The sequence below is a fragment of the Williamsia sp. z71 genome (assembly GCF_059553375.1).
Window position 1 is genome coordinate 1 of record NZ_JCANWX010000006.1, and the last position, 57,671, is coordinate 57,671.

At 65.6% G+C, this 57,671-nt stretch carries 51 protein-coding genes, 1 tRNA gene and 2 pseudogenes (1 of these 54 running past the window's edge); 30 read left to right on the top strand and 24 right to left on the bottom strand.

Features of this window, described 5'->3' with window-relative positions; genetic code table 11:
• Window positions 1–20: 20 nt before the first annotated feature.
• The 6 genes and pseudogenes from AC51GR_RS15190 to AC51GR_RS15215 form a co-directional block, all read right to left on the bottom strand.
• On the bottom strand, window positions 21–1,076 hold the full coding sequence (locus AC51GR_RS15190) for an IS110 family RNA-guided transposase (RefSeq protein WP_496323328.1): 1,056 nt from the start codon (window positions 1,074–1,076) through the stop codon (window positions 21–23).
• A 256-nt stretch (window positions 1,077–1,332) separates the two neighbouring features.
• Window positions 1,333–2,973 carry a GMC oxidoreductase gene (locus AC51GR_RS15195; RefSeq protein ID WP_496325478.1) on the bottom strand — a complete coding sequence of 547 codons (1,641 nt, stop codon included), beginning with the start codon at window positions 2,971–2,973 and terminating at the stop codon, window positions 1,333–1,335.
• 107 nt (window positions 2,974–3,080) lie between these two features.
• Window positions 3,081–4,363, bottom strand: a pseudogene (locus AC51GR_RS15200) (GMC oxidoreductase); the annotation flags it as partial.
• On the bottom strand, window positions 4,364–5,890 hold the full coding sequence (locus AC51GR_RS15205; RefSeq protein WP_496325479.1) for an AMP-binding protein: 1,527 nt from the start codon (window positions 5,888–5,890) through the stop codon (window positions 4,364–4,366).
• A 121-nt stretch (window positions 5,891–6,011) separates the two neighbouring features.
• Complete coding sequence (locus AC51GR_RS15210; RefSeq protein ID WP_496325480.1) at window positions 6,012–6,578, bottom strand: TetR/AcrR family transcriptional regulator; 567 nt, start codon at window positions 6,576–6,578, stop codon at window positions 6,012–6,014.
• A 15-nt stretch (window positions 6,579–6,593) separates the two neighbouring features.
• The gene (locus AC51GR_RS15215; protein ID WP_496325481.1) at window positions 6,594–9,392 is read right to left on the bottom strand and encodes an aconitate hydratase; all 2,799 of its coding nucleotides are present in this window, start codon (window positions 9,390–9,392) and stop codon (window positions 6,594–6,596) included.
• 307 nt (window positions 9,393–9,699) lie between these two features.
• On the opposite strand from AC51GR_RS15215, the gene AC51GR_RS15220 reads away from it, so the two are divergent.
• The 8 genes from AC51GR_RS15220 (at window position 9,700) to AC51GR_RS15255 (ending at window position 17,935) form a co-directional block, all read left to right on the top strand.
• On the top strand, window positions 9,700–10,257 hold the full coding sequence (locus AC51GR_RS15220; RefSeq protein WP_496325482.1) for an Rv1476 family membrane protein: 558 nt from the start codon (window positions 9,700–9,702) through the stop codon (window positions 10,255–10,257).
• Window positions 10,258–10,616: 359 nt separating this feature from the next.
• Window positions 10,617–11,993: an NlpC/P60 family protein gene (locus AC51GR_RS15225; RefSeq protein ID WP_496325483.1), complete on the top strand. Its 1,377-nt coding sequence runs from the start codon at window positions 10,617–10,619 to the stop codon at window positions 11,991–11,993.
• 164 nt (window positions 11,994–12,157) lie between these two features.
• Window positions 12,158–13,300 (top strand): AAA family ATPase, encoded by a 1,143-nt coding sequence (locus AC51GR_RS15230; RefSeq protein WP_496325868.1) that lies wholly within the window; start codon window positions 12,158–12,160, stop codon window positions 13,298–13,300.
• Entirely contained in the window at window positions 13,290–14,231 is a 942-nt protein-coding gene (locus AC51GR_RS15235) for a DUF58 domain-containing protein (protein ID WP_496325484.1), read from the top strand. The genes AC51GR_RS15230 and AC51GR_RS15235 overlap by 11 nt, the downstream gene beginning before the upstream one ends.
• Window positions 14,228–15,208 carry a VWA domain-containing protein gene (locus AC51GR_RS15240; protein WP_496325485.1) on the top strand — a complete coding sequence of 327 codons (981 nt, stop codon included), beginning with the start codon at window positions 14,228–14,230 and terminating at the stop codon, window positions 15,206–15,208. Before AC51GR_RS15235 ends, AC51GR_RS15240 begins: the two co-directional genes overlap by 4 nt.
• A 48-nt stretch (window positions 15,209–15,256) precedes the next feature.
• Window positions 15,257–15,982 (top strand): 3-oxoacyl-ACP reductase FabG1, encoded by a 726-nt coding sequence (gene fabG1, locus AC51GR_RS15245; protein ID WP_496325486.1) that lies wholly within the window; start codon window positions 15,257–15,259, stop codon window positions 15,980–15,982.
• A 76-nt stretch (window positions 15,983–16,058) separates the two neighbouring features.
• Entirely contained in the window at window positions 16,059–16,889 is an 831-nt protein-coding gene (gene inhA, locus AC51GR_RS15250; RefSeq protein ID WP_496325487.1) for an NADH-dependent enoyl-ACP reductase InhA, read from the top strand.
• Complete coding sequence (locus tag AC51GR_RS15255; RefSeq protein WP_496325488.1) at window positions 16,889–17,935, top strand: ferrochelatase; 1,047 nt, start codon at window positions 16,889–16,891, stop codon at window positions 17,933–17,935. The genes inhA and AC51GR_RS15255 overlap by 1 nt, the downstream gene beginning before the upstream one ends.
• A 33-nt stretch (window positions 17,936–17,968) precedes the next feature.
• Here the strand turns inward: AC51GR_RS15255 and AC51GR_RS15260 are convergent, their stop codons facing one another.
• Window positions 17,969–18,796 (bottom strand): Rv1486c family protein, encoded by an 828-nt coding sequence (locus tag AC51GR_RS15260; RefSeq protein ID WP_496325489.1) that lies wholly within the window; start codon window positions 18,794–18,796, stop codon window positions 17,969–17,971.
• A 99-nt stretch (window positions 18,797–18,895) separates the two neighbouring features.
• On the opposite strand from AC51GR_RS15260, the gene AC51GR_RS15265 reads away from it, so the two are divergent.
• The 3 genes from AC51GR_RS15265 to AC51GR_RS15275 are packed head-to-tail and all read left to right on the top strand — an operon-like array spanning window position 18,896 to window position 21,409.
• Window positions 18,896–19,735 (top strand): DUF3097 domain-containing protein, encoded by an 840-nt coding sequence (locus AC51GR_RS15265; protein WP_496325490.1) that lies wholly within the window; start codon window positions 18,896–18,898, stop codon window positions 19,733–19,735.
• A gap of 40 nt (window positions 19,736–19,775) precedes the next feature.
• Entirely contained in the window at window positions 19,776–20,204 is a 429-nt protein-coding gene (locus AC51GR_RS15270; RefSeq protein WP_496325491.1) for an NfeD family protein, read from the top strand.
• A complete protein-coding gene (locus tag AC51GR_RS15275; protein WP_496325492.1) occupies window positions 20,201–21,409 on the top strand; it encodes an SPFH domain-containing protein in 1,209 nt (402 codons plus the stop codon). The genes AC51GR_RS15270 and AC51GR_RS15275 overlap by 4 nt, the downstream gene beginning before the upstream one ends.
• Window positions 21,410–21,442: 33 nt before the next feature.
• On the opposite strand, the gene AC51GR_RS15280 is transcribed toward AC51GR_RS15275, so the two are convergent.
• From AC51GR_RS15280 to AC51GR_RS15290, 3 genes are all read right to left on the bottom strand, one after another.
• Complete coding sequence (locus tag AC51GR_RS15280; protein ID WP_496325493.1) at window positions 21,443–22,003, bottom strand: hypothetical protein; 561 nt, start codon at window positions 22,001–22,003, stop codon at window positions 21,443–21,445.
• On the bottom strand, window positions 22,000–22,581 hold the full coding sequence (locus AC51GR_RS15285; RefSeq protein ID WP_496325494.1) for a hypothetical protein: 582 nt from the start codon (window positions 22,579–22,581) through the stop codon (window positions 22,000–22,002). Before AC51GR_RS15285 ends, AC51GR_RS15280 begins: the two co-directional genes overlap by 4 nt.
• A gap of 97 nt (window positions 22,582–22,678) precedes the next feature.
• Window positions 22,679–23,428 (bottom strand): TVP38/TMEM64 family protein, encoded by a 750-nt coding sequence (locus AC51GR_RS15290; RefSeq protein WP_496325495.1) that lies wholly within the window; start codon window positions 23,426–23,428, stop codon window positions 22,679–22,681.
• 166 nt (window positions 23,429–23,594) lie between these two features.
• On the opposite strand from AC51GR_RS15290, the gene AC51GR_RS15295 reads away from it, so the two are divergent.
• Genes AC51GR_RS15295 through meaB form a run of 3 tightly spaced genes read left to right on the top strand, consistent with a single transcriptional unit; the run spans window position 23,595 to window position 28,726 of the window.
• Window positions 23,595–25,481, top strand: coding sequence for a methylmalonyl-CoA mutase family protein (locus tag AC51GR_RS15295; RefSeq protein ID WP_496325496.1), 1,887 nt, complete (start codon window positions 23,595–23,597; stop codon window positions 25,479–25,481).
• Window positions 25,478–27,724, top strand: a complete 2,247-nt coding sequence (gene scpA / locus AC51GR_RS15300; RefSeq protein ID WP_496325497.1) for a methylmalonyl-CoA mutase — start codon at window positions 25,478–25,480, stop codon at window positions 27,722–27,724. The genes AC51GR_RS15295 and scpA overlap by 4 nt, the downstream gene beginning before the upstream one ends.
• Before the next feature lie 15 nt (window positions 27,725–27,739).
• A complete protein-coding gene (gene meaB, locus AC51GR_RS15305; protein ID WP_496325498.1) occupies window positions 27,740–28,726 on the top strand; it encodes a methylmalonyl Co-A mutase-associated GTPase MeaB in 987 nt (328 codons plus the stop codon).
• Here meaB and AC51GR_RS15310 read toward each other — a convergent pair.
• Window positions 28,723–29,151: a hypothetical protein gene (locus AC51GR_RS15310; protein ID WP_496325499.1), complete on the bottom strand. Its 429-nt coding sequence runs from the start codon at window positions 29,149–29,151 to the stop codon at window positions 28,723–28,725. The genes meaB and AC51GR_RS15310 overlap by 4 nt on opposite strands.
• Before the next feature lie 9 nt (window positions 29,152–29,160).
• Window positions 29,161–30,201, bottom strand: a complete 1,041-nt coding sequence (locus tag AC51GR_RS15315) for a nucleoside hydrolase (RefSeq protein WP_496325869.1) — start codon at window positions 30,199–30,201, stop codon at window positions 29,161–29,163.
• A gap of 155 nt (window positions 30,202–30,356) precedes the next feature.
• Here AC51GR_RS15315 and AC51GR_RS15320 point away from each other — a divergent pair, with 155 nt between their 5' ends.
• Window positions 30,357–31,343, top strand: coding sequence for an oxygenase MpaB family protein (locus tag AC51GR_RS15320; protein ID WP_496325500.1), 987 nt, complete (start codon window positions 30,357–30,359; stop codon window positions 31,341–31,343).
• On the opposite strand, the gene AC51GR_RS15325 is transcribed toward AC51GR_RS15320, so the two are convergent.
• The 3 genes from AC51GR_RS15325 to AC51GR_RS15335 all read right to left on the bottom strand — a co-directional run bounded on the left by AC51GR_RS15325 (window position 31,334) and on the right by AC51GR_RS15335 (window position 33,453).
• Window positions 31,334–31,810 (bottom strand): DinB family protein, encoded by a 477-nt coding sequence (locus tag AC51GR_RS15325; RefSeq protein WP_496325870.1) that lies wholly within the window; start codon window positions 31,808–31,810, stop codon window positions 31,334–31,336. The two genes, AC51GR_RS15320 and AC51GR_RS15325, sit on opposite strands and share 10 nt — an antisense overlap.
• 10 nt (window positions 31,811–31,820) lie before the next feature.
• The gene (locus AC51GR_RS15330; protein ID WP_496325501.1) at window positions 31,821–33,284 is read right to left on the bottom strand and encodes an SDR family NAD(P)-dependent oxidoreductase; all 1,464 of its coding nucleotides are present in this window, start codon (window positions 33,282–33,284) and stop codon (window positions 31,821–31,823) included.
• Between the two features lie 83 nt (window positions 33,285–33,367).
• Window positions 33,368–33,453 (bottom strand) — tRNA-Leu (locus tag AC51GR_RS15335).
• Between the two features lie 120 nt (window positions 33,454–33,573).
• Between AC51GR_RS15335 and AC51GR_RS15340 the strand changes: the two genes are divergently transcribed.
• The 3 genes from AC51GR_RS15340 (at window position 33,574) to AC51GR_RS15350 (ending at window position 36,464) form a co-directional block, all read left to right on the top strand.
• Window positions 33,574–34,398, top strand: a complete 825-nt coding sequence (locus AC51GR_RS15340; protein WP_496325502.1) for an MBL fold metallo-hydrolase — start codon at window positions 33,574–33,576, stop codon at window positions 34,396–34,398.
• A 90-nt stretch (window positions 34,399–34,488) separates the two neighbouring features.
• Complete coding sequence (locus AC51GR_RS15345; RefSeq protein WP_496325503.1) at window positions 34,489–35,826, top strand: M20/M25/M40 family metallo-hydrolase; 1,338 nt, start codon at window positions 34,489–34,491, stop codon at window positions 35,824–35,826.
• A 107-nt stretch (window positions 35,827–35,933) separates the two neighbouring features.
• Entirely contained in the window at window positions 35,934–36,464 is a 531-nt protein-coding gene (locus tag AC51GR_RS15350; protein WP_496325504.1) for a YbhB/YbcL family Raf kinase inhibitor-like protein, read from the top strand.
• Window positions 36,465–36,491: 27 nt separating this feature from the next.
• Here AC51GR_RS15350 and AC51GR_RS15355 read toward each other — a convergent pair whose 3' ends face one another.
• The 3 genes from AC51GR_RS15355 to AC51GR_RS15365 are packed head-to-tail and all read right to left on the bottom strand — an operon-like array spanning window position 36,492 to window position 38,889.
• Window positions 36,492–37,574 carry a quinone-dependent dihydroorotate dehydrogenase gene (locus AC51GR_RS15355; protein ID WP_496325871.1) on the bottom strand — a complete coding sequence of 361 codons (1,083 nt, stop codon included), beginning with the start codon at window positions 37,572–37,574 and terminating at the stop codon, window positions 36,492–36,494.
• A 20-nt stretch (window positions 37,575–37,594) separates the two neighbouring features.
• Window positions 37,595–37,810 carry a DUF5703 family protein gene (locus AC51GR_RS15360; protein ID WP_496325872.1) on the bottom strand — a complete coding sequence of 72 codons (216 nt, stop codon included), beginning with the start codon at window positions 37,808–37,810 and terminating at the stop codon, window positions 37,595–37,597.
• Between the two features lie 56 nt (window positions 37,811–37,866).
• A complete protein-coding gene (locus AC51GR_RS15365) occupies window positions 37,867–38,889 on the bottom strand; it encodes a YncE family protein (RefSeq protein WP_496325505.1) in 1,023 nt (340 codons plus the stop codon).
• Between the two features lie 98 nt (window positions 38,890–38,987).
• Here AC51GR_RS15365 and AC51GR_RS15370 point away from each other — a divergent pair, with 98 nt between their 5' ends.
• From AC51GR_RS15370 to AC51GR_RS15395, 6 genes are all read left to right on the top strand, one after another.
• Entirely contained in the window at window positions 38,988–39,830 is an 843-nt protein-coding gene (locus AC51GR_RS15370) for an undecaprenyl-diphosphate phosphatase (RefSeq protein ID WP_496325506.1), read from the top strand.
• 80 nt (window positions 39,831–39,910) lie between these two features.
• Window positions 39,911–40,618, top strand: a complete 708-nt coding sequence (locus AC51GR_RS15375) for a histidine phosphatase family protein (protein WP_496325507.1) — start codon at window positions 39,911–39,913, stop codon at window positions 40,616–40,618.
• Between the two features lie 96 nt (window positions 40,619–40,714).
• Complete coding sequence (locus AC51GR_RS15380) at window positions 40,715–41,389, top strand: DUF3090 domain-containing protein (RefSeq protein WP_496325508.1); 675 nt, start codon at window positions 40,715–40,717, stop codon at window positions 41,387–41,389.
• Entirely contained in the window at window positions 41,386–42,225 is an 840-nt protein-coding gene (locus AC51GR_RS15385; RefSeq protein WP_496325509.1) for an SCO1664 family protein, read from the top strand. The genes AC51GR_RS15380 and AC51GR_RS15385 overlap by 4 nt, the downstream gene beginning before the upstream one ends.
• Before the next feature lie 57 nt (window positions 42,226–42,282).
• Complete coding sequence (gene mshC, locus AC51GR_RS15390) at window positions 42,283–43,533, top strand: cysteine--1-D-myo-inosityl 2-amino-2-deoxy-alpha-D-glucopyranoside ligase (RefSeq protein WP_496325510.1); 1,251 nt, start codon at window positions 42,283–42,285, stop codon at window positions 43,531–43,533.
• An 11-nt stretch (window positions 43,534–43,544) separates the two neighbouring features.
• Window positions 43,545–43,853, top strand: a complete 309-nt coding sequence (locus tag AC51GR_RS15395) for a hypothetical protein (RefSeq protein WP_496325511.1) — start codon at window positions 43,545–43,547, stop codon at window positions 43,851–43,853.
• Window positions 43,854–43,887: 34 nt separating this feature from the next.
• Here AC51GR_RS15395 and AC51GR_RS15400 read toward each other — a convergent pair whose 3' ends face one another.
• From AC51GR_RS15400 to AC51GR_RS15415, 4 genes are all read right to left on the bottom strand, one after another.
• Window positions 43,888–44,211 carry a Rieske (2Fe-2S) protein gene (locus AC51GR_RS15400; protein WP_496325512.1) on the bottom strand — a complete coding sequence of 108 codons (324 nt, stop codon included), beginning with the start codon at window positions 44,209–44,211 and terminating at the stop codon, window positions 43,888–43,890.
• Window positions 44,208–46,700: a nitrite reductase large subunit NirB gene (nirB, locus tag AC51GR_RS15405; protein WP_496325513.1), complete on the bottom strand. Its 2,493-nt coding sequence runs from the start codon at window positions 46,698–46,700 to the stop codon at window positions 44,208–44,210. The genes AC51GR_RS15400 and nirB overlap by 4 nt, the downstream gene beginning before the upstream one ends.
• Window positions 46,700–47,047: a molybdopterin oxidoreductase gene (locus AC51GR_RS15410; RefSeq protein ID WP_496325514.1), complete on the bottom strand. Its 348-nt coding sequence runs from the start codon at window positions 47,045–47,047 to the stop codon at window positions 46,700–46,702. The genes nirB and AC51GR_RS15410 overlap by 1 nt, the downstream gene beginning before the upstream one ends.
• A 116-nt stretch (window positions 47,048–47,163) precedes the next feature.
• Window positions 47,164–48,045 (bottom strand): PAC2 family protein, encoded by an 882-nt coding sequence (locus AC51GR_RS15415; RefSeq protein WP_496325515.1) that lies wholly within the window; start codon window positions 48,043–48,045, stop codon window positions 47,164–47,166.
• Window positions 48,046–48,096: 51 nt separating this feature from the next.
• On the opposite strand from AC51GR_RS15415, the gene metH reads away from it, so the two are divergent.
• The 3 genes from metH to AC51GR_RS15430 all read left to right on the top strand — a co-directional run bounded on the left by metH (window position 48,097) and on the right by AC51GR_RS15430 (window position 54,833).
• On the top strand, window positions 48,097–51,675 hold the full coding sequence (metH, locus tag AC51GR_RS15420) for a methionine synthase (RefSeq protein WP_496325516.1): 3,579 nt from the start codon (window positions 48,097–48,099) through the stop codon (window positions 51,673–51,675).
• Between the two features lie 67 nt (window positions 51,676–51,742).
• Window positions 51,743–52,951 (top strand): acyl-CoA dehydrogenase family protein, encoded by a 1,209-nt coding sequence (locus tag AC51GR_RS15425; protein WP_496325517.1) that lies wholly within the window; start codon window positions 51,743–51,745, stop codon window positions 52,949–52,951.
• 46 nt (window positions 52,952–52,997) lie between these two features.
• The gene (locus AC51GR_RS15430; protein WP_496325518.1) at window positions 52,998–54,833 is read left to right on the top strand and encodes an HNH endonuclease signature motif containing protein; all 1,836 of its coding nucleotides are present in this window, start codon (window positions 52,998–53,000) and stop codon (window positions 54,831–54,833) included.
• Between the two features lie 42 nt (window positions 54,834–54,875).
• On the opposite strand, the pseudogene AC51GR_RS15435 reads toward AC51GR_RS15430, so the two are convergent.
• Window positions 54,876–55,394, bottom strand: a pseudogene (locus AC51GR_RS15435) (AAA family ATPase); the annotation flags it as partial.
• 119 nt (window positions 55,395–55,513) lie between these two features.
• Between AC51GR_RS15435 and AC51GR_RS15440 the strand changes: the two are divergent.
• The 3 genes from AC51GR_RS15440 (at window position 55,514) to hisG (ending at window position 57,421) form a co-directional block, all read left to right on the top strand.
• Entirely contained in the window at window positions 55,514–56,260 is a 747-nt protein-coding gene (locus tag AC51GR_RS15440; RefSeq protein WP_496325519.1) for an HAD family hydrolase, read from the top strand.
• The gene (locus AC51GR_RS15445; RefSeq protein ID WP_482139431.1) at window positions 56,226–56,507 is read left to right on the top strand and encodes a phosphoribosyl-ATP diphosphatase; all 282 of its coding nucleotides are present in this window, start codon (window positions 56,226–56,228) and stop codon (window positions 56,505–56,507) included. The genes AC51GR_RS15440 and AC51GR_RS15445 overlap by 35 nt, the downstream gene beginning before the upstream one ends.
• Before the next feature lie 68 nt (window positions 56,508–56,575).
• Window positions 56,576–57,421, top strand: coding sequence for an ATP phosphoribosyltransferase (gene hisG / locus AC51GR_RS15450; RefSeq protein ID WP_496325520.1), 846 nt, complete (start codon window positions 56,576–56,578; stop codon window positions 57,419–57,421).
• A gap of 38 nt (window positions 57,422–57,459) precedes the next feature.
• On the opposite strand, the gene AC51GR_RS15455 is transcribed toward hisG, so the two are convergent.
• Window positions 57,460–57,671, bottom strand: the 3' end of a protein-coding gene (locus tag AC51GR_RS15455) for a thioesterase family protein (protein WP_496325521.1). 562 nt of this gene lie beyond the right edge of the window; 212 of the gene's 774 nt are visible here — the last part of the coding sequence; its start codon lies off the right edge, out of view; it ends in the stop codon at window positions 57,460–57,462.

Consider the following 57,671-nt stretch of genomic DNA (forward strand, 5'->3'; position numbering starts at 1 on the left):
CGCCAAAAGTTGCTCCTATGTCAAGCGGCGGCGGTCTGAATGGCTCGTGGTTGGGGCGCAGTGTCGGTGATCAGGCGTTGATAGACGGTGCGGACCAGGCGGCGTCGGAGTGCTCGGAGGGCTGCGGTGGTGGAGTCGCCGGCGGCGCGGCGTTTGCGGTAGTAGGTGTAGCCGTCGCTGTCTTCGAGTCGGGTTTGGGTCAGGGCGATGCGGTGCAGGGCGGTGGTGAGTTGTCGGTTGCCGCAGCGCGGTAGCCGGACGCGGCCGGCGGTGTTGCCGGACCAGACCGGGATGGGGGCGGTGCCGGCGTAGTTGGCGTAGGCGTCGGCCGAGTGGAAGCGGGCGATGCCGGCGGTTTCGCCGACGATTTTGGCTGCGGTGAGTTCCCCGCAGCCGGGTAGCTGTAGTAGCGAGGGAACCAGTTCGCGGACTCGTTTGCCGATCTCGGTGGCCGTGGTGTTGATCCGGGTGGTCAGGGAGATGATCTCGTCGAGTTCTTCGCGGGCGATGTCGGCCAGCAGTCCGGTCTCGGTGGCCAGCTGTGCGGCGAGGATCTGTTGGTGTTTGTGCATGCTCAGCGAGCGTGGTTTGGGGGCGTAGGCGGGGTTGATTTCATGGACTCGCCACAGCAGTCGGTTGATTGTTGAGGTGCGTTGTGCGACAAACACTTCGCGTCGATCGACTAGTAGACGTATCTCGCGGGATCGGGGGTCGGCGCCGGCGGCGGGCAGGTTCGGTTCGCGCAGCACTGCCCGCGCGACGGCCAGAGCGTCGATGGGATCTGATTTGCCGCGGGTACGTGCCGAGGCACGGGTGTGGGCCATCATTTTGGTGGGTACCCGCACGGCGGTCTGGCCGGCGGTGAGTAGGTCGCGTTCGAGGCGGGTCGACATCTGTCGGCAGTCTTCGATGCCCCAGAGCAGGTCGGTACCGAACTGGGTGTGGGCCCATCGCATCGCGGCATGATGGCCGGCGGTGGTGGCCGGGGCGGTGAGTTGGCCTAGCTTTTTGCCGACGGGATCGACGGCAACAAATGTGTGTGAGCTCTTGTGTACATCGACTCCAACTACAACCATGGTGGTTGCCTCCTGATTTCAGAAACAGGGACCAGGGACGGTTGGGCCGGTCGGTGGGCAATCCTCAGTTGGGGGCGTTGCCACGCTCCTATCAAGCCACATCGGCCGGTCCTTCCCACCTGGTGTTGGCATAACTTTTGCAAGACCAGACATGCGCATCAATGCGATGCCGGCAGGCACATCAAGAGCCAAACACCAGGTGACCAGGACCCAACCACCGCTCAGGCGGCAACACAAGAGTCACACTGAGGGCACATCATCGGGGGTGGAGGGTGGCGACGAACCGGTCCATCGTGCGCTCGGCGATCGCGGTGATGGTCAGGGACGGGTTCACCAGCCCGGCGGCACCGGGCAGGAACGAACCGTCGACGACATAGAGGTTGTCGTAACCGCCGACGCGGCCGTTCTCGTCCGCGCCCTGACCCATCACCACACCACCGAGACCGTGATAGGTACAGGCCGCACCGAAGTCGGCAGCCTGCGGGTAGATCGGGATCCCGTTGGCAGGGAATCCGTATCGGGTCTCGGTCTGTTCGTGGAAGTGCCAGGCGAACTGCGATGCGCGTTGGTCGACGAGCGTGTTCTCGCGGGGGTACGGGAAATTGAGAACCGTCCGTCCCGTGGCGCGGTCGTAGTCGATCGTCCCGCGTTCATCGGTGTGGGTCTGGATCAGGTTCGTGGTGGAGAACCCACCGGCATACTCCGGGAACGGTGTGGCCTGATAGTTCATCGCGACCGGACCACCGGGCAATCGGTCCTCGTACATCTTGACGTTGCCCGGTCCGCCCTGGGCGGCCCCGTTGTCCTGACGGAGCGGAGTCCGCAGGATGAGGAAATCGCCGTTGGTGCCCCAGCCCCGACCGATGTTCGTCGACAGTGCCGGAAGTGCGCCCCGCGCCCTCGCCGAGACCAGAAGTGATGTGGTGTAGAAGGATCCGGCGGCCATGAAGAGGTGGTCGGCGTCGTATGTCGAGACACGGACCGTGTTGTGGTTCTCGTCGATCTCACGGGCCGTGACGACGAACCCCTTGCCCCGCTCGCGTGGCCGGATGTCGAACACCTCATGCATCGGTTTGATCGTGACGTTGCCGGTGGCCTCGGCTGCCGGCAGATAGTTGTGGTCGACGGAGTTCTTGGCACCGGAGTTGATGCCGTACGGTCCTTCGCCGACGCTGACCGACGCTTTTCGAAGGCCCCGCAGCTCCTCGCGGACGATGTCCCAGTCGACGGCGAAATCGGTGGGAACCGGCTCGGTTCCGTAGTCGCGCAACGTATTCAAAAACGCGCGCGCACCGCGGTACTGCGGATGCGCCAGGATGTCGGCGGGCAGCGGTGAGGTGCCCAAGACCTGTTTGGCCCGTGGATAGTAGGTAGCGACGAGTTCGTCGTAGTTCGCCGACGCCGGGAAGATCATGTCGAAATCGACCCGGCGCGGCACCGAGGTGAACATGCCGAATGCCAGTGATCCACCGCCGACGCCGGCCCCGTAGATCGCATCGACGCCGTTGCCGAAGATGCGGTCTATGAGGCCGGGATACGGGTTGATGGGCGGCGAGAGCAACCCGTTGATGTGGGTTCGCGTGCTGAACCAGGCGGCCCGCCCATCCGGCTGGTTCACGCTCGCAAAGGTGTTGCCGTCGGGTCGGATCGGCCATCGCCTGCCCCGCTCCAGAACAGTCGTCGACACACCGGCCTGGCCGAGCCGCAGCGCGGCCACCGCACCACCGAAACCGCTGCCGATGACGATCGCGGTCGGCGCCGATCCGTCGCCGGGAACCCCGCGGGCGCGCGCCGACACCCTGGCGGTGGCGGCCACCGCCACGCCGGCCGCCGTCGCTTTGAGAACGGCGCGTCTGGGAACGGACTGTCCGGACGAGATCGTCTGGCCGGCGCTCATGGTTCGCCTTCCCGAAGGGTTGGAAAACTTATAGCCCCGACGAAGCTTTCTGCCTAATCGCTTTCAGCATCCACACAGATCCGCTGGTCGACGATGCGTCGGTGAACTCACAGTGTCGCCACGAACCGGTCCATCGTGCGCTCGGCGATCGCGGTGATGGTCAGAGACGGGTTGACGAGTCCGACGGCGCCGGGCATGAACGAACCGTCGGTGACGTAGAGATTCTCGTAGCCGTGGATCTTGCCGTTCTCGTCGGCGGCCTTGCCCATGACCACCCCGCCGAGACCGTGGAACGTGGCGGCCGAACCGAAGTCCGCCTCCCGCGGATACACCGGGATGCCGTTGGCCGGACGCCCGAAACGGGTTTCGGTGCGCTCGTGAAAGTGCCCGGCAAACGCCATCGCCCGCCGGTCGCCGGTGGACCGGCCGCCGGGGAACGGGTAGTCGAGAACCGTCTTGCCGGCCGCGCGGTCGAACGTGATGGTGCCGCGGTCGGGGGTGTGGGTCTGCACCATGTGGGTGGTGGTGAACCCGCCGGCCACCTGCGGGAACGGCGTCGCCTGATAGATCATCGACACCGGACCGCCCGGAAGCCGGTCCTCGTACATGCGGGACAGACCCGGGCCGCCCTGGGCGTATCCGACGTCGTCCCGCAGCAGGGTCCGGATGATCAGGAAGTCGCCGTTGGAACCGAATCCGTCCCCGACGTGGGTGGACAGGTTCGGCAGGGTCCCGTTTGCCCGCGCGGTCACGAGCAGCGAGGTCGTGTGGAACGACCCCGCGGCCATGAACAGGTAATCGGCCTCGAATGTCGCGATGCTGACCGTGCGGTGTTGGTCATCGATGAGCCGGGCCTTGACCACGAACCCTTCGCGCGTTCCCGCGGGCGGATCTCGAAGACCTCGTGCATCGGTCTGATGGTGACGTTGCCGGTGGCCTCGGCGGCCGGGAGGTAGTTGTGGTCGATGGAGTTCTTGGCACCGGAGTTCACACCGTACGGTCCGCCGCCGACGGACAGGGACGCCTTTGCCCTGCCGGCCAATTCGTCGCGGATGATGTCCCAGTCGACTGCGAAGTCCTGGGGGACTGCTTCGACGCCGTAGTCCTTCAGGGTCTTCGTCCACACCCGCGCACCGCGATATTGCGGGTGAGCCAGGATGTCGTCGGGCATGGGACCAGCGCCGAGCATCATGCGCGCGGTCGGGTAGTGGTCCCGGATCAATTCGTCATAGCTCGCGACCGCGGGGAACACCATCTCGAAGTCGACTTTTCGCGGGGTGGGGGTGAACGCACCGAACGCCAGGGAGCCGCCACCGACCCCGGCGCCGTACACGGAGTCGATTCCGTTTCCGTGGATCGGTCGGTCGCGCTGTCGCGCGCCGGGACCCGGTCAGACATAACGCTTCTGCAGCTCGCGTTTGACGAGCTTGCCGGTGGGTGTGCGGGGCAGCGAGTCGACGAAGTCGACTGTTTTCGGCGCCTTGTAGTGGGCGAGCCGGGAGCGGACCAACGCGATCAGTTCATCGGCGAGTTCCTGGCTCCCGACGACGCCGGGTTCGACCTGGACACAGGCCTTTGCCACCTCACCGAGATCCGGGTCCGGGACGCCGATGATGCCGACGTCATAGACATCGGGGTGTCCGATGAGGATGTTCTCGGCTTCCTGCGGATAGATGTTGACGCCACCGGAGATGATCATGAAGGACTTGCGGTCGGTGAGGTAGAGGTAACCGTCGGCGTCGACATATCCGACGTCACCGCTGGTGGTCCAGGCGGGATGTTCGGGATGCTGTGCCTGTCGGGTCTTTTCGGGATCGTTGTGATACTGGAACGGGAGCTCGTCGCGTTCGAAGTACACGGTCCCGATCTCACCGGTGGGCAGTTCGGCACCGTCGTCACCGCAGATCCGGACGATCCCGAGCAGCGGTTTGCCCACCGATCCCGGATGCGCCAGCGAACCGGCGCTGTCGATGAATGTGGCGCCGGCACCCTCGGTGGACGCGTAGTACTCGTTGATGACCGGCCCCCACCACTCGATCATCGCCCGTTTGACCTCCGGGGGACAGGGCGCCGCGGCGTGGATGGCCGCCTTCATACTGCTGACGTCGTACTTCGATCGAACGTCTTGGGGCAGTTTCAACATCCGGATGAACATCGTCGGGACCCACTGACTGTGCGTCACCCGGTATTCGTCGATCAGTTGCAACGCGGTTTCGGCATCGAACCGATCCATCAGCACAACGGTCCCGCCCAATGAGTTCACCATGCCGCAATAACGCAGAGGGGCAGCGTGATACAGCGGTGCCGGGCACAGGTACACCGAGTCCTGATCGAAACCGTAGATGGCGGAGAAGACCGGCGTATAGGGGTCGAGGATCTCGTCGACCTGACCGTCCTGCAGCGGCACCTTGATGCCCTTCGGGCGGCCGGTGGTGCCCGAGGAATAGAGCATGTCCTGCCCGCGTGGCTGATCGGTGAGCGGCGCGTGCGACGCCTCGGCGAGGATCTTGTCGTAGGACTCGAATCCGGGGAGCTCACCGCCCCAGGCGATTCGGTGGCCGAGACCGGGAACCTCATCGGAACGGGCCACGGCGTCGGCGACGTCGGGGGAGGCCAGCAGCACCGCGGCGCCGCAGTCACCGAGGATGTAGTTGGTCTCCTCGGCGGTCAGATGATTGTTGATCGCGGTGACGTACATCCCCGAACGCAGTGCCGCCCAGTAGGTTACGAGCATGCGGATGTCGTTGTCAGAGACCATGGCGACGTTGTCACCGCGGCCGAGCCCGAGACCCCGCAGATAGTGCGCGAGCTTCGTGGAGAGCTGATCGAGCTCGGCGTAGGTGATCGTCTCACCCGTGGCGGGACGAACCACCGCGACCTTGTCGGGGGTGGTGTCGACAAAACTTCCCGGGAACATCCGCGACCTCCGGCTCTGGCGATCACGGCCGGACCGGCCGCGATATGTTAACCAGGACTATCACACGCAGAGGCGCCCGCGCCGGGGTTTCGGCTTCCGGCGAGGCCGGCGCGTGCCGGAGTTATTGGGACCGCCGTACCGATTCTTCGACGAGGTCGAGGACGGCGTGCAGGTCATCTGTGGCCGCACCCGACGCCAGCCGGGTGGTGAGGCCGTCGAGGATGAGGTCGAGGTAGGCGACCAGAACGCTCGTGGGCAGGTCATCGCGCAGGCGGCCGGCCGTACGCTGGCGCTCCAGGCGCGCCAGCGTGGCCGACTCCAGTTCCGCCGAACGTGCTTTCCATTCGGTGCGGAAACCGGCGTCGGTACGCAGCTTTCGGGCTATCTCCAGCCGCGTACCGAGCCAGTCGAAATCCTCGGGATGGTTGAGCATGTCCCGCATGACCTGAACCAGGCCCTCATTGGCCGCGACATCTGCCATGCGTTCGGCATCTTCGTGGGCCAGGGCCAGGAACAGTGCCTCCTTGTCCCGGAAGTGGTGGAAAATCGCACCCCGCGACAGGTCGGTTGCCTCCTCGAGCCGACGCACGGTGGCGCCGTCGTAGCCGAACTCGGCAAAACAACGGCGCGCACCGTCGAGGATCTGTCGTCGCCGGGCTTCCAGATGGTCTTGACTGACCTTGGGCAACCGACTGCGTCCGCTCTAGCTCTTGAGCATGTTGCGCAGCACGTACTGCAGGATGCCGCCGTTGCGGTAGTAATCCGCTTCACCCGGCGTGTCGATGCGCACCTTGGCGTCGAACTCGATGACCGAGCCGTCTTCCTTGGTGGCCGTGACCTTGATCGTCTTCGGCGTCCGGCCCTCGTTCAGCTCGGTGATACCGGTGAAGTCGAAGACCTCGGTGCCGTCGAGTCCCAGCGACGTGGCCGACTCACCCTCGGGGAACTGCAGCGGGATGACACCCATGCCGATCAGGTTCGAGCGGTGGATGCGCTCGAAGGACTCGGTGATGACCGCGCGGACACCGAGCAGGCTGGTGCCTTTGGCGGCCCAGTCACGCGAGCTGCCGGAGCCGTACTCCTTGCCGCCCAGCACGACCAGCGGGATGCCGGCCTTCTGGTAGTTCTGCGAGGCGTCGTAGATGAACGACTGCGGGGCACCCTCGAGGGTGAAGTCGCGGGTGTAGCCACCCGAGACGCCGTCGAGGAGCTGGTTCTGCAGGCGGATGTTCGCGAACGTGCCGCGGATCATCACCTCGTGGTTGCCACGACGCGAACCGAGCGAGTTGTAGTCTTTGCGCTCCACACCGTGGGCGTCGAGGTACTGCGCCGCCGGGGTGCCGGGCTTGATCGGACCGGCCGGGCTGATGTGGTCGGTGGTGACCGAGTCGCCGAGCAGTGCGAGCACGCGAGCGCCCTTGATCTCGGTGACCGGTGACGGTTCGACCGCCATCCCGTCGAAGTACGGGGCCTTGCGGACGTAGGTCGAGTTCTCGTCCCACTCGAAGGTGGCACCTTCGGGAGTCGAGAGGTTCTGCCAGCGGTGATCGCCCGCGAAGATCGTCGCGTAGGACTTGCGGAACATGTCCTGGCTGATCGCCGACTGGATCGTCTCCTCGATCTCCTGGGTGGACGGCCAGATGTCCTTCAGGAAGACGGGGTTGCCCTCGGTGTCCTTGCCGAGCGCGTCGGTCTCGAAGTCGAAGTCCATGGTTCCGGCGAGACCGTAGGCGATCACGAGCGGCGGGGAGGCCAGGTAGTTCATCTTCACGTCGGGGGAGATGCGTCCCTCGAAGTTGCGGTTACCCGAGAGCACCGCGGTGACCGACAGGTCGTTGTCGTTGATCGCCTTGGAGATCGACTCGGGCAGCGGACCGGTGTTACCGATGCACGTGGTGCATCCGTAGCCACCGAGGTAGTAGCCGAGCTTCTCGAGGTACGGCCACAGGCCGGCCTTCTCGTAGTAGTCGGTGACGACCTGCGATCCGGGAGCCATGTTGGTCTTGACCCACGGCTTGGTCGACAGGCCCTTCTCGACCGCGTTACGGGCGAGCAGCGCTGCGCCGAGCATGACCGACGGGTTGGAGGTGTTGGTGCACGAGGTGATACCCGCGACCACCACGGCGCCGTGGTCGATGACGAACTCGCCGAGCTCGGGGTCGCTGATCTTGATCGGCTTGGAGGGGCGGCCCTTGCTGCCGTCGGCTGCCGATCGGCCTTCGTTGGCGCCGTCGTCGGCAAAACACAGCGTTGCCGGGTCGCTCGCCGGGAACGACTCCTCGACGGCCTCGTCGAGCTGGGTGTGCTCGGCGTCGTTGTTCTTCTCCACATACGTGTGGATGTCCTTGCGGAAGGCGTCCTTCGACTCGGACAGCAGGATGCGGTCCTGCGGGCGCTTCGGGCCGGCGATCGAGGGAACGACCGTGCTCAGGTCGAGTTCGATGTACTCGGAGAACACCGGCTCGCGCTCGGGATCGTGCCACATGCCCTGTTCTTTGGCATAGGCCTCGACCAGTGCGAGCTGCTCGTCGCTGCGGCCGGTCAGGCGCAGGTAGTTGATGGTCTCTTCGTCGATCGGGAAGATCGCGGCGGTGGAACCGAATTCCGGGCTCATGTTGCCCAGGGTTGCGCGGTTCGCGAGCGGGACCTCGGCGACGCCGGCGCCGTAGAACTCGACAAATTTGCCGACGACTCCGTGCTTGCGGAGCATCTCGGTGGCGGTGAGCACGACGTCGGTCGCGGTGACGCCGGGCTGGATCTCACCGGTCAGCTTGAAGCCGACAACACGTGGGATGAGCATCGAGACCGGCTGGCCGAGCATCGCGGCCTCTGCCTCGATGCCACCCACGCCCCAGCCGAGCACGCCGAGGCCGTTGACCATGGTGGTGTGCGAGTCGGTGCCGACGCAGGTGTCGGGGTAGGCCTGGCCGTTGCGGGTCATGACAGTCGGTGCCAGGTACTCGATGTTGACCTGGTGGACGATGCCCATGCCCGGGGGGACGACCTTGAAGTCGTCGAACGCGCCCTGACCCCAACGCAGGAACTGGTAGCGCTCGCCGTTGCGCTGGTATTCGAGGTCGACGTTGCGCTCGAGGGCGTCGGCGCGACCGAACACGTCCAGGATCACCGAGTGGTCGATGACCATGTCGGCAGGCGAGAGCGGGTTGACCTTGGTGGCGTCGCCACCGAGGGCGGTGACGGCTTCACGCATGGTTGCGAGGTCGACGATGCAGGGGACGCCGGTGAAGTCCTGCATGATGACGCGGGCCGGGGTGAACTGGATCTCCGTGTCGGGCTCGGCGTTGGGATCCCAGTTCGCGATCGCGTTGATGTGATCTTTGGTGATGTTCGCCCCGTCTTCGGTGCGGAGCAGGTTCTCTGCGAGCACCTTGAGGGAGTAGGGGAGTTTTTCTGTTCCCTCGACCGCGTTGAGGCGGAAGATCTCGTAGGAGTTCTCACCGACGGTCAACGTGCCGCGGGCGCCAAATGTATCGATACTCATCGCTTACGTCAGCTCCAGTCTTGTTGTCTCACCGGCTGGGCAACGCCGGATCATTTCCCATGTCGGCGTCTTCACCGGCAGGAACGAATCGACGGGCTGCGCCGATCCGTGCTTCCTCCGATTCTAGCAGTACGAGCGTACTGGTAAACGGCGGGGTGACCTGGCGTGTCTCCAGTGGTGACGACACGCCAGGGGAATGCCGTACGCCGTCAATTGTGTCGTACTGTGCTGCCGTAGGTTGGACACAGGCTGAAGTCTCCGGAAACGACGGGGATTCGCCGTGGCCCCGAACGGAGACTGTAGGTAGATGGCACCGACGCCCAACTTGACGATCGTCCCGAGCGACGTCGACATCGCCGAGCTCTCGGCCGGGCTGGCCGACGAAGGTGTCGTCGCTCCGCCCGAGATGACCCCGGCGATCCTGGCGGCCGTGGCCCAGGCCCGCGACAAGGGCTACGACGTCCATTTCGTCGTCACCGACAAGATCTATCCACGCATCACCTATTACCGGGACATCGCCACGGAGTTGCAATCCGAGACCGGCGGGACCGTCATTGTGCTGGGCGGCAATTATGTGGGCAGTTCCAGCGACGAGTTCAGCCGCGTCGAACTCGAGAATGCCACCGACAATCTGGCGATCGCGAATCCGCCGCAGGCCGCGCAGCAGATGGTCGACCGGATGACCGATCAAACCGATGTGCCCTGGACCGTCGTGACGATGCTCCTCGTCGCCATCGTCGCGGTCGGCGCGGTCATCGCCCGCAAGTTGCAGTTGCGCAAGCGAACTGACCCGCAGTCGACGGCCGACGCTCCCGCGGACGCGGACACCTCGGCAACCGCCGACGCGGACGCACACCGGCTCTGATACGCCGGCTCTGATCGCACTTCCAGCGATGAATTCTGATTCACGCGACTGAACTACATAAATGTAATTCGCGCATGTCCAATTTGTTACCTTGCACATCTGTGGTGATCACAGGGTTTCTGCAGGTAATGACTGCGATGTAATTTGTGACTCATGTTTCCTTGGTTGTTTTTGTGACGTACGGTTCGTATGTCACCGATGGGGTTAATGGGGAAGTTGATCACCATCGTGGCGATGGCCGGGTGCGTACCGCTGCTTCCGCAGCGATATCGGCGCACTCGTCAGATCTGCGAGGGAGTCAATTAGTGAGTCGAGGGAAGGCGTTACTGCCGCGAAAACGTGGCATTCGAGTGTCCTCGGTGACCGCGTTACTGGCAGTGGTGACGGTCACCTGTGCACAGTTGGCCACGGGAACCGCGGTCGCCGCTCCGCCGAGCAGTGCGGAGCAGATCGCCACACTGATCAATCAGATCGCCGAGACGAACCAGACGATGGTCGATCTCGACGGCGAGGTCGCGGTCAAGCGAGAAGCCGTGAACAGGGCACTGGTCGATCTGCAGAATGCCCGGGAGTCCGAGCGGCTCGCCGGCGTCGCCGTCCGCGGTGCCCAGGAGGCCCTGAAAGAGTCCTCCGGCGCCATCGCCTTCGCGCAGAACGACTTCGATGCGTTCATTCGCGACCTGTACGCCATGGGCAACAGCCAGGGTTCGCTGCTCGGCTACCTCTCGGGTGACCCCGGCGCGCTGCTCGACCGCGCATCGGTCGTCGACCAGATCAGTCGCGATCAGCAGGCCACCATCGCCCGGCTGCAGCAGGCCCGCAACGAAGAGGCGAACCGCGCGGCCACCGCCAAGGCCACCGAGCAACAGGCCAAATTCGCAACGGCCTCGGCCGAGACCCGGCAGGCGGACGCACAAACCGCGATCGCCGCGGCCACCGAAGCGGTCAAGGCCGAATATGCGCGGCGCGCGAAGCTCGAGCAGGACCGCGCCGCCGCACAGGTCGAATTGGACAAGCTCCGCGGCCAGCCCGCAGCCCCGTATCCCGGAACGCCGACCGCGATCCTCCCGGACCAGCAGGCCGCCATCGAGCAGAAAGCACACGAAGACGCCCTCCGGGCCGCCGGTGAGGCCAGTGCCAGGCTGGCGCTGGACACCTCCCAGCAGGTCCTCGCCGCCATCATCGGCTCGATGACACCGCCGCACACCGACATCGGGACCCCGGCGCCGAGCGTGCCCACCCCGTCTGTGCCGCAGGTACCCACACCGACGGTCCCGACCACCCCCACGACACCGGTCGTGCCGGGCGCCTCCGGACCGGCGGCGGTCGAGATCGTCGTGAACCGCGCGCTCTCGCAACTCGGTGTCTCCTACTCATGGGGCGGCGGAAATGCGAACGGCCCGACACTCGGTATCCGGGACGGCGGCGTGGCCGATTCATATGGCGACTACAACAAGGTCGGATTCGACTGCTCGGGCCTGATGATCTACGCCTTCGCCGGCATCGGAATCTCCTTGCCGCACTACACCGGTTACCAGTACACGTCCGGCCCGCAGTTCCCGCTCTCGCAGATGCAGCGCGGCGACATGATCTTCTACGGCCCGAACGCCAGCCAGCACGTGGCGCTGTATCTGGGCGGCAACCAAATGGTCGAGGCCCCGCAGTCCGGTGACGTCGTGAAGATCTCGCCACTGCGCACCAGCGGTGCGATGCCCTATGTCGTGCGTCTGACCTGACACCGGCGGGGTCGTCCGGGTGCCTCCAGTACCCTCGGTTCAGTCAGGACAACGATCGATCAGAACCCCGGAGGGTTTCGGTGACCTCAGCGCAGGACGAGAGCAAGGTTTCAGTGGAGGAATTCAAGCTCACGCAGGCCGACGTCGCCTTGCTCGAAAAGGCCATGTTCGAGGTCAAGCGGGTCATCGTCGGGCAGGATCGGCTGGTCGAGCGGATCCTCGTCGGCCTGCTCGCGCGGGGGCACATCCTCCTCGAAGGTGTTCCGGGCGTGGCCAAGACGCTGGCCGTCGAGACCTACGCAACGGTGGTAGGTGGATCGTTCTCGCGGGTGCAGTTCACCCCTGACCTCGTTCCCACCGACCTCATCGGCACCCGGATCTACCGCCAGGGTCGCGAAGAGTTCGACACCGAGCTCGGACCCGTGGTGGCCAACTTCCTGCTGGCCGATGAGATCAACCGGGCGCCCGCCAAGGTGCAGTCTGCGCTACTCGAGGTGATGGCCGAGCGGCACGTGTCGATCGGTGGCACCACGTACCCGATGCCCGATCCGTTCCTGGTGATGGCCACGCAGAACCCGATCGAGAACGAGGGCGTCTACCCGCTGCCCGAGGCCCAGCGAGATCGGTTCCTGTTCAAGGTCCTGGTCGACTATCCGGCGATCGAAGAAGAGCGCGAGATCGTCTACCGCATGGGCAACAAGCCACCCAAGGCCGCGCCGGTCCTCGATCCGCAGACCATGGTCCGCCTGCAGAACGTGGCGGCCAACGTCTTCGTCCACCATGCGCTCATCGACTATGTCGTGCGGGTCATCCACGCAACGCGGTTCCCGTCCGAGCTGGGTCTGAAGGACGTCGCCGGATGGTTGTCGTACGGTGCGTCGCCCCGCGCCACCCTGGGCATCATCGCCGCGGCCCGTGCCCTGGCGCTGGTGCGCGGACGTGACTATGTCATCCCGCAGGACGTCGTCGAGGTCATCCCGGACGTGTTGCGGCATCGTCTGGTCCTCAGCTATGACGCGCTCGCCGACGAGGTGGACGCCGACATGGTCATCACCCGCGTTCTCCAGACGATCGGGCTGCCCCAGGTCAGCGCACAGCCGTTGAACACCGTGCCGTCCGCGCCCACGCAGGCGGGGCCGCAGCACCCGAACAATCAGCCCCACCAGCCCCCGCAGCAGCCGGTGGGCCAGCAACCCGGCTACCCGCAGCAGCAGGGTGCCTATCGGCAGCAGCCCAACCCGCTGAGCAAGCCGGCCGCAGCGCAGGGTGTCCCGGGACAGGGCAACCAGTCGCACTATGGCGGATAACAGCGCACTTCCGTCATTTGGCGCGGGCACGCTGGAAGATCCCAAACTGACGGCAGCACTGAAGACGCTGGAGATCGTTGTCCGCCGCAAGCTCGATGGCGTACTCCAGGGTGATCACCTCGGATTGATCCCGGGACCCGGCACCGAACCGGGGGAGGCCCGCCCGTATCAGCCGGGCGACGATGTCCGGCGGATGGACTGGTCGGTCACCGCGCGCACGACGCAGCCACACGTGCGGCAGATGGTCGCCGACCGCGAGCTCGAGACGTGGCTGGTGGTCGACATGTCCGCCAGTCTGGACTTCGGCACCGTCAACACCACCAAGCGTGATCTGGCGGTGGCCGCCTGCGCCGCCATCGCGCATCTGACACTCGGTGGCGGCAACCGGATGGGCGCCGTGGTCTGTACCGGCGACCAGGTGGTCCGGATCCCGGCCCGCAGCGGTCGTGCCCATGCCCTCGACACCCTCAAGACCATCGCCACCACCACGCGTTCGAGTGAGGGCGTGCGCGGCGATCTGCACGCCGGAATCGACGCCCTACGCCGGCCCGAACGTCGTCGGGGGCTGGCCGTGGTGGTCAGCGACTTCCTGGGCCCGATCGACTGGGATCGGCCGTTGCGTGCGATCTCCGGTCATCACGATGTCCTGGGAGTGGAGGTGCTCGATCCCCGCGACCTGGAACTGCCCGACGTCGGTGAGGTCGTCCTGCGCGACGCCGAATCGGGTCAGATCCGCGAGATCACCATCACCGACAAGGTCCGCGCCGATTTCGCCCGTGCCGCCGAAGACCATCGACAGCAGGTGCAGCGGACGCTCAGGCGTTGTGGCGCACCGACACTGGCATTGCGCACCGACCGTGACTGGATCGCCGATGTGGTCCGGTTCATCGCGCAGCGGCGCCGGGGGATGAATGCGGGGTCGACCCGATGAGCTGGTTCGATCTCGCGTCACCGTGGTGGTTGCTGGTCCTGCTCGCCGTCGCCGGCCTGATCGCCGGTTACATCTACATGCAGCGCAGGCGCCAGAGCCGGGCCCTGAAGTTCGCCAATCTGGATCTGCTCAACCGCGTGGCACCCAAGACGCAGAACCGGGCCCAGCACATCCCGATCGTGCTGATGGTCCTGGCGCTGGCGGTGCTGGTGGTGGCGATGGCCGGGCCACAGGCGGACCGCAAGGTGCCGCGGAACAAGGCGACGGTGATCCTGGTCATCGACGTCTCCCGGTCGATGGATGCCACCGACGTCTCGCCATCCCGACTCGAGGCGGCCCAGGAGGCGGGCAAGAAGTTCGCCGACGAACTCACCGAGGGCATCAACCTCGGCCTGATCTCCTACGCGGGCACGGCGACCACCTTGGTCTCACCGACCCCGAACCGCCAGGCCACCAAAGACGCCATCGACAAGCTCACGCTCGACGACAAGACCGCGACCGGCGAGGGCATCCTCGCCGCGATGACACAGATCAAGACCCTCAACGCCGTCCTCGGTGGCGAGGAGGGCGCACCGCCCGCCCAGATCGTGTTGCTGTCGGACGGCAAGGAGACCGTCCCCAGCGACCCCGATGACCCCCGGGGCGCATTCACCGCGGCCCGGAAGGCCAAAGAGGAGCGAATCCCGGTCAACACCATCTCGTTCGGTACCTCCACCGGAACCGTCGACCTCGAAGGCGACCGGATCCCGGTGCCGGTGGACGACGAATCCCTCCAGCGGATCGCGCAGTTGTCCGGCGGCAAGTTCTTCACCGCGTCGAGTCTCGATGAGCTCAACCAGGTGTACGAGAATCTGCAGAACCAGATCGGTTACGAGACCCAGCGCGGCGATGCGTCCCGGCCGTGGCTGATCGTCGGCACCTTGCTGGTGCTGGCGGCTGCGGTGAGCGCGGTAGCAATCAATCGGCGGCTCCCGTGACGGGGCCTGTTACACCTCGACAGTCCGCAAAGCGATAGGTTGACCGTCATGGCTGACAGCAAAACGAAGGTATCCCGCTCGGTTCTCGTCACCGGCGGCAACCGTGGAATCGGTTTGGCGATCGCGCAACGGCTCGCCGCGGATGGCCACAAGGTGGCCGTCACGCATCGTGGCTCAGGAGCCCCGGAAGGACTGTTCGGGGTCCAGTGCGACGTCACCGACAACGACTCGATCACCGCGGCGTTCAAGGCGGTCGAAGAGCATCAGGGACCGGTCGAGGTCCTGGTGTCCAACGCCGGCATCACCGACGACACCCTGCTCATGCGGATGACGGAGGAGCAGTTCGAAAAGGTCATCGACGCCAACCTCACCGGCTCGTTCCGGGTCTCCAAGGCAGCCTGCCGGTCGATGCTGCGCAAGCGCTGGGGCCGGTTCATCTTCCTCGGTTCCGCCGTCGCGATGATGGGAACGCCCGGCCAGATCAACTACGCCTCGTCCAAGGCCGGCGTGATCGGCATGGCGCGATCGCTGACCCGTGAACTCGGGTCGCGCTCGATCACCGCCAACGTCGTCGCACCCGGACTCATCGAGACCGACATGACCGACGAGTTGCCCGCCGAGTACAAGGAGCAGGCAGTCAAGCTGATCCCGGCGGCACGTATCGGGCAGCCCGAAGAGGTCGCCGCAGTTGTCAGCTGGCTCGCCTCCGACGACTCCTCTTACGTCTCCGGCGCAGTCATCCCCGTCGACGGTGGCCTCGGAATGGGTCACTGAGGCGCGGGTTCGCACCCGGCGTTTCATCAACATCCACCCACCACCGACACACGAAACCACCTCGAGGGAGCAGACATTGAGCGGAATACTCGATGGCAAGACAGTTCTGATCACCGGAATCATCACTGATTCCTCGATCGCGTTCCACGCCGCCGCGATGGCGCAGGAACAGGGCGCACGCGTGATCATCACCGGATTCGACCGCTTGCGGTTGATCGACCGGATCGCTCAGCGTCTGCCGAAGGAAGTACCCCCGGCACTCGAGCTGGACATCACCAACGAGGAGCATCTCGGAACCCTCGCCGATCGCCTGAAGGAGATCGCGCCCGAGGGCATCGACGGTGTGCTGCATTCCATCGCGTTCGCACCCCGCACCCTGATGGGTCCGGAGGCGCTGCCGTTCCTCGAGGGACCGGGTCCGGATGCGGCGCAGTCGTTCCAGGTGTCGGCGTGGAGTTACGCGGCGCTGGCCCGCGCCGTGCTGCCCGCGATGAACGAGGGCGGCTCGATCGTCGGCATGGACTTCGATCCGCGGACGTCGATGCCGTACTACAACTGGATGGGCGTGGCGAAGGCCGCGCTGGAATCGGTGAACCGTTACGTGGCCCGGGAAGTCGGCGAGGCCAAGAGGATCCGGTCGAACCTGGTGGCTGCCGGACCGATCAAAACCCTTGCCGCCAAGGCTATTGCCGGCACCGCAACGGGTGACGCGCAAAAACTCAACCAGCTCAACGAATATTGGGATGGCGCCTCGCCGATCGGCTGGAACGTCGACGATCCCTCGGTGGTCGCCAAGTCGGTCTGCGCACTGCTCTCGGACTGGCTGCCCGGCACCACCGGCTCGATCGTCTACGTCGACGGTGGCGCGAGCCACAACACCTGGCTCCCCGAAGGCTTTGCGACGTAGTGAGCGCGACAACCGGTTTCGACGCCGTCCTGGTCTTGTCCTTCGGAGGACCGGACAAGCCGGACGACGTCCGGCCCTTCCTCGAGAACGTCACCCGGGGCCGTGGTGTGCCGCCGGAACGCCTCGATGAGGTCGCCGAGCACTACTACCACTTCGGTGGGGTGTCGCCCATCAACGCACTGAACAAGGCGATGATCGGCGCTGTCGAAACCGAGCTCGCCCGGGCCGGCATCGACCTGCCGGTTTATTTCGGAAACCGTAACTGGCACCCGATGGTCGAGGACACGCTGGCGCAGATCCATGCCGACGGGCACCGGCGGGTCCTGGTCTTCCCGACCTCTGCGTGGGGCGGGTACTCGGGTTGTCGCCAGTATGACGAGGACATCGCCCGGGCGCTGGGGTCACTCGGATCCGACGCCGCGGACATGTTCGTTCGCAAGCTGCCGCAATACTGGCAGCACCCGGCGATGACGGCGTCGTGGGCTGATTCGATTGCGGCCGCCAAAGCCCAACTGCCAGAAGAGCTTCGCGACGACGCCCGGCTGGTGTTCACGGCCCATTCGATACCGCTGTCGGCCGACCGGGCGGCCGGCCCACCCGCCGACGGTGGGCACCTGTACAGCCGCCAGGTGGCCGCGGCGTCCCGGCTGGCCGCGGAGGCCGCGGGCTTCGCCGAGTTCGATCAGGTGTGGCAATCGCGGTCGGGGCCGGCTCGCATCCCATGGCTCGAACCGGATATCTGCGATCACCTCGAGAGCGTCGCCGCCCGCGGCGTCCGCGCGGTCATCGTGTGCCCGATCGGTTTCGTCTCCGACCATCTCGAAGTCGTCTGGGATCTCGACAACGAGGGGCTGGACAAGGCGCAGGAACTGGGCCTGGGCTACGCCCGGGCGGCGACGGTGGGGACCGATCCGCGATTCATCACGATGATCACCGAACTGATCGCCGAACAACGCACTGGCGACGTCGAGTTCAGGCTCGGCATGACGGACAACGGGGCACCCTGCGCCCGTGGGTGCTGCGAACCGGTCCGGCGTCCCACCTAGCCCTCCCACATAAGCCGTCCGGCGCGGCCGGCCTCAGACGTGGTTGCTGGACACCAATTCGTCGATGACGGCGTTGGTGGCACTCATCCTGGCGATCCGGACCGTGCGACCGAGTTCCCGCAGGGCGGTGTCACCGCTGTGCTGCTGGTCCGCGACGACCCCGAAGTCCGGCGCCGCAGCGCGGGCCACCGACAGGATGGCGGCCACGTGGGCGGCCTGTTCGAGGATCCGCTCGGCTCGTGGATTGACCCCGGGTGGCAGCTGCTGGGCGGCGAGCCGGGTCATCCGCGCAACGACGTCGCGCGGATCCGGACGTCCTTCCGCGGAGGCCGTCCGTGGCATCCGGAGCTCGGCCAGGATCTGCGTCGCCGACCGAATGCCTTCTCTGAGTTCGTATTCGACCTCACCGAGGGAATGAGTGATGGGAATTGCGGGGGAGCCGATCAGGGTGTGTACACCCCAGCCGACGGTGTAGCGATCCAGCCGGCGGGGGATGAGCGCGAAACGTCCGGGTACCACCAGGAGTTCACCGGCGTCGAGCGCAGCGGTGGTGACCGGACCGCGCGGCGGCAGACCGAGCATGTCGCCGGGCGCGACCAGCAGCAGTGCCAGGCCGTGAGTGGACCCCTCGCGGATCAGGCGCAGGAGCGCGTCGCTCTCCTCGCCTTCCGGATTCAACGAAAGTTCTTGGGCGGCAGAATTATCCGCGGCGATCACCCGGTGGCGCGAACTCCATCCGGCGAGCACGTCGAGCAGGTCATCGGGGGAGCAGCGGCCTGACTGCCACGCCGCACCCCACGCACCGAGGGCACCTGCGATGCCCGCGGTGTCGTTCGGGTACTCAAGAACGTTGTCGGTCATCACTGCCCTTCACTTCTCGCCTGCGTCTGGACCGATCTTACTGCCGGTGCCACGGCCCGGCGTGGCAAGCACCGTGGCCCTGCGCCGGGCCCTAACGTGGTGTCGGTGAACAGCAATGGTTCTGATCGTTATGGTCGAGACGTCCTGTCGGGACCGCGGAAGAGCAACCGGCCGGTCGTTCCCGAGGTCGCTGCCGAGCGTGACCTCGTCGTCGAGGACGCGGCCAGCGGGTTCTGTGGTGCCGTGGTCGGCTTCGAACGCAGCTACGACGGCGAGTTCGTGCGGTTGGAGGACCGTCGCGGACTGACCCGGATCTTCGCGATGCGGCCCGCCGCGTTCCTGATCGACGGTAAACCGGTGACCTTGACCAAGCCGGTTGTGAAGGCGCCCTCGGCACCGGCGCGGACCGCGTCCGGGTCGCGGACGGTGGCCCGGCAGCGTGCCCGCGTCGCCCGCGCGAGTCGGCTGTTCGTCGAAGGCGTTCACGATGCGGCGTTGATGGAGCGGATCTGGGGCGACGATCTGCGTGTCGAGGGCATCGTGGTCTCCAGTCTCGACGGGCTCGACAATCTCGACGAGGCGCTTGCCGAGTTCGAGCCCGGACCCACCCGCCGGGCCGGCGTCCTGGTGGACCATCTGGTGGCCGGATCGAAGGAATCCCGGCTCACCGAACGGGTCGGCGAACACGTCCTGGTCACCGGACATCCCTACATCGACGTCTGGGAAGCGGTGAAGCCCGCCGCGGTGGGGATCAAGGCCTGGCCGAAGATCCCACGGGGCACCGACTGGAAGACCGGTATCTGCCAGGAGTTGAACTGGGGAACACCGCAAGACGGCTGGCGGAAGGTGAATTCGTCCGTGTCGAGTTTCCGTGACATCGAGGTCCCGCTGATCCGGGCCGTCGAGGAACTGATCGATTTTGTGACCGCAGTCGAATAACGAAACAACCCGGGCCCGCTTTGCGTGGCACAGTGGATGTGTGAGCGCAGTCATCTGGCTCGTGGCCGGACTGATACTGATCGGCGCTGAGGTACTCAGCGGCGACCTGATCCTGCTCATGCTCGCCGGCGGTGCCCTGACCGCGGCCGGGGTCAGCGCCGTCTTCGACACCCCACTATGGGTCGACGGCACCGTTTTCGCCCTGACGTCGTTGCTCTTGCTGTTCGCTGTCCGTCCGGTTGCCAAACGGCACATGTACAACCGGCCCCGACTGGCCACCAACACCGAAGGCCTGATCGGCCGTCACGGCGTGGTCGTTGCCGCCATCGACGGCGATTCCGGGCAGGTGAAGTTCGACGGAAGCGTGTGGTCGGCCCGGGCCGCGCATCCAGCTGACCGGTTTGCCGAAGGCGAATCGGTGACGGTTCTCGACATCGAAGGCGCCACCGCCGTGGTGTGGAAAGGATGAGCACCATGCTGGTCGGACTGGTGGTGATCGTGGTTCTGGTCTTGGTTGTGGCGGTGATCCTGGTGAAGTCGGTCGCGTTGATCCCGCAGGCCGAGGCGGCGGTGATCGAGAGACTGGGCCGGTACATCAAAACCACCTCCGGTCAGCTCACACTCCTGATTCCGTTTGTCGACCGCATCCGCGCCCGCATCGATCTGCGGGAGCGGGTGGTCTCATTCGCACCGCAGCCGGTCATCACCGAGGACAACCTCACTGTCAACATCGACACCGTCGTCTACTTCCAGGTCACCACCCCGCAGGCCGCGGTCTACGAGATCAACGACTACATCGTGGGAGTCGAACAGCTGGCCACGACCACGCTGCGCAACGTGGTCGGCGGGATGACCCTCGAAGAGACCCTGACCTCGCGTGAATACATCAACGCGCAGCTGCGCGGTGTGCTGGACGAGGCCACCGGTCGCTGGGGTCTGCGGGTGGCCCGAGTGGAGCTGAAATCGATCCTGCCGCCGCCCTCCATCCAGGAATCGATGGAAAAGCAGATGAAGGCCGACCGCGAGAAGCGCGCGACGATCCTCGCCGCCGAGGGCCAGCGCGAATCGGCGATCAAGACCGCCGAGGGCAACAAGCAGAGCCAGATCCTCTACGCGGAGGGCGCCAAGCAGGCGGCGATCCTCACTGCCGAAGGTGACCGGCAATCGCTCATCCTGCAGGCGCAGGGTGACCGCGCTGCGCAATACCTGCGCGCCCAGGGTGAGGCCAAGTCGATCGAAAAGGTCTTTGCCGCGATCAAGGCCGCCAAGCCCACGCCCGAACTGCTGGCCTACCAGTATCTACAGCAACTCCCGGAGATGGCCAAGGGCGAGGCCAGCAAGGTGTGGGTGGTCCCGACCGACTTCGGTTCGGCACTGCAGGGTTTTGCCAAATCGTTCGGGATCCGGTCCGACGACGGTGTCTTCCGCTACGAGGCCCCGGCCGACGACAGTCCGGCGCCGGTCGACGACTCCGACATCGCGGACTGGTTCGAGAAGGCCACCGATCCCGTGGTCGCGCAGGCGGTGGCCGCGGCCGAAGCAGTTGCCAGGACACCGATAGCCGATCAGCCTCCGCTCTCGGCCCGCCCGGTGGAACCCACACTCCCGGCCCCCGCTCAGTACCAGGCCCCGGCCGGCAGCGCGTCCGGGCCGGACAAACCTGGACAAGGGTGAGACATCCGCGGTGGCGGAAGTATGCAGGCGCGCTCAGTGCACCAGCAGGTAGGCCGCACCGGCGGTCGCCGCGGCCCACAGGACCGAGGCCAGCGTCCCGATGATGAACTGTTCGGCCGCGCCTGGTTCGCGTAGTTCGGGATAACGACCGAGCCCCTTGACCGCCAGCACGATGGCGATGGCCTCGGGCCATTGCAGACCCAGCGCCGCGACCACCACGATGCGTTCGAGATACCCGATGACGCGGCCACCACGGAGCGGGGTCGGTATCGGCGCCGGATCGGCGCCCGGGTTCGGGGGCCGAATAGGGGTGTCGAGTTGCCAGGGTTCGATTCCGCCCAGCAGCAGTCCGGCACGCACCATCAGGGTGCCGCCGGTGACCGCAGCGGCAACGGTGAGGCAATGGATCACCACCTCTCCGGCGCCCGCGGCCGGATCGGCGATCAGCCCGAGGATCGCCACCAGGCCGAGTACCGCCGGCGCGATCATCGCCGCGGCGATGTTCGTCCGGCGCCCATGGCCGAGGGGCAGCCGGCTGATGACCAGGGGCAGGACCGCGGTTGCGGCCAGCAACACGATCGCCGCGACGATCATGCGCGCGCGACTCCTAGTAGATGGGTGGCGAGCACGCGGGTGTCCTCCTCGATGTGCCAATCCGCGGCCTGAAGTCGTTGCGACATCGCCTGCGGTGAGATCCCGAGTGTGACAGCCGCCTCTGACTGGCTGCGGCCCAGGCGCATCTGCCGCACTGCTTCCCGTCCGGCCGCGCTCCGTCCGGCCGCGGTCCGAACGAGCAATCGGAGCGCGGTTTGCGCATGTCTGTCGGCTGCGGTCCCGGATCCGACCACACTGACGTGGTACCGCGTGTTCTTGGCGGAGGTCACGGCATCTCGGGCGCGTTCGAAGGCCTGACCGCGTCCGGCCCGGGTTTGTTCGGGCAGCGGTAGTTCGACGGCGCCGATCCCGACGCCGATGCTCCAGTGGCCATCGTCCGCCAGGATCGTGACCGCGTCGGCGACCGCCGCGGGATCGTCCAGGACCGCCTGGAATTCATCCCCGGCTGTGCGGTCGAAGGGCCGGACGGTCGGCACGTTGCCAAGTGCGGTCAGGGCAGCCGGGACCCGGTCCGGTTCGCTCCGGCTGCGTCGCTGATCGACGGTCAGTACATACATCGCTGCCTCCACGCACGTAGGCCGGACACCTCGATTGCTCATCAAGGATTGAACCTGGATAAGAGACTATCAAGTTAATGGGCTTGATAGAAAGCAATCAAGCTTTCCAGCTTGATGCCGGGGCGGTGGTGTCAGAGGTACCGGCACAGTCGGCGGCGGGTTGCGGTGCGGACTCGTCTTCGGCCGAGGCGTCGACACCCAGGCGCGCATCGAGGACCAGCCCGATCACCCCGGCACTGAACAGGCCGGCCGACAATGCCAGCGACCAGATCTCACCCTCGCCGGTGAGCGCGTCACCGAGCAGCACCACGGCCGCGGTTCCGGGCAGGACCCCGACCACGGTCGCGAGCAGGAAAGGCACGAACTTGATCGATGACAGCGCGGCGATGTAGTTGGTCACCGAGAACGGGCAGGCCGCAATGAGGCGTAATGACCCGACCGCGAGCCAGCCACGTCGTTCCATCCGCAACTCGACCGCCCTGGCGACCGGATGGTGGAGAAACGGCTGGATTCGGGCCCGGCCGAATCTGCGAACCAGGAAGAACGCGGCTATCGCCGCCACGGTGGTGGCCACCATCGCGCCGACGAAGCCGACAGCCGGTCCGAACAGCAACCCCGAGGCAACGGTGAACGCCGACCGCGGGATCGGGAAGATCACGATGATCGTGTAGCCGATGAAAAAGAACCAGACGAAGGTCGGGCCGAACGAATCCGCCCACTCCCGGAGTCGGGAAACCGATGGGATGGGCGCCAGGTAGGCGGCAAGCAGCACCGCAACCACCGCTATGAGTCCGATCACAGCTCGGGTCACCGCAGTCTGCCGGGTGACGCGACCATAGGTTTTCACGGGCTCAACCATACGGCCGACGGCCCGGCTCCCCGGTGTGCGCGACACCACTGCGACAGCACCCACCTCGACTTTTGGCCCGAGTGATCGATCGGATAGTGTCGATTCCACGTTCTGATGCGACCGAGATCACGACGTCACCAGCCGATCGAAGGGCTCACCCCGAATGCCGGATACCCATTCCGACCTCCAAGACCTGGAGGCCAGTTACCAGCGATGGTCCGACTCTGCCGCGCAGGTGCTGGCCAAGTCCAAGCGGATTGACGCCGCGGACCTGACCGAGCAACCCGAAGCGTTGCTGTCGACCATCACGCCTGACGAACTGGTCATCAAGCCGCTGTACACACGACGCGACGAGCTCGACGAGCCAGGCCTTCCGGGTTCGTACCCGTTCGTCCGCGGCAGCGACGCCACCCGCGATGTGAACATGGGTTGGCGCGTCACCGAACGCTTCGGAGATCCGACCGGAGAACCCCAGGATCCGAAGGCGCTCAATGCCGCGATCCTGGAGGCACTCGACAACGGCGTGAGCGGTCTGTGGTTGGCGGTCGGCGAGCATGCGATCGCCCCCGAGCAACTGGCGGCAGTCCTGGACGGGGTGTTCCTCGACCTCGTCCCCGTCACCGTCGACGCCGGCGCACACGGCATCGACGCGGCCCGCGCTCTACAGGGGCTGCTGCCCGACACCGCGTCGCTGAGCACGGTCGCCTCCTACGGCTTGGCCCCACTGACCGCGGCCCTGTCCGGCCGGCCGACCGTCGAGCTCGCGGATGCGATCACGGTGGCCACGGAATCCGGCGCCGGTGTCCGGGCCATCCGTGTCGACGGCACCGACTTCGCACTCGGCGGCGCCACCGACGTTCAAGAGCTGGCCTTTGTGATCGCCGCGGGCGTCGAGTACCTGCGCGAGCTCGCCGCCGCCGGCCTGTCGACCGAGAAAGCGCTTGCGCAGCTGAGCTTTGCGCTCTCGGCCACCGACGATCAGTTCGGCACGATGGCCAAGTTCCGGGCGATCCGGCGACTGTGGGGCCGCGTGGCGCAGGTCAGCGGCGCACCGTCGGCGGGCGCAGCGCTCACCCACGGCGTCACCGCATTGGGCATGATGAGTCAGCGCGATCCCTGGGTGAACATGCTGCGCGTCACCACCGCGGCATTCGGTGCCGGAGTCGGTGGCGCCGACCAGATCACGGTGCTGCCGTTCGACGCGGCGCTGGCGCCCGCCGATCGCACCACCAACCCGAGCTTCTCGCGCCGCATGGCCCGCAACACGCAGTTGCTGCTGCTCGAAGAGTCCAACGTCGCCAAGGTCATCGACCCCGCGGGTGGCTCCTGGTTCGTCGAGTCGTTGACCGACAACCTGGCCGTCGCGGCCTGGGCGCTGTTCCAGGAGATCGAGGGCAAGGGCGGTTACCGTCAGGCGTTGGCCGACGGCTGGATCGGCGAGCAGATCGCCAAGTCGGTCGAGGCCCGCGACAATGCGGTGGCACACCGCACCACCGCGCTCACCGGTATCAACGAGTTCCCGAACCTGGGGGAGAAGCCGCTCGGTACCGCAGGTGCGGCCGATGTCGCCGACCTGCCCGCCTCCGCGCCCAACCTGATCCGGATCGCGCGGCCGTTCGAGCGTCTGCGCGATCGATCCGATGCCTACCTCGCCGCTCACGGCCGTCGTCCCACGGCGATCATGCTGCCGCTGGGCTCGGTGGCCGAACACAACGGACGCACCACGTTCGTTGCCAACCTGCTGGCCGCCGGCGGTATCGAAGCCGTCAATCCCGGTCCGCTGGACGGTGATTCGGTGGCCGCTGCGATCTCGGCGGCGGGCAACCCCGCAGTCGCCGTACTGTGTGCGGCAAATCCTCGCTACGCGACCGATGGTGCCGCCGCCCTGTCGGCTGCCCGTGCCGCCGGTGTCGAGACCGTGCTGCTGGCCGGTCCGCCCAAGGCCTGGGCCGACGACGCCGATACCCCGGATGGATTCCTGCAGATCGGTATCGACGCCATCACCACGTTGACCGGACTGTTCGACAAGATCGAGGCGCAGAACCAATGACCAGTACACAGAAGAAGATCGCGAGTTTTGCGGACGTGCCGCTGACGGATGCGGAAGCGGCGCCGACGACCGGCGACAGCGAGAAGCTGATCTCCGATCTGGCTCAGGCACACGGGTATTCGACCGAGCAGGTCACCTGGAGCACACCGGAGCAGATCGATGTGAAGCCGATCTTCACCCGCGCCGACCGTGACGCGGTGACCAAGGACGGCGAGCACCCGTATCCGCTCGACACCGTGCCGGGGTCGGTCCCGTTCCTGCGCGGTCCGTACCCGACGATGTACGTCAACCAGCCGTGGACGATTCGGCAGTACGCCGGCTTCTCCACCGCGGCCGAGTCCAACGCCTTCTACCGTCGCAACCTCGCGGCCGGCCAGAAGGGTCTGTCGGTGGCATTCGACCTGGCCACCCACCGCGGCTACGACTCCGACCATCCCCGGGTGGCCGGTGACGTCGGTATGGCCGGTGTGGCAATCGATTCCATCCTCGACATGCGTCAGCTGTTCGACGGTATCGATCTGGGCAACGTGTCGGTCTCGATGACGATGAACGGTGCGGTGCTGCCGATTCTCGCGCTGTACGTGGTTGCCGCCGAGGAGCAGGGTGTGCCTCCGGAGAAGCTCGCCGGGACCATCCAGAACGACATCCTCAAAGAGTTCATGGTCCGCAACACCTACATCTATCCGCCGAAGCCGTCGATGCGGATCATCTCGAACATCTTCGAGTACACCAGCCTCAAGATGCCGAAGTTCAACTCGATCTCGATCTCCGGCTACCACATCCAAGAGGCCGGTGCCACAGCCGATCTCGAGTTGGCGTACACCCTCGCCGACGGCATCGAGTACCTGCGGGCCGGCGTCGACGTCGGTCTGGACATCGACAAGTTCGCACCGCGGCTCTCGTTCTTCTGGGCCATCGGCATGAACTTCTTCATGGAGGTCGCCAAGCTCCGTGCGGCGCGGCTCATCTGGAGTGAGCTCGTTGCCAAGTTCGACGCCAAGAACCCGAAATCGCTGTCGTTGCGTACACATTCGCAGACGTCGGGATGGTCGCTGACCGCACAGGATCCGTTCAACAACGTTGCGCGTACCTGCATCGAGGCGATGGCCGCGACCCAGGGTCACACCCAGTCGCTGCACACCAACGCCCTCGACGAGGCGCTGGCACTGCCCACCGATTTCTCGGCCCGGATCGCCCGCAACACCCAGCTGCTCCTGCAGCAGGAGTCGGGCACCACCCGGCCGATCGACCCGTGGGCCGGATCCAACTACGTCGAGTGGCTGACCCACGAACTGGCCAACAAGGCGCGGGCGCACATCGCCGAGGTCGAAGAGGCCGGCGGCATGGCGCAGGCCATCAACGAGGGCATCCCGAAGCTGCGGATCGAAGAGGCCGCGGCGCGTACGCAGGCCCGGATCGACTCCGGCCAGCAGCCGGTGATCGGCATCAACAAGTATCAGGTCGACGAGGACCAGGAGATCGAGGTCCTCAAGGTCGAGAACTCGAAGGTCCGCGGCGAGCAGATCGAGAAGCTCGAAAGGCTTCGCGCCAACCGCGATCCGGCTGCGGTCGAGGCCGCATTGGCCAACCTGACCCGGGCCGCGGCCTCCGATGAAGGCGGTTTGGACAACAACCTGCTGGCGTTGGCGATCGAGGCGGCCCGCCATCAGGCGACCGTCGGCGAGATCTCCGAGGCACTGGAGAAGGTCTACGGTCGCCACCAGGCAGAAATCCGCACCATCAGCGGTGTGTACCGACACGAGGCCGGGACTGTGCAGAACATCGACGACGCCATCGAGCTGGTCAACAAGTTCGCCGAAGCAGAAGGTCGGCGCCCGCGTGTGCTGGTCGCGAAGATGGGCCAGGACGGCCACGATCGCGGACAGAAGGTGATCGCGACCGCCTTTGCCGACCTCGGCTTCGACGTCGACGTCGGTCCGCTGTTCCAGACCCCCGATGAGGTGGCGCTGCAGGCCTCGGACAACGACGTGCATGTCGTCGGTGTGTCGTCGTTGGCAGCAGGTCACCTCACCCTGGTGCCCGCACTGCGCGATGCCCTCGCGAAGGTCGGGCGCAGCGACATCATGATCGTGGTCGGCGGGGTCATCCCGCCCGGCGACTTCGATGAGCTGTACGAGGCCGGCGCGGCCGCGATCTTCCCGCCGGGAACGGTCATCGCCGACTCCGCGGTGGAGCTGATCAAGAAGCTGGCCACCGAGTTGGGGCATGAGCTGACTTCGTGAGTGTGAGACAAGCACATGCCTAGACCCCCATTGGATCTGGCTGCGCTGGCCGATGCCGTCCGCGCCGACAAACGACCTGATCTGGCGCGAGCCATCACCCTGGTCGAGTCGACGCGGGCGGATCACCGCGCCCAGGCACAGGAATTGCTGCTGTCACTGGGTACCGACTCGGGCAAGTCCTACCGGGTCGGTATCACCGGCGTGCCCGGCGTCGGCAAATCGACAACCATCGAAGCGCTCGGCATGTACCTGATCGAGCAGGGCCACAAGGTTGCCGTGCTGGCCGTCGATCCGTCGTCGACCCGCACCGGGGGTTCGATCCTCGGTGACAAGACCCGGATGGGTCAGCTGTCGGTGCATCCGAACGCCTACATCCGGCCCTCGCCGACCTCGGGCACGCTCGGCGGTGTCGCGAAGGCGACCCGCGAGACGATCGTGCTGCTCGAAGCTGCCGGTTTCGATGTGGTGCTGGTCGAGACCGTGGGTGTCGGACAGTCCGAGGTGACGGTCGCGGGCATGGTTGACGTGTTCTGCTTCCTGACACTCGCGCGCACCGGGGATTCGTTGCAGGGCATCAAAAAAGGTGTCCTGGAGCTGGCCGACATCGTGGTCGTGAACAAGGCCGACGGCAAGTACCTGAACGAGGCCAAGAACGCGGCTCGCGAACTGCAGGGCGCGCTGCGCCTGCTGACGCCGCACGAGGCGATCTGGCGTCCGCCGGTGCTGACGATGAGCGCCATGGAGGGGACCGGCGTCGCCGAGTTCTGGCAGACCGTGCTCAAGCACAAGGAAGTCCTCAGTGCGGCAGGAGAATTCGAGGCCCGCCGCAACCGTCAGCAGGTCGAGTGGATGTGGGCGATGGTGACCGATCAGCTCCTGCGCCGGCTCGACGCCGATCCCGAGGTTCGGGCGATCCGTCACCGCGTCGAAGACGAGGTGCGTTCCGGCACGCTCACCCCGGCGCTGGCCGCGGCGGCGATCGTCGAGGCCTTCGACAGCTAACGGTCCGCTTCGTAGGCCACCAGGCCCGCGACCACGACGTCATAGCCTGCGCAGACCGGGGGATACCAACCTGGCAGCTTCGACGAACGGTCTTGGGTGTGCAGATAGTCGAATCCGGCATGGGCGATCCATCCCGCTGCGGCAACCGTGCGGGCCGGGCCCGCCGGAAGCAGTGCGGCGCCGGTGGCGATCGCACCGGCAGCGGCCAGTGCGATGACCTCGCGCCGCACGGCGCCCGGATCCGCGCCACGCCACGAACGTGTGAGCGGATAGACGGCCGCGACCACCGGTAGACCTGCGCCGATGACAACGGTGCGGGCTCGGGGTGAGAGGCGATCGCCGATGGCCAGGTTCACGCTGGTGGCCAGAGCCGCACCTGTCCCGATGGCCAACAGTTCTTTCGAAATATCTGTCACAGATGGCATTGGGCGCACCTATCGTCGGGTACCCGTCCCATGCTGCACTGCGACCGCAAAGGCCGCAATCCGTTCGATCAAATCGTCGAAGAACAGGTCCGGATCGGTGGTTGTCGCGATCTCGGCGTTGACCGGACGATTCCAGAAGCCACGTTCGTCGGCGACCGTGGTGCCGCGGGTCAGTGTTCCGTCGATCTCGACGTCGACACAGGCCAGGCGGGTACCGGTGACCGACGGATCGAGCGCGACCGCTGCGGCGAACGGATCGTGCATGTGCGCGATGTAACCCTCGGATTGCGCCTCATGGAACTCGAAATAGAACCTGACCGCATCCACGAGATGGCGGACGATCACGTTGTCGGCCACGGATCGGGTGCCGGGTTCGTCGTCGGGCCCCGGCTGCTCGACCGGGCTGGATTCGGCCAGCGCAGCCAATCGTCCGAGATGGTCGGGTGTCATCCGGATGGTCTCGGTCAGGTCGAGAGGACAGATGATCGGACGCGGGGCCCCGTCCTGACCGAAGGCGGCGAAAACCTCTTTGGCGGCCTCGGGGTCCACGGCGATGTTCCACTCGGTGGTCGGGGTGGTGTTTCCGCTCTGGTGGAACACCCCTCCCATGATGACCAGGCGTCGAAGCCTGCTCGGCAGCAACGGATCCCGCCGGATGGCCAGGGCCAGATTGGTCAGCGGGCCGGTCACCAGACCCACGTAGTCGCCGGGACTCTCGGCCGTCAGTTCGATCCAGGCGTCAGCGGCATCCCGGTGGGACTGCGTGGACGTCGCGACCGGCAGTTCGGCGTATCCGATGCCCATGGGGCCATGGGTGTCCTCGGTGGTCATCAACGGCGCCTCGAGTGGCCCGTCGGCGCCCACGCACACCTCGATGTCGTCGCGGCCGCAGAGCTGCAGCCAGGCCAGATTGTTGGCGCAGACCACATCGGTCGGGACATTGCCCCCGGTGGACAACACGGCCCGGACATCTGCCGACGGGTGCGCAAGGAGATAGAGCAGGGCCAGGGAATCGTCGATTCCGGTGTCGCAGTCGAAGATGAGGGGCACTGAAATCACCGTTCGACCCTAGCTGGGGAGAACGCCGAGCCGACCGCGGTACCGGGAACCCGCCGGCGCGGCCCTGTTCAGGACCCATCGAGACTGTTAATCTGATCACGGACGTTTCCCCTTTGGGTCCCTGTTGCTCGTCGAGAGGATGTTCGATGACCATCGCAGAATCCGGCCCCCAGGTGCGCGCAGTCCCGCCCGGTGAGGGCGAAGACTCGCTGATCAACAACGCCGCCAGCGACATCGAACTGGTTCCGCCGGACTCGATCACCGCCGAGCAGACCGGCCACTTCACCTTTCTCCCGATCAACGGGGCCGCCTTTGTGATGCAGGTGATGCACCCGGTCATCGGGGACGTCGTCGGCAAGTACTCGGTGTTCCGGACCGATCCGGCAGGCCGTGCGATCCGTTCCATCGATTCGGTTCTGCGCTGGGTCTACGGCGGTGAAGAGGCGATCGCCGAGGGTCACCGCCTCCGCAAGATGCATCAGCCGCTGCGGATGAAGAACGCCCAGGGCAAGCACATCAGCGCGCTGAACCCGGAGGCCTACCAGTGGGTGATCGCCACCGCGTTCCCGACAACACTCGCCGCCGGACCTCTGCTGATCGGCCGTGATTTCACCGAGGACGAGAAGCTCGAGATCCTGCGGGACAACCGGCGGATCGCCAAGATCGTGCAGGTCCCGATGAGGGGCTACCCCGAGACGATCGGGGAGTTCAACGAATACTTCGACGACTTCGTCAACAACAAACTCGTCGCCCACGAGGTGGCACTGACACTGATCAAGCAGATGCGCGAAGCGCCGCCCCTTCCGGACTCTGTACCGAAAAGCCTGCGGCCGGCCACCCGGGCACTGGCGAAGTTCGCCGGCAAGCCCCTGCAAGACCTGAACTACCTGACGACCGTTGGTGTGATGGACCCCAGGGTTCGGGAGATCCTCGGCCTGACCTGGAGCAACAAGGAACAACGCGACCTCGAGCGGATACACAAGGTGATCCGGGGGTCCTACCAGGTACTCCCGGAACGGCTGACCTACTTCCCGCTGGCCTACCACGCCCGCCGCCACCATGCCTCGATCCAGGCCATGAAGAGGCGGGAAAACGCCGGGGCGGCCTACCAGGTGCGCGCACGTCAGTCCTGATTCAGTAGATCCCTCGTCAATTCGAGTTGGCCCAGGTGTTGGGCCAACTCGCGTTGCAGATGCAGCAGAACCCACTCGGGGGATGCGGTCGCGGCCTCGGTGCGGGTGGATCCCGCCGCAGACCGATCGCGGATGCCTTCGTCGATCGCGATCGCAACCCATCCCGGTAGCCGGGCACGCACTGCGTCGACCCGCTCGATCAACTCTTCGACCGCTCCGGTGGCGAGGAACTCGGCGTCGCGATCGCGCGGGATCCTCAGACCCGCGATGACCGAACCCGCCCAGTACTCGATGACGCCGACACAGTGAAAGACGATGGCGTATGGACTGTTCGCGCCCGGCAACGCCGGTCTGGTGTTGGCGCGATCGTCACCGAGCGCTTTCAGGATCGACACCATCGATTCCAGCGTCTCGCCGCAGACGGACAACATCGCCGCGCCGAGCGGATTGATCTCCGGTGTTTTCACCGTCAACCAATTACCACGGATACGGTTCGAAGTCCTTCAGGAAGCAGCCGTACAGATCCACACCGGCTTCGCCCTGCACGATGGGGTCGTAGACGCGGGCGGCGCCGTCGACCAGATCCAGTGGCGCGCGGAAGCCTTCTTCGGCCAGTCGCATCTTGCTCGTGTGCGGGCGTTCGTCGGTGATCCAGCCGGTGTCGACCGCGGTCACCAGGATGCCGTCCTGATAGAGCTCGCCGGCACTGGTGCGGGTCAGCATGTTCAGGGCTGCCTTGGCCATGTTGGTGTGGGGATGCCCCGGACCCTTGTATCCGCGGGAGAAGATGCCCTCCATCGCCGACACGTTCACCACATATTTGCGCCGGAACGGCGACGCCTTCAGCGCCGGGGTCAGCCGGGACAGCAGGATGAACGGCGCCACACTGTTGCAGAGCTGTACCTCGAGCAATTCCAGCGGATCCACCTGGTCGACGGTCTCGACCCAACTGTTGCTGTCGACCAGGTCGGGGAGCAGCCCGCCGGCGTCGATCGCCGTACCGTCCGCGATTCGCGCGGGAGCCGAAGAACCTGCGGTCATGGCCAGTGCGGCGAGCGCCTGGGCGGCGGCGTCACTGTCGCCGCCCGAGGCCAGCGCATGTGGATGCAGTTCGCTGCTGTCGCCCATCGTCAGCAGCGGCACCGTCGCAGCCGAACCGGTCAGTGGGGCGAGCTCGGCGTCGGCCAGGGAGCTGTACGCGCCAGGGGAGCGGCGGACGGTCTGCGCGGCGTTGTTGATCAGGATGTCGAGTGGTCCCTGGGCGGCAACCGAGTCGGCCAGGGAAACGACCTGCGCCGGGTCACGCAGATCGATCCCGACGACGTTGAGGCGGTGCAGCCACTGATCGGAGTCGGGTTGGCGGGCGAACCGTCGCGCGGCATCGCGGGGGAAACGGGTCGTGATGGTCAGTTCTGCGCCGTCACGCAGCAACATCAGGGCGATGTACATGCCGATCTTGGCGCGTCCACCGGTGAGCAGTGCCCGACGACCGGTGAGGTCGGCGTGCTGCTCGCGCTTGTGCCGATTCGACGTCGCACATTCGGGGCAGAGCTGGTGGTGGAAGGCGTCGACCCGGGTGTATTCGACTTTGCAGATGTAACAGTTCTGCGGGCGGATCAGAGTTCCGGCGCTCGTGCCGGGAGCGCCGGTCAGCGGCAGACCCGCGGTTTCGTCGTCGATTCGGTCCGGTGATCCGGTTGCCGTGGCCGCCAACACTTTTCGGTCCGCATCCGAACGGATCTGATTACGCTCCCGGCGACGGTTGCGTTTGGCGTGCTTGAACATCTGCGCCACCGCACGCTGCACCGCGACCGAGTCCGGATGCTGCGCATCGAGCTCGGTGACCTGATCGAGGACGCGGCGGAAGACCGCCATGTCGGCGGCGTCAATGGATTCGGTGGGTACGTCGTGCACGGTTAGCCAGTGTAGTGGCCGCGTCATAGTGCCTCGGACCATCAACCGACCACCCATGTCCGTCGAGCAACAAAAAATCCCCGACCAGAAGGTCGGGGATTTCTTATGGGTGTCCGAGGGGGGACTTGAACCCCCACGTCCGTTAATAGGACACTAGCACCTCAAGCTAGCGCGTCTGCCATTCCGCCACTCGGACTCGTTTCGCTCTGTCAGAAACCTCTCTGTCAGCGCTGGACAACATTAACCGACTCTGAGCCCGCAACCCAAATCGCCTGTACAGAGCCGTTTTGTTCGCAGATTTGCTACGAATGGATCCATGGATGTCACCACCATCGTATGCCGGACCTGTGCGGTGGAACAGTCCGCGCAATTACCCGAGATCTGCCGCATCTGTGCGGACGAACGCCAATATGTTCCGCCGCACGGACAGCAGTGGACCACGATCGGCGAGTTGGCCTCCGAAGGACAACGCGTGGTGGTCACCGAACTGGAACCCGGCTTGCTGGGGCTGTCCACCTCACCCGGGGTCGGCATCGGTCAACACAGCAAACTCGTGTGCACCGATGCCGGCACCCTGCTCTGGGATCCGATCGGCTTCATCGACGACGCGGCGCTCGAAGCGGTCCGGGCCGCGGGAACGCCGGCGGCCATCGCGGCCAGTCATCCACACATGTTCGGGGTACAGGTGGAATGGTCGCGGGCGCTGGGCGGCGTACCGGTCCTGGTGGCCCGATCCGACCTCGAGTGGGTCACCCGCCCCGATCCGGTCATCGAACCGTGGAGCGGGGACCTCACGGTCCTTCCCGGGGTCACCCTGAGTCAGCCCGGCGGTCATTTCCCGGGCAGCGCTGTCGCTCACTGGGAAGCCGGCGCCGGTGGTCGAGGAGTGATGCTCAGCGGGGACACCGTGCTGCCCAATCCCGATCGCCGCAGCGTCGGCTTCATGCGCAGCTACCCCAACCGCATCCCACTGTCCGCCGCGGTGGTCGAGCGCATCACCACCTCGCTGTGCCGGTTCGATTTCGATCGGCTGTACGGAAACTTCGCCGACTACCTCGACAATGACGCCCCGGCGATCGTCCGGTCGTCGGCGGACCGCCACATCGGCTGGGTGAGAGGCGATTTCGACCATCTGACCTGAACCGGACCCGGAAAACCGGGTCGGACCCGGCGGGCCGGGCCGTCTCGCCCGGACATCGGGGCAGGCACTGGTGGTGATAGGAATGTGCAGGTGAACCCCAACGCGCCTGCCGCCACCGAAGAAGTGGTCGACCTCGTCAGCCGGCTCATCCAGTTCGACACCAGCAACACCGGTGAACTGGCCACCACCAAGGGCGAGGCCGAGTGCGCCCGGTGGGTGCAGCAGAAGCTGGAAGAGGCCGGCTACGAGACCGAGTATGTCGAGTCCGGACAACCCGGCCGTGGCAACGTGTTCGCGACATTGCCCGGGGCCGATCGCAGCCGGGGCAAGCTGCTCCTGCATTCGCATCTCGACGTCGTGCCCGCCCAAGCCGAGGACTGGAGTGTGCACCCGTTCTCCGGAGCCATCGAGGACGGATACGTCTGGGGCCGCGGCGCGATCGACATGAAGGACATGGTCGGCATGGCGCTGGCGCTGGCGCGTCAGTTCAAGCGGGCCGGCACCACGCCGCCGCGCGACATCGTCTTCGCTTTCCTCGCCGATGAGGAGGCCGGCGGTAAGTGGGGTTCGCACTGGCTCGTCGACCACCGGCCCGACCTGTTCGAGGGTGTCACCGAGGCCGTCGGCGAGGTGGGCGGATTCTCGTTGACCGTCGATCGCCCAGACGGCAGCCAGAAGCGTCTCTACCTGGTGGAAACCGCGGAGAAGGGGCTGGGGTGGATGCGATTGACGGCGACGGCCACCGCCGGGCACGGCTCGTTCCTCAATGACGACAATGCCGTGACGATCCTCGCCGAAGCCGTGGCCAGACTCGGCAGACATCAGTTCCCGCTGGTGATGACCGAGTCGGTCTCGCAGTTCCTGGCAGCGGTCTCCGAGGAGAGCGGACTGTCGCTGAACCCGGACACGCCGGATCTGGAGACCGCGCTGTTCAAGATCGGCACCATCGCCCGGATCATCGGGGCAACGCTGCGCGACACCGCCAACCCGACCATGCTCTCGGCCGGTTACAAGGCGAACGTCATCCCGCAGACCGCCACCGCGGTGGTCGATTGCCGGGTGTTGCCCGGACGCCAGGCCGCGTTCGAGGCCGAGGTGGACGAATTGATCGGACCCAACGTCACCCGTGAATGGATCACCAAACTCGACTCGTACGAGACGACGTTCGACGGCCATCTCGTCGATGCGATGAACGATGCGATTCTCGCGCACGACCCACAGGGCCGGACCGTCCCATACATGCTCTCCGGCGGCACCGACGCAAAAGCCTTTGCCCGCTTGGGGATTCGTTGCTTCGGCTTTGCGCCCCTGAAGTTGCCGACCGAACTCGATTTCGCCGCACTGTTTCACGGCATCGACGAACGGGTACCGGTGGAGTCGTTGCTGTTCGGGACCGAGGTGCTCGAGCACTTCCTGATGCACAGCTGAGACCGCGGCGCGCGGTTTCGGCGCGCCGACGATGAACGTCCCGGCCACATCCCCGGTCCACCTCGAGCATGATGGTGGGGCCACCTACGGAAAGGACGCGAACAACGATGTCGAGGTACAACCCGTACGACGCACTGCCGAAGCTTCCCGGCTTCACCCTGACCTCCGAGAGCATCACCGACGGAGCCGCCCTGGAGAATCCCCAGGTGTCGGGAATCATGGGAGCCGGTGGTGAGGACATCTCACCTCAGCTGACCTGGTCCGGTTTCCCGCCGGAGACCAAGAGCTTTGCCGTCACCGTCTACGATCCCGAGGCGCCCACCGCATCGGGCTTCTGGCATTGGGCCGTCGCCGACATCCCGGTCTCGGTCACCTCACTCGCCGCCGGCGTGGGCGATGGTGCCGAGGGCTCGTTGCCGTCCGGGGCCGTTGCCCTCAACAACGATGCGTCCGTGCCGCGATTCATCGGTGCCGCACCGCCTCCCGGGCACGGCACGCATTACTACTACACCGTGGTGCACGCGGTGGACGTGGAGAGCCTGGAACTGCCCGACGGCGCAACCCCGGCGTACCTCGGGTTCAACCTGTTCAGCCACGCGATCGCACGCGCGATCATCACGAACACCTACGAGCGCTAGCGACGCACCCGCCGCGCCGTTCCCGGGTCAGCGCCCGGGGGCGGCGCTGCCCACCGCTTCGGCGATGGAGTGATAACCGGCGGCACGCACCCGCTGGGCCAGTCCCTGATGAATCAGCTTGACCCACAACGGGCCACCGTAGATGAAGCCCGTGTATGCCTGGATCAGCGAGGCGCCCGCGCAGATCCGTTCCCAGGCCTGGTCGACGGTTTCGATACCGCCGACGCTGATCAGGGTGATCTGTCCGCCGACGCGGCCGTAGAGGCGCCGCAGCACCTCGAGGGAGCGATCGGCCAGCGGTGCTCCGGAAAGTCCGCCGGCACCGATGCTCTCGATCTCGGATGCCGGCGTGGTCAGACCTTCGCGGCTGATCGTGGTGTTCGTGCAGACGATGCCGGCGAGCCCCAATTCGACAGCGAGATCGGCGATCTGATCGATGTCGTCGTCGGCCAGATCGGGGGCGATCTTCACCAGGACCGGAATCTCGACGGCCTCGGTCACCGCGGACAACAACGGGCGCAGCGACGAGACCGCCTGCAGATCGCGGAGTCCGGGGGTGTTGGGCGAACTCACATTCACCACGAGGAAGTCGGCCAGGGGACCGAGCAGACGGGCACTGATCAGGTAGTCCTCGATCGCGTCCTGCGGTTCGACCACCTTGGTCTTGCCGATGTTGGCGCCGATCGGGACCAGCGATGACGTCGCCTTGCGATGGCGCAACTGGTTGGCGGCGGCACCGGCACCATGGTTGTTGAAGCCCATCCGGTTGATCAGCGCCCGGTCGGCGGGCAGGCGGAACAACCGCGGAGCCGGGTTGCCGGGTTGGGCCTGCCCGGTGACGGTGCCGATCTCGGCAAACCCGAATCCCAGCGCGCCCCAGGCGTCGATCGCCTCGGCATTCTTGTCGAATCCGGCCGCGAGTCCGAGCGGCGCGGGGAACTCGAGCCCGAAGACCTGCGACCGCAGCACCGGGTCGTCCGTCACGAGCATCCGCCGGGCGATGATGCGCAGCGGCTTGAACCGGCCGGTCCACGAGATGGCCTTCGCCGCGATCGTGTGGATCCGCTCGGGCGGAATCAGGAACATCAGGGTCAGAAGCCACCGGTACAGCCGGCGGTAGACAGTAGCGATCACGCGCTCATTCCAGTATCGGGTTCATCGGGGGTTGCCGGTCGCGGACGGCGACGGCGCAGCAGCACCTTGCGGCTGCCATCGGGGTAGAGCCGGACCCGGGACAGTTCCCAACCGCCGAACTCGGCTTGGATCGACAAGCGCATGGAGGCGGTTACCCGGGTCACATCTGGCGGGAGGCGCAACGGGACGTATTCGTAGTCGTCGGTCGACATATCCCATTCGCGTGGAAATCCACGGCTGCGCGTGCCTGCCAAGGTCTCAGCTCACCTCACTGCTGATCGGGGTTGATGATCTGCAGTCCACCACCATCGGCGGACAGCAGATACACCGTGCCGGTCTCGGGGTCGACCACCATCGAGTTGGCCTGCGGTACGGTCTCGAACTGCTTGACCTCGACCGGGGTTCCGGTGGCGAGCTCGAACGCCGTGACCTTGTTGTTTCCGGTGGTCGCCACCCACGCCAGGTTGCGGGTGTCGTCGTAGTCTACGGCGTAGGGCCCGAAGGCCACGGGATGCCGGAACTTGTTCACGAGCGGGTCGCCGTAGAACCCGAGGACCTCGCCACCCTTGGTGTCGGTGGTCAGGAACCGGCCGTAGTGGTCGACAGTGAGGTTCGTCGCACCGTCGCCCGAGCGCAGTGACACGCCCAGATCGCGGTCGTCGACGTCGACCTCGGTCACCGACGACTGCGCGCGGTCGAGGACGACGACCTGCCCGTCGTGTTCGGCGATCGCGTCGACCCGGACGAATCCGGTGATCGTGTCGACTACCTTGCCGTCGGCATCGACGACCATCAGGCTGCCCTTGTCGGTACCGACGAGGGTCTGGCCGTCCGAGGTCACGATCGCGGACACCGGATTGCCGGGGACGTCTGTGCGGACCGTGTCACCGGTCGCCGAATCGACGGTCAGAAGAGCACCCGGGATCAGCACCTGGAGCTTGCCGTCCTGGAAGGTTCCGAAGCCGGTTGCCTTGTCGCTCAACCCAACTGTGCGTGAGGGCTGCGCTCCGGGAGTCAGGCCACCGGTGGGGTAGAACAGGACCGAGCGGCCGTCGTCGGCGAGTAGCGCCAATTGGTCGGTCCCGGGGCACAGGGCCATCGCGGTACCGGCGTTCGGCACCGGCACCACAGTGCCCGCCGGCGGGGTGGCCGGATCGGCTGCGGGTGCGGCGATCGGGGTCTGGGGAGCGATGGTCGGAACATCGGGGGTGTCACCCGAATCTGAGCATCCCGACAACACCAGCGCGGCGGCCGCCATCGCTACGAACAGAGATTTACCGCGCACATTCATGCCACCCATCTTGCTTGTTCGCCCGGCGCGCCATGCCACGGGGGCGGCGGTGTCGCAACTCGAGGAGTCGACGGAGGTTTCCCGTAGCATCTGCCCCCGTGAGTGACACCATGACATGGGCCCAATCGATAGTCCTTGGGGCCGTACAGGGATTGACCGAGTTCCTGCCGATTTCTTCCTCCGGTCACCTGCGCATTGTTTCCGAGATCTGGTTCGGCGAAGACGCCGGTGCGTCGTTCACCGCGGTGACGCAGCTGGGTACCGAAGCCGCCGTGCTGGTGTTCTTCGCGAAGGACATCGTGCGCATCATCGCGGCGTGGTTCCGGGGGATGTTCAACAAGGACGCCCGCGACCTCGACTACCGGATGGGCTGGTATGTGATCATCGCCACGATCCCGATCGGTGTCCTCGGCGTGCTGTTCAAAGACGAGATCCGGACCGGTGCCCGCAATCTCTGGCTGGTGGCGAGCATGCTGATCATCTTCTCCGTGGTGATCGCCGCAGCGGAGAAGTTGGGCCGGAAAGAACGTCCCATCGAAAAACTCACCACCCGTGACGGGATCGTCATGGGCCTGGCCCAGTGTCTGGCACTGATCCCCGGAGTCTCGCGTTCCGGCGCCACCGCCAGCGCGGGCCTGTTCCTCGGTCTCAAACGTGAAGCTGCGGTGCGTTTCTCATTCCTGTTGGCAATTCCTGCGGTGACCGCATCGGGACTGTTCAGCCTGCCCGACGCATTCAATCCCACCGGCGACGGCATGGAGTCGTCCGGCATGCAACTGCTGGTCGCCACCCTGGTCGCATTCGTGGTCGGTTATGCCGCCATCGCCTGGTTGCTGAAGTTCGTGGCGAACCATTCGCTGTACTGGTTCGTCGGCTACCGCGTGCTCCTGGGCCTGCTCGTGTTCGGGTTGCTCGCCGGCGGCGTGATCAGCGCAACATGATTTTTTGGCGCAGGGCTGTGACGTGCGACGACGCGCTCGCGCCGAGTCGGGTAACCGCTCCGGCGCATAAGGTATGACACGTGACGGTCATATTGCTTCGACACGGACGATCAACGGCGAACACCTCGGGTGTGCTGGCCGGCCGCTCGGCATCGGTGGGACTCGATGATCACGGTCGCTCCCAATCCGCCGGTCTGATCGAACGGTTCGGCGGCCTGCAGAGCCCGGTGGCGGTCGTCCGCTCACCGCTGCTGCGCTGTGAGCAGACCGTGGCGCCGCTGGTGGACCATTTTGGTTGCCCCGAGATCGTGGACGAGCGGCTGGTAGAGGTCGACTACGGCCAGTGGACCGGACGATCGATCAAGGAACTGCTCTCGGAACCGCTGTGGCGGGTGGTGCAGCAGCAGCCGTCCGCGGCCATCTTCCCCGACGGGGAGGGGCTGGCTCAGGTCCAGGCCAGGGCCGTGTCCGCGATCCGGGAACTCGACGCACGCTTCTCCGGTGAAGACGGATCCGGCATCTGGATTGCGTGCACGCACGGTGATGTCATCAAGGCGATCCTCGCCGACGCGATGGGCATGCACCTCGACTCGTTCCAGCGGATCGTCGTCGAACCGGCGTCCGCCAGCGTGGTCCGGTACAGCGTGGCGCGACCGTACGTGCATGCGGTCAACTGCACCTCGACCCTCCCGTCGATCCCGGCGCAGCCGAAGCAGTCCGAGAAGTCCGAGAAGTCCGGGCACAGTCACCCCGACGATGCCGTCGTCGGCGGTTCCACCGGGACCTGAGCGCGCGATGTCGCCACCGTCGCGACACCAACCGGCAACGCCTTGGGCGAACCCGCCCCGATTGGGGATAATCAATTTCAGGAGAACGGAGGTGCCATGGCCAGAGCGATACACGTCTTCCGCAGCCCGGACCGTTTCATAGCCGGAACGGTCGGCCAGCCCGGTGACCGGACCTTCTATCTGCAAGCCATCCACGAGACGCGGGTCATCAGCGTCATGCTCGAAAAGCAGCAGGTCCAGATCCTCGCCGATCGGATCGGTGCGCTGCTCGAAGAGGTGCACCGCCGGTTCGGGACACCATTGCCTGCCGAGCTGGCCCGGGTCGAAGACCTCAGCCCGCTGCTGATGCCCGTCGACGCCGAGTTCCGGGTGGGCACCATGGGCCTGGGCTGGGACTCCGAATCGGAGGCGGTCGTGGTCGAGTTGCTCGCCATCACCGAGGGTGAGTTCGACGAGAGTGTTGTGCTCGACGACACCGAAGAGGGACCCGACGCGGTCCGGGTGTTCCTCAGCACCGGTGCGGCCCGGGAGTTCGCCGCCCGTTCCAGCCGCGTCATCTCGGCCGGTCGTGAGCCGTGTCCGCTGTGCGGCGATCCGCTCGATTCGACCGGGCACATCTGCGTCCGGACCAACGGATACCACCGCGAGGCCACGTTCGGCCCGTCACTCGAGTTCGTCGACCCCGATCTGTTCAACGATCCGACCCTGCTCGACGAGGACGATCCCGACGACCCCTCCGGTCCGGATGCCGGTGACGAGTCCGGCCGGTGACAGCAAGCACGCCGACCGGTGACCGGCCTGTTGATGTGGCGCACATCCTGGCCACCGGTGAACTCGAACTGATCGGGCAGATCCGCAACGCCAGCAACGCCACACTCGTCTGCGATGCCGTCCTGGGTGACGAGCAGGTCCGGTGTGTGTACAAGCCGGTCCGTGGGGAACAGCCGCTCTGGGACTTCCCGGACGGCACCCTGGCCGGACGCGAGGTGGCCTCGTATCTGGTGTCCGACGCGCTCGGCTGGTCGGTGGTCCCGACGACGCTGCTGCGCGACGGACCGTTCGGTCCGGGGATGGTGCAGCGGTGGATCGATACGCCCGAACCCGCCGACGGGTTGCCGACCCGCCTCGATCTGGTGGACCTGTGCTCACCGGACCTGGTGCCCGAGGGCTGGAAGCTGATCCTGTCCGCCGTGGACTCCCGCGGGGAAGAGGTGGTGCTGGTCCACGCCGACGATCCGCGATTGCAGCGGATGGCGGTCCTGGACATCCTCATCAACAACGCCGACCGCAAGGGGGGACACGTCCTCGAGGGCCTCGACGGCCAGGTATACGGCGTCGACCACGGCATCTGCATGCACACCCAGGACAAACTCCGGACCGTCCTGTGGGGATGGGCCGCCGAATCCATCCCGGCGCATCTGCTCGAGGATGTCGTCGGCCTGCTCGAGACGCTGCGCAGCGAGGACTCGCCGTTGCGCGACCAGCTCGCCGAATTGATCACACCCGCCGAGGTGGCAGCGCTCATCAACCGCACCGCCGAGATGGTCGAACGACCCGTGATGCCCCAGGCCGATCGGTCGCGGCCCATCCCGTGGCCCGCTTTCTGACCCGTTCTTCTCGGCCCCGAGAGCGCGGCCCCGTGCTGCGCCCATAAGGTGGACCTCATGCAGTCGTGGTCTGAAACCGTTGTTCCCGTTGTTCCCGGTCAAGGACCGGCATTGAGGCTCTTTGACACCTCTGACCGGCAGATCCGCCCGGTGGTGCCCGGTAAGACTGCGACGATGTATGTCTGTGGCATCACGCCTTACGACGCAACGCATCTCGGGCACGCTGCCACCTACCTCACCTTCGATCTGGTCAATCGCCTCTGGCGCGATCTCGGACACGATGTGCACTACGTCCAGAACATCACCGACGTCGACGACCCGCTGTTCGAACGGGCGCAGCGCGACGGTATCGACTGGGTCGACCTGGGATCGCGTGAGACCGATCTGTTCCGCGAGGACATGGCGGCGCTGCGGGTGTTGCCACCGCGCGACTACATCGGTGCCGTGGAATCGATCGACGAGGTGGTCGAGGTCGTCGGCAAGCTCCTGGCCTCCGGCGCCGCCTACATCGTCGACGACGAGCAATACCCCGACGTCTACTTCCGCGTCGACGCCACCGAGCAGTTCGGATACGAGTCGGGTTACGACCTGCCGACCATGCAGCGGTTCTTCGCCGAACGTGGCGGCGACCCGGATCGGCCCGGCAAGCGCAACCCGCTCGACGCGTTGCTCTGGCGGGCCGCGCGCGAAGGTGAGCCGTCGTGGGACTCGCCGCACGGACCCGGTCGGCCCGGCTGGCACATCGAGTGCACGGCAATCGCTTTGAACCGGATCGGCGCCGGATTCGATGTCCAGGGCGGCGGCAGCGATCTGATCTTTCCGCATCACGAGTTCTCCGCTGCCCACGGCGAGGCTCTGACCGGAGCCCGCCGGTTCGCCAAGCATTACGTCCACACCGGCATGATCGGTCTCGACGGCGAGAAGATGTCGAAGTCGAAGGGCAACCTGGTCTTCGTCTCCAAGCTGCGGGCCGCCGATGTCGACCCCGGTGCCATCCGCCTCGGTCTGTTCGCCGAGCACTACCGCACCGACCGGCCCTGGACCGATGAGGTACTGGCCGAGGCGGTGGCCCGGCTGGAACTCTGGCGCAACGCCGCCGCCTGCGAGTCCGGCCCCGATGCCCAGCCGACCATCGAGCGACTGCGTCAGCATCTGACCGACGACCTCGACACCCCCAAAGCACTTGTCGCGATTGACGCCTGGGCCCACGACACATTGGGCGGACTCGGCAAGGTGCCTTCTGCGCCCGCCGACGTGGCCGATGCCGTTGACGCGCTCCTCGGTGTACGCATCGCTCCGCTTGGGTAAGGTTCCACATCGTGGCCAAAGCTCAAGAGATCGATCCCGGTACAGCTGTGGGTGTGTGGGCAGTGACCACGCGGACGTCGACCTACCTACTCGATTTCGGTGAGATGACCCTGCTTCGCGCACCGGGCGTGGGCAGCGACGGTGACGAGGCCTGGGCGGTGAGTCAGCTCCGCCGGGATTCCGAGGACATCCCCTTGCTCGGCGTGAAGGCATGCCGGGTCGGCGAGTCCGCGCAGTTCTGGGTCCGGGCCGCCGAGGACCCCGACGTTCGAACCTGGCGCATCACAACACCTGTCGTGTCGATCGAACGGATCTCCTGACCGCCCTGACCCCGCCCCGATTCACGTGGCCGGGTCACGTCCAGATATGGATCCCGCCGTCGCGGACCTCGGCTTGATAGACCGGTAGGGCTTCGATGTCGGTGCCGTTGGTGCAACTGCCGTCCTCGAAAGAGAACGTGTACTGGTGCAGCGGGCACATCACCTTGGTGGCGTCGGTCTGACCGTCGGCGATCGGGCCACCCCGGTGTGGGCAACGGGCACCCAGGGCGCGGACGGAACCGTCGGCCATCAGGAACACCGCAACCTGTTGTCCGTCAACCACATAGGTTCGCCCCTCACCGACCGTCAGATCGGTGATCGAACCAACCTGCGTCGCCTCCGGCTTCGTCTCCGTCATCGGACCGGCACCAGGGGGAGCTCGATCAGCGGCAACGAGGGCGTGAATTGTGCGGGCGACTTCGGTTCGAGCCGTTCCTTCCACGGATCGGTGTAGGCCGCCGCCGAGGCGCAGATGCGTTCGAACAATCCGTCCACCAAGCCATCCCGGTCGTCGACGAGAATGGCCCGTAGCTCCTCGATGCCGACGCGCGGCACCCAGGCGTAGGTGCGTTCGAGCCACTTGGCCTGTTCGCGGTAGTACTGGATGAACACCCCGCAGATGCGGAGGACCTCGTCGACGCCCACCGCCGTGGTGAGCAGGTCTCCCTTGCGGATGTGGGCGCCGGCCGCACCGCCGACGTAGATCTCCCAGCGGCCGTCACCGACCGCGACCACCCCGAAGTCCTTGCACAGTGCCTCGGCGCAGTTCCGGGGACATCCGGTGACCGCGAGTTTCAGTTTCGCCGGGGTTTCCAGGCCCTGGTATTTCTCCTCGATCGCGATGCCCAGGGCGGTCGAGTCGTCCAGGCCGAAGCGACAGAAGTCGAGGCCCACACAGGTTTTGACCGTCCGGAAACTCTTGCCGTACGCGTACCCGGACGGCATGTCGAGATCTGCCCAGACCTTGGGTAGATCTTCTTTGCGGATGCCGAGCAGATCGATCCGTTGCCCCCCGGTGACCTTCACCATCGGGATGTTGTATTTGTCTGCCACATCGGCGATCCGGCGCAATTGCGCGGGATTGGTGACGCCGCCCTTCATCTGGGGGACCACCGAGAAGGTGCCGTCGCGCTGGATGTTGGCGTGGACGCGGTCGTTGATGAACAGTGCGCCGCGTTCGTCCTCCCAGTCGGCGTCCCAGATGATCCGGAGCAGCGACGCCAGCGGCATCTTGGCGGTCACCTCGTCACCGTCGGGGGACAGCGCACCGATCACCGCCGACACCGACCGCAGGTTCAGCTCCCGAATCCGCGCGATCAGTTCGGGTTTGGCCAGCGGGATCGACGGCACGTACCAGTCCGCGGACGGGTCCAAGGCGAGTTCGCCGCCCGCAGCGCAGGCCACGATGTCGCCGACCAATCCCTTGCAGGAACCGCAGCCCTTGCCGGCCCTGGTTTTCGCCACGACCTCTCCGACGGTCGTGGCCCCGGCGTGGACACAGGCGACGATGTCGCCCTTGGTGACTCCGTTGCAGTTGCAGACCTGAACATCGTCGGCGAGTTCGGCGGCACCGGTTTGCGCACTGGGCGTACCCATGTCGAAGAGCATGCTGATGCGCTCGTCGGGGAGCGCCACCTTCTCGTCGAAGGCCTGCGTCAGGAAGTTGACCTTGCTGATGTCGCCGAGCAGCATCGCCCCGATCAGCTTGTTGTCGCGGACGACCACCGACTTGTAGGTGCCACTGCGCGGTTCGTAGAACTGGACGAACTCGTCGGTGTCACGCTCGGGTCCCTTGACGCCCATCGCCGCGACGTCGACTCCGGCGACCTTGAGCTTCGTCGTCAATCGCGACCCGTGGTACGCCGCCTCCGGGTTCGACCCCGTCAGGACATCTGCCAGGACACCGGCCTGCTCCCACAGCGGGGCCACCAGGCCGTAGACCTCGCCCCGGTGCTGGCAGCATTCGCCGACCGCGTAGATGGCACCCTCGTCTTCACACCGCATCTGGTCGTCGACGACGATTCCACGTTCGATGACCAGACCCGCGGCCCGGGCGAGCTCGACGTTGGGCCGGATTCCGGCGGTCACGATGATCATGTCGCCGGGCAGACTGGTGCCATCGTTGAAGCCGACCCCGGCGACCGCGCCGTCTTCGGCACGGAGTACCGCGGTGGTCCGCTTCGAGGTGTACACACCCACCCCGAGTTCTTCGATCTTGTTCCGTAGAACGCGCCCGCCGCGCTCGTCGAGTTGCTGGTTCATCAGATGACCGGGGGAGTGCACCACATCGACGTCGATGCCCTGGGTCCGCAACCCGTACGCGGCCTCGAGTCCGAGCAGGCCACCGCCGATGACGACGGCGCGGATCCCCTCGCGGGACAGCGCCATCTGCAACATGCCGTTGGTGTCCTCGATGGTGCGGAACCCGAACACCCCGCGCGCCAGCCTGCCGTCGGCCTCTCGCAGGCCGTCCATGTTCGGGAAGAAAGTGTTGGAGCCGGTGGCGATCACCAGCACGTCGTAACCGATGGTGCGGCCGCTCTCGCAGGTGACGATCTTGGCGAACCGGTCGACGGCGACGGCACGGTCGCCGGCGTAGAGCCGGACGTCGTTCTCGCGGTACCAGGCCATCGGATTGAGCATCAGGTCGTCGTCGTCGATCGAACTCTCCCCGGCCAGCACATGCGAGAGCATGATCCGGTTGTAGTTGCCGTACGGTTCGTCGCCGATCATGGTGATCTCGAACTGCGACCCACCGCCGCGCTGCAAGATTTCCTCGACGGTGCGGGCTCCGGCCATGCCGTTGCCGACCACCACCAGACGACGGCGCTGCTGTGTCGCCGACATCAGAACTGCACGAACCCGAAGTCGACGACGATTTCCCCGGTGCATCCTTCGGGCGCGGCGAACACCAACTCCAGGACACTGTCCGGGTCGACGTCCTCGACCACGCGCAGCGGCACGTTCACCGACGCCTTGGCGCCCATCGGGAACCACCGCATGGGTTGCTGATCACGCAGCAGTGTCACGTAGACGAGTTCGTCACTGCTGTTGCCGCCGCGGAAATACAGCGGCTGGACGGTCATGCCGGCCGGAACCTGGTAGGTCAGTGACGGATCCAAGGGGGCTGTCTTGGTCAGACCGCTACCGGTGAAAGAAAAGACACCCTGCAGGAACTTCGGTGTACTGGACATGCCGTCACTAAACGTGAACTCGATGAACCAGCACTTTCGACGGGGTTACGAGTCCATTGTCAGGATCTCACCGCGTTCACAGCAGGTCGGTGATCACGCCTTCGCGGAACGAACCGTCATGCACCGAAGCTCCCGCCGGGGCCACGTCTGCGCAGGTAGCGCTCGAATTCTGCGGCCAGCGCGTCGCCGTCGATCTTCGAGAGTGTTTCGTCGACACTGACCTCGGCGTCGCCGCGTTCTTCGAGTCCGCGCACGTAATCGGAGATCTCGTCGTCGTCTTCGGTCATCTCGGTGACCGCCCGCTCCCACTCCTCGGCCTGTTCCGGCAACTCGCCGAGCGGGACCTCCACGTCGAGGACCTCTTCGAGTTGACTGAGCAACGCCGCCGATGCCTTCGGGTTGGGTGGCGTCGAGACGTAGTGGGGTACCGCGGCCCAGAACGAGATGGCCGGGATACCCGCCGCGACACAGGCGTCCTGCAGGACACCGGTGATCCCGGTCGGACCCTCGTAGCGGCTCTCCTCGAGCTTGAACTGCTTGGCCGATTCGGCGCTGTACGCGGCGCCGGTCACCGGGACCGGCCGGGTATGCGGCGTGTCGGCCAGAAGTGCGGCAAGGATCACCACCGTCTCGACCTCGAGTTCTCGCGCGATGTCGAGGATTTCGCCACAGAAACCGCGCCATCGCATGTTCGGCTCGATGCCGCGCAGCAGGACGATATCTCTGTCCGAACCGGGCGGCGTACAGTACGAGATCGAGGTGGTCGGCCAATCGATCCTTCGGGTGACTCCGTCGATCTGCTTGATCGTGGGTCTGTTCACCTGAAAGTCGTAGTAGTCGTCTGAATCGATTTCGGCGAGCGGTACTGCGTCCCAGACCAGTTCCAGGTGCTCCACGGCTCCACTGGCCGCATCGCCGGCGTCATTCCAACCCTCAAAGGCAGCAACCAGCGTGGGGCGGCGCAACTGTGGGAGGCTTGCGCTCTGCTCGGCGTTCACCGAACCAGCCTACGACCGAACCCCAATTGAGAGCGAACTACCCTGATAACCATGTCCAGTGCCACATCGCCGTCCTTTGATACGGAATTGCTCACCGCAATGGGTAAACGCGTCTTGATCGGTGACGGTGCCATGGGAACCATGTTGCAGGCCGCAGATCTGACGTTGGATGATTTCCTCGGTCTCGAGGGCTGTAATGAGATCCTCAACGACACCCGGCCCGACGTGCTCCGCGAGATCCACCGTGCCTATTTCGAAGCCGGCGCCGATGCGGTCGAGACCAACACGTTCGGCTGCAACATGTCGAACCTGGGGGACTACGACATCGGCGACCGCATCCGGGAGCTCGCGTTCAAGGGAACGAAGCTGGCCCGTGAGGTCGCCGACGAAGTGGGTCCCAGCGCCGACGGCACACCCCGGTTCGTCCTGGGTTCCATCGGTCCGGGCACCAAGCTGCCCACCCTCGGCCACACCACGTTCGCCTCGATCCGCGACGCCTACTACGAATGTGCCGCAGGCATGCTCGACGGCGGCGCCGACGCCATCCTGATCGAGACCTCGCAGGACCTGCTCCAGGTCAAGGCCGCGGTCCTCGGATCACAACAGGCCATGGCCGACCTCGAGCGACGGATCCCGATCATCGCCCACGTCACCGTGGAGACGACCGGGACAATGCTGCTCGGTTCGGAGATCGGTGCTGCGCTGGCCGCGCTCGAACCGCTCGGCATCGACATGATCGGTCTCAACTGCGCGACCGGCCCCGCGGAGATGAGCGAGCATCTGCGGTACCTGAGCAAGCACGCGCAGGTACCCATCTCGGTCATGCCCAACGCCGGGCTGCCCCAACTCGGCCCGAATGGCGCGGAGTACCCGCTCACACCCGAAGAACTCGCCGACGCCCTCAGTGGTTTCGTCAAGGAGTTCGGTCTGTCCTTCGTCGGTGGTTGCTGCGGCACCACACCCGAACACATCCGGCAGGTGGCCGACGCTGTCGCCGGCGTGCAGAAGGCGGAGCGCAAGCCCGAGCACGAGGCCGAGGTCTCGTCGCTCTACAGCGCCGTCCCGTTCTCACAGGACGCATCGATCCTGATGATCGGTGAGCGCACGAACTCGAACGGATCGAAGGCCTTCCGCGACGCCATGCTGGCCGCGGACTACCAGAAGTGCCTCGACATCGCGAAGGACCAGACCCGCGACGGCGCACACATGCTCGACCTGAACGTCGACTACGTGGGCCGTGATGGCACCGCCGACATGTCGGCTCTCGCGAGCCGGCTCGCCACGTCGTCGACGCTGCCGATCATGCTCGACTCGACCGAACCCGAGGTCATCGAGGCCGGCCTCGAGCACCTCGGCGGCCGGTGTGCGGTCAACTCGGTCAACTACGAGGACGGCGACGGCCCCGATTCGCGCTTCACCAAGATCATGAAGCTGGTCAAGACCCACGGCGCTGCCGTGGTGGCCCTGACCATCGACGAAGAGGGTCAGGCCCGCACCGCCGAGTGGAAGGTCCGCATCGCCGAACGGCTGATCACCGACATCACCGAGAACTGGGGCCTCAAGGAGGAGGACATCATCATCGATGCCCTCACCTTCCCGATCTCCACGGGCCAGGAAGAGGTCCGCAAGGACGGCATCGAGACGATCGAGGCCATCCGGATCCTCAAGGAAAACCACCCGGAGGTGCATTTCACCCTCGGTATCTCCAACATCTCGTTCGGCCTGAACCCCGCTGCCCGCCAGGTCCTCAACTCGGTGTTCCTGCACGAGTGTGTGCAGGCGGGCCTGGACACCGCGATCGTGCACGCGTCGAAGATCCTGCCGATGTCGAAGATCCCCGACGAGCAGCGCGAGGTCGCGCTCGATCTGATCTACGACCGTCGCCGTGAGGGTTACGACCCGCTGCAGAAGCTGATGGCCCTGTTCGAAGGGGTCTCGGCGGCGTCGGCCCGTGAGAGCCGTGCGCAAGAACTCGGCAGACTGCCGCTGTTCGAACGACTCGAGCGTCGCATCGTCGACGGTGAGCGTGCCGGGCTCGAAGACGACCTCGACGAGGCGATGACCGAGAAGCCACCGCTCGAGATCATCAACGTGACGCTGCTGTCGGGCATGAAAACCGTCGGTGAGCTGTTCGGATCCGGCCAGATGCAGCTGCCGTTCGTGCTTCAGTCCGCCGAGGTCATGAAAACCGCCGTGGCACACCTCGAACCGCACATGGAGGCGACCGGGGAAGACGGCAAGGGCCGGATTGTTCTCGCGACCGTCAAGGGCGATGTCCACGACATCGGCAAGAACCTCGTCGACATCATCCTGTCCAACAACGGCTACGAAGTGGTCAACATCGGTATCAAGCAGCCGATCTCCACCATCGTTGAAGTCGCCCAGGACAAAAATGCCGACGTCATCGGGATGTCCGGGCTGCTGGTGAAGTCGACCGTGGTCATGAAGGACAACCTCAAGGAGCTCAACAGCCGCGGTCTCGCCGAGAAGTACCCGGTGCTCCTCGGTGGTGCGGCGCTGACCCGTTCCTACGTGGAGAACGATCTGAGCGAGACCTACGACGGCGATGTGCACTATGCGCGGGACGCTTTCGAGGGGCTGCGGTTGATGGACGACATCATGCTGGTCAAGCGTGGTGGCGGGCTCGACCCGGAGAGCCCCGAGGCCATCGCGGCTGCGGAGAAGACCGCGGAGCGCAAGGCGCGCCACGAGCGTTCCAAGCGCATCGCCGAAAAGCGAAAGGCCGAGGCCGAACCGGTCGTCGTCCCGGAACGTTCCGATGTTGCGGCCGGACTTCCGGTCCCGACACCGCCGTTCTGGGGTACCCGCATCGTCAAGGGTGTTGCGGTCGCCGATTACCTGACGTTGCTCGACGAACGCGCATTGTTCCTGGGACAGTGGGGACTTCGCGGCGCACGCGCCGGGGAGGGACCGAGCTACGAGGACCTCGTCGAATCCGATGGCAAACCGCGCCTGCGTTATTGGATCGACCGGTTGGCGACGGAGAACATCCTGCAGCATGCCGCGGTGGTCTACGGGTACTTCCCGGCGGTCAGCGAGGGCGACGTGGTGCACGTGCTCACCGAGCCGCGTCCCGACGCGCCCATCCGACACAGCTTCGAGTTCCCGCGGCAGCAACGCAGCCGGTTCCTGTGCATCGCCGACTTCATCCGTTCGCGGGAAGAGGCCATCGAGACCGGTCAGGTCGACGTGTTGCCGTTCCAGTTGGTGACGATGGGTCAGCCGATCGCGGACTTCGCGAACGAACTGTTCGCGAAGGACGCCTATCGCGACTACCTCGAAGTCCACGGCATCGGCGTCCAGCTCACCGAGGCACTGGCCGAGTTCTGGCACCGGCGGATCCGTGAGGAACTGCGTTTCGGTGACACCAGTGTGGCCTCCGAAGATCCGGAAGACACCCAGGACTTCTTCGACCTCAAGTATCGGGGTGCCCGCTTCTCGTTCGGGTACGGGGCCTGCCCGTCGCTGGAGGATCGCGTCAAGATGATCGACCTGCTCGAACCCGAGCGGATCGGCGTGGAACTCTCCGAGGAGCTGCAGCTGCATCCGGAACAGTCGACCGACGCGTTCGTCCTACATCACCCGGAAGCGAAATACTTCAACACGTGAGTACCCGGTTGCACTCAGGCTGAGTGCAACCGGTGTCTTCGGATCCGAAGTATTCGACACTCGGGGCATGACTTCGACAATTTCCGCCCCGGGTGCCATCACCGATGCCGAACTCGACGCGCGTTTCGGTCCGGTTTTCGAGACGATCGCGGCCGGGGCCACGGCACGTGAGGTCGACCGGCGCCTGGCACACGATGAGGTCCATCTACTACGTGAGGCGGGGCTGGGCGCGCTACGGGTTCCGGTCGAGTTCGGCGGACTCGGTGCCACTGTGCGGCAGCAATTCCGGCTGCTGATCGACCTGGCCGCCGCCGAATCGAATCTGCCGCAGGCCCTTCGGGTGCACTTCAGCTTTGTCGAGGATCAGCTGCTGAGCCCGCCGAGCACCGAGCGCGACACCTGGCTACGCGCGGTCGCCGGCGGCATCCTCGTCGGCAACGCCATCACCGAACCCGGGGTCGGTGCGGTGGACCGATACCAGACCCGACTGACCCAGCAGGACGGCACGTGGCTCCTGAACGGCACCAAGTACTACAGCACCGGATCGCTGTATTCGAACTACATCCTCGTTGCGGCCGACGATGACGGCGAGCGGGTATCGGTCCTGGTGGACGCCAACGCCGAGGGTGTCACACAGCACGACGACTGGGACGGTTTCGGACAGCGTCTGACCGCAAGTGGAACAACAGAATTCGACAACGTCGTCGTCGCCCCGGAACGAATCCTTGGGCCGGGCTACGGCGGCGCCGGCAAGACCTACGGGACTTCCTACCTACAGTTGGTGCACTTGGCCGGACTCGCCGGTATCGCCCAGCGCGCCACGTCCGACACTGCCGAATGGGTCCGAAATCGCACTCGCTCGTACACCCATGCGGCAGCGGACCTCCCCCGCGAGGACCCACTGGTTCAGCAGGTGATCGGCAAGCTGTCCGCGGCCGCGTTCACCGCTCGGACGTCGGCTCTGGCCGTGGCTGACATCCTCGATGAGGTCTTGGCTGCCGGTAGCGCCGTCACCCCGGAGCAACTCGATCGCGCCGAACTCGCGGCGTCGCAGGCGCAGGTCACCTCCGTCGACATCGTGCTCCGGGCAACCAACGAGCTCTTCGAGGTCGGTGGTGCGTCGATCACCTCGGAACGGCTACGGCTCGACCGCCATTGGCGAAACGCCCGTACCATCGCGGTCCACAATCCGACGATCTTCAAGACCCGCGCCATCGGCGACCACGTCCTCAACGGCACCGAACTCCCATACGCCTGGAGTGCCGGCAACCGCTAGCGATCATCCAAATGGATTGTCGTACCCCCGGTCTAGACTCAAAAGTATGTTCGAGGGGGAGATCGAAGATGCAGGTGGGGACGATGAAATCGGTCCTGTCGAATCAGCGGGTGTCAACGAGTTGCTGCGCAACACTGAACTCGCGATGGCTCAGCAGTCGCGGATGGAGTGGGAACGCTATGCCGCTGCGGCGATGCTGCACCGACATCTCGTTGAGCCCACTGCCGGGTCTGAGGCGGAGATGCGCGCGCTTGATCCGTTCGCGCAGTGTGCGGCGAGATTATCTGCGGCACAGGGTTTGACGCAGCGGACCGCGGAGTTGCAGATCAATCGTGGGTTGGCGTTGCGCGATCGCTTGCCTGCGGTCAATGCGTTGCTGAAAGCCGGGCGCATCGCTGCGCACCATATTCCTGACATCATCGCCCGGACCGAGTTGATCGAGGGCTCGAGCCATATGGCTGAGATCGATGCCGCGATCGCCGAAGCGCTGGGTCGGCGTGGGTCGTGGTCGAAGGGTCGGATGCGGGACATGGTCGATGCCATCATCTTTCGCCGGGATCCGGATCTGGTTCGTAAGAACCGGGAGGATGCGAAGAACAATCGTGGGGTGTGGGCCAACAACACCGACCATGGCATGGCGGTTTTGGATGCGCATTCCACCGCTGAGGAATTGACGTTGATCATGGCGCGGTTGGAAAAGCTGGCGATGGCCACCTGTAAGGCTGACCCGCGAAAAAAGGCTGATCGGATGGCCGATGCGTTGTTCGCCACCGTGATGGGCCGTGAGTTCCGCTGTGAATGCCCGAATGATCCGAAGCATCCGTGCACCGCTGAGATCGTCACAGTTCCTGCCGGACAGGTGGTTACGGGTGTGGATGTGAAGATCGTCCTGCATGTGATCACTGATCAGGCCACCGTCGATGGTCGCGCCGAGAATCCAGGCTTCATGGACGGACACGGTGTCGTCTCCGGCGATCATGTTCGTGATATCGCTGCTCGTCCCGAGACAGTGCAGCGGCCGATGGGCAACAAACCTGCACCCGCGCAGCCAGAGCCTGCATCTGCATCTGCACAACAGGAATCCACACCGCCCGAGCCTCAGCCCGAGCCCGGACAGCCGCAGCCGGAGACAGACCCGGCGCGACCAGCAGCCGAGCAGCCAGAATCTGTGCAGCCAGAACGAGCGCCCCAGGATGATTCACCGAATCCGAAGCGGCCGAAGATATACATGCGCGGACCGCAGAACCCGCCAGCCGGAGACCTCCCCGATGACGGCGACGACAATGCGATCGTCGCGGCACCGTTCCCGCACGTGATTCCACTGCCGGCCACCCAACCCGGTGACCGGTACCGGCCCTCGGTCGTCCTGGACACCTACCTCCGGATCCGGGATGTCTATTGCATGTGGCCCGGGTGCGAGCACAAGGCCTGGGATGCCGATCTGGACCACACCTGCGAGTACAGCCACAACGACCCCGAGGCCGGTGGCTGCACCCATCCATCAGAGATGAAGACGCTGTGCCGTTTTCACCACCTGCTCAAGACGTACAGCGACTGGCTCGATGACCAGTACCCCGACCCGAGCACGGGGCGGACCCGGCTGATCTTCACCACCCCAGAACGCCGCAACTACCACGGCCCGGGCTGGACCGGCGACGACCTGTTCCCGACATTGAGGTTGATCGTCTTCGACAACCAACGCGGCACACGCAGCCGACCACCACCGACCGCATCACCAAGAACGCAGCCGCGCACCGCTGCCAAACACGCACGCCGCCAACAGGAACGACTGGCCAATCGCCGACAACGTGCGCTAGAGGAGAAACTCGCACACGAACTTCGCGAAGAAGTTGGAAGGAACAGCCCGCCACCGACCTACTGACAGTTCAGTCGCCTGGATACGTGCGGATCACCAAACGCTGGGTCGGGAGCCGCCGCGGATGATCGCGTCCTGGTCGGATGCGATGGTGCCGAGCACATCTCGCATCCTTGCTGATCGATGAGTTCCCAGACCGGCGATGAACACCGACTGGTCATCGAGTGCGGCAGCCGAGCTCAGTCCCTCGGCACCGAACACCTCATCCCAATAGTCGGTGATCTTCCCGCGCGACCAGCGGTATCTGCGTCGGCTCGCCAAACCCATCGGATTCGCACGTGTGGCGGCGAAAGCCATGTACCCCAGGCACAGGTCCGGCCCGAAGCGACTCAGCGATCGCAGACGCGCACCGAGACGGTGGATCTCCATGTCCCGGTCCATCGCATTGCGGCCGGTACTGCTGTAGGTCGTCTGTTCGGCGAGGCGTCGGGCCGACAGGTCGGCAATCGTTTGCGTGAGGTTCTCGGCAATGGCGGCGAGGTGCTGTTCGTCGCGTGCAATCAGGGCCGGATCGGTCTTGTGGAAGAGACGGTCGGGAAGGTTGAACACGCTGTCGGCGGTGGAAATAGTGAGGACTCCTTGTGCCGTTACAAGAGGTGATTCAGCGAGTCTGCGGCATCACCCGGGCCTGGCCGCAAGCCCTGGGGTGCGCTATATCTTGAAAGGGGTAGGGAGTGATCCGCGCCATGTGTACATCTGGCGATTTCGATTCACCTGTTGGGGTCCGCCATGATGGGCCGGTGAGCGATCTTCCGAAAGCAATTCTGTGGGACATGGACGGCACCCTTCTCGACTCCGAAAAGCTGTGGGATATCGCCATCGCCGATCTGGCGACCGACCTGGGCTTCGAGCTGACCCATGAGGTTCGCGAGTCGACTCTGGGCAATTCGATGACCAACGCGTTGACCAAGGTGTTCGACGCCGCCGGACTACCGGTCGCGCAGCGCGACTACACCGGCCGCTCCGCCTGGCTCCGAGCCCGTGTCAGCGCTCTGTTCAAGGACGGTATCCCGTGGATGCCCGGCGCCCGGGAGACGCTGGATCTGATTGCAGCGCAAGGCATTGCGATGGCGTTGGTGACCAACACCGAGCGCGAACTCGCCGACGAAGCACTCGGCACCCTCGGCCGGGACCGCTTCACCGTCACCGTCTGTGGTGATGAGGTGGAGTTCGGCAAGCCCGCGCCCGACCCCTATCTGCGGGCAGCGCAACTGCTCGGAATCGACCCCGCCGACTGCCTGGCCGTGGAGGATTCACCCACCGGAACGCAGGCGGCCCGTGCGGCCGGTTGTCCGGTCCTCGTGGTGCCCTCGGCCACTCCGATCCCGGCCGGCGAGGGGCGGACGCAACGCCAGAACCTGATCGGACTGACCCTCGACGATGTGGCGGAGGCATTCAATGGGACAATCGAGCACCGTGAAGACCTTCGATGAGCTGTTTGCCGAACTGACCGACAAGGCCACCACCCGGCCGGAGGGCAGCGGCACCGTCGCAGCACTCGACAAGGGTGTCCATACCCTCGGGAAAAAGATCATCGAAGAAGCCGGCGAAGTCTGGCTGGCGGCCGAGCACGAGTCTCCCGAGGCGCTGTCCGAGGAAATATCTCAGTTGCTCTACTGGCTGCAGGTGATGATGATCAATCGTGGACTGACGCTCGACGACGTCTACAAGCATCTGTGAGCTCGATCCATCCCGCGAACACCGGCCGAACTCCTGCCCGACCACATTTCCGATAGGACCCCACTCACATGCTGCGCGTTGCCGTTCCCAACAAGGGGGCGCTGTCCGAGTCCGCCGCCGAAATCCTCAGCGAGGCGGGCTACCGTCGCCGCTCCGACTCCAAAGACCTCACGGTGCTCGATCCCGCCAACGAGGTGGAGTTCTACTTCCTTCGCCCGACGGACATCGCGATCTACGTGGGGTCGGGTGAACTCGACCTCGGGCTGACCGGTCGCGACCTCGCGCTCGACTCGGGCGCCGACGTCGAAGAGTGTCTGGGACTCGGATTCGGCGCATCCACATTCCGCTACGCCGCACCGAGCGATTCGAACTGGACGATCGCCGACCTGGCCGGCAAACGGATCGCCACGTCTTATCCGAACCTGGTGCGTTCCGATCTGGCCGCCCGCGGTATCGAGGCGACGATCATCCGTCTCGACGGCGCTGTCGAGATCTCGATCCAGCTCGGTGTGGCCGACGCGATCGCCGACGTGGTCGGATCCGGTCGGACGTTGCGCCAGCACCAGCTGACCGCATTCGGCGAGTCCCTGTGCGATTCCGAAGGCGTGCTGTTGCAACGCAAGGGTGCCGAACGCAGCAAGGCCGCCGAGCGTTTCATCGCCCGGGTGCAGGGCGTCGTCTACGGACAGCGGTACGTGATGCTCGACTACGACTGCCCCCGAGCCATCCTCGACCAGGCCATGGCGCTGACGCCGGGCCTCGAATCGCCGACGATCGCACCGATGGCCGACGACAACTGGGTGGCCGTCCGGTCGCTGGTCCCACGCAAGCAGCACCAGAACCTGATGGACGAGCTGTCCGAGCTCGGCGCGAAGGCCATCCTGGCCTCCGACATCCGGTCCTGCCGCTTCTGAGGCCTACTTCTCACCCGGCACAGCTCAGTGAACCCTGCTCATCCCACCGCTCGGATGAGCAGGGTTTGAGCTGATCGTCCGACCGCACCCGAACTGTCGAACAGTTCGGCCCCGGTCAGCCCATATCCCTGCGGGCCCACGGTCATCCGGGCTTTGATTCCGGTCCATTCACCGAGCGGCTGCCGGTAGAGATGCACGGTGGTGTCAGTGTTCATGAACGTCCACTCACCGAAGGCGAGCCGCGAGCCGA

What these genes read in the sequence shown, in the direction of transcription:
- hisG (WP_496325520.1), top strand. Translation starts at nt 56,576, where the DNA reads ATGCTGCGCGTTGCCGTTCCCAACAAGGGGGCGCTGTCCGAGTCCGCC.
- mshC (WP_496325510.1), top strand. Translation starts at nt 42,283, where the DNA reads ATGCAGTCGTGGTCTGAAACCGTTGTTCCCGTTGTTCCCGGTCAAGGA.
- AC51GR_RS15430 (WP_496325518.1), top strand. Translation starts at nt 52,998, where the DNA reads ATGTTCGAGGGGGAGATCGAAGATGCAGGTGGGGACGATGAAATCGGT.
- fabG1 (WP_496325486.1), top strand. Translation starts at nt 15,257, where the DNA reads ATGGCTGACAGCAAAACGAAGGTATCCCGCTCGGTTCTCGTCACCGGC.
- AC51GR_RS15205 (WP_496325479.1), bottom strand. Translation starts at nt 5,890, where the DNA reads ATGTTCCCGGGAAGTTTTGTCGACACCACCCCCGACAAGGTCGCGGTG.
- AC51GR_RS15350 (WP_496325504.1), top strand. Translation starts at nt 35,934, where the DNA reads ATGTCGAGGTACAACCCGTACGACGCACTGCCGAAGCTTCCCGGCTTC.
- AC51GR_RS15340 (WP_496325502.1), top strand. Translation starts at nt 33,574, where the DNA reads ATGGATGTCACCACCATCGTATGCCGGACCTGTGCGGTGGAACAGTCC.
- AC51GR_RS15365 (WP_496325505.1), bottom strand. Translation starts at nt 38,889, where the DNA reads ATGAATGTGCGCGGTAAATCTCTGTTCGTAGCGATGGCGGCCGCCGCG.
- AC51GR_RS15285 (WP_496325494.1), bottom strand. Translation starts at nt 22,581, where the DNA reads ATGTATGTACTGACCGTCGATCAGCGACGCAGCCGGAGCGAACCGGAC.
- AC51GR_RS15230 (WP_496325868.1), top strand. Translation starts at nt 12,158, where the DNA reads ATGTTCGAGGTCAAGCGGGTCATCGTCGGGCAGGATCGGCTGGTCGAG.
- AC51GR_RS15380 (WP_496325508.1), top strand. Translation starts at nt 40,715, where the DNA reads ATGGCCAGAGCGATACACGTCTTCCGCAGCCCGGACCGTTTCATAGCC.
- AC51GR_RS15410 (WP_496325514.1), bottom strand. Translation starts at nt 47,047, where the DNA reads ATGTCCAGTACACCGAAGTTCCTGCAGGGTGTCTTTTCTTTCACCGGT.
- nirB (WP_496325513.1), bottom strand. Translation starts at nt 46,700, where the DNA reads ATGTCGGCGACACAGCAGCGCCGTCGTCTGGTGGTGGTCGGCAACGGC.
- AC51GR_RS15400 (WP_496325512.1), bottom strand. Translation starts at nt 44,211, where the DNA reads ATGACGGAGACGAAGCCGGAGGCGACGCAGGTTGGTTCGATCACCGAT.
- AC51GR_RS15280 (WP_496325493.1), bottom strand. Translation starts at nt 22,003, where the DNA reads ATGATCGTCGCGGCGATCGTGTTGCTGGCCGCAACCGCGGTCCTGCCC.
- AC51GR_RS15240 (WP_496325485.1), top strand. Translation starts at nt 14,228, where the DNA reads ATGAGCTGGTTCGATCTCGCGTCACCGTGGTGGTTGCTGGTCCTGCTC.
- AC51GR_RS15310 (WP_496325499.1), bottom strand. Translation starts at nt 29,151, where the DNA reads ATGCCATCTGTGACAGATATTTCGAAAGAACTGTTGGCCATCGGGACA.
- AC51GR_RS15190 (WP_496323328.1), bottom strand. Translation starts at nt 1,076, where the DNA reads ATGGTTGTAGTTGGAGTCGATGTACACAAGAGCTCACACACATTTGTT.
- AC51GR_RS15195 (WP_496325478.1), bottom strand. Translation starts at nt 2,973, where the DNA reads ATGAGCGCCGGCCAGACGATCTCGTCCGGACAGTCCGTTCCCAGACGC.
- AC51GR_RS15275 (WP_496325492.1), top strand. Translation starts at nt 20,201, where the DNA reads ATGAGCACCATGCTGGTCGGACTGGTGGTGATCGTGGTTCTGGTCTTG.
- AC51GR_RS15425 (WP_496325517.1), top strand. Translation starts at nt 51,743, where the DNA reads ATGACTTCGACAATTTCCGCCCCGGGTGCCATCACCGATGCCGAACTC.
- AC51GR_RS15445 (WP_482139431.1), top strand. Translation starts at nt 56,226, where the DNA reads ATGGGACAATCGAGCACCGTGAAGACCTTCGATGAGCTGTTTGCCGAA.
- meaB (WP_496325498.1), top strand. Translation starts at nt 27,740, where the DNA reads ATGCCTAGACCCCCATTGGATCTGGCTGCGCTGGCCGATGCCGTCCGC.
- scpA (WP_496325497.1), top strand. Translation starts at nt 25,478, where the DNA reads ATGACCAGTACACAGAAGAAGATCGCGAGTTTTGCGGACGTGCCGCTG.
- AC51GR_RS15235 (WP_496325484.1), top strand. Translation starts at nt 13,290, where the DNA reads ATGGCGGATAACAGCGCACTTCCGTCATTTGGCGCGGGCACGCTGGAA.
- AC51GR_RS15440 (WP_496325519.1), top strand. Translation starts at nt 55,514, where the DNA reads ATGTGTACATCTGGCGATTTCGATTCACCTGTTGGGGTCCGCCATGAT.
- AC51GR_RS15220 (WP_496325482.1), top strand. Translation starts at nt 9,700, where the DNA reads ATGGCACCGACGCCCAACTTGACGATCGTCCCGAGCGACGTCGACATC.
- AC51GR_RS15330 (WP_496325501.1), bottom strand. Translation starts at nt 33,284, where the DNA reads ATGACGCGGCCACTACACTGGCTAACCGTGCACGACGTACCCACCGAA.
- AC51GR_RS15360 (WP_496325872.1), bottom strand. Translation starts at nt 37,810, where the DNA reads ATGTCGACCGACGACTACGAATACGTCCCGTTGCGCCTCCCGCCAGAT.
- AC51GR_RS15260 (WP_496325489.1), bottom strand. Translation starts at nt 18,796, where the DNA reads ATGACCGACAACGTTCTTGAGTACCCGAACGACACCGCGGGCATCGCA.
- AC51GR_RS15320 (WP_496325500.1), top strand. Translation starts at nt 30,357, where the DNA reads ATGACCATCGCAGAATCCGGCCCCCAGGTGCGCGCAGTCCCGCCCGGT.
- metH (WP_496325516.1), top strand. Translation starts at nt 48,097, where the DNA reads ATGTCCAGTGCCACATCGCCGTCCTTTGATACGGAATTGCTCACCGCA.
- AC51GR_RS15215 (WP_496325481.1), bottom strand. Translation starts at nt 9,392, where the DNA reads ATGAGTATCGATACATTTGGCGCCCGCGGCACGTTGACCGTCGGTGAG.
- AC51GR_RS15295 (WP_496325496.1), top strand. Translation starts at nt 23,595, where the DNA reads ATGCCGGATACCCATTCCGACCTCCAAGACCTGGAGGCCAGTTACCAG.